Raw genomic sequence first — 57,671 nt, forward strand, 5'->3', positions numbered from 1 at the left:
ATCATGAAACGTGAAATGTACTATGGGCGTAAGTTCAGAACGAAAGAAGAACTTCTTAAAGCAATTGAAAAATATATGACCTATTATACGGGCAAACGTGTACAGAGAAAACTGAAAGTCATGACCCCAATGGAATACCATGAAATAAAACTGTTGGGGACAGCATGAAAACTGCCCGGCATTAATGCCGGACAGGAAAACTTTTTTGTTTTTCAATTGTCTACTTGACGGGATGCACACCACAATCACGGGCTACAGCGGTTTTTATTAATATTTTTGTTACAGGTACTGACCCGGGCAGGAATTCACAGTATCCTCTCCCACCTTATTTCGCGGGAGAAAGAGGGTCAGGCCTTGGGGCCTGCAGCAACTAAGGCCTTGCCAGCCTCATTGTTCTCATACTTCTTGAAATTCTTCTGGAATCTTGCGGCCAGATCAGCGGCCTTTGTATTCCACTCAGAAACGTCCGCGTAGGTATCGCGGGGATCTAAGATGGCAGGATCTACTCCGGGAAGCTCCGTGGGAACCTCAAAGTCAAATACCGGAATCTTCTTGGTGGGCGCCTTGTTGACGTCGCCATTCTGGATGGCGTCAATGATGCCGCGGGTGTCCTTGATGGAAATGCGCTTGCCCGAACCATTCCAGCCGGTGTTGACCAGGTATGCCTTGGCTCCGTTCTTCTCCATCTTCTTGACCAGCTCCTCTGCGTACTTGGTGGGATGCAGCTCCAGGAAAGCCTGACCGAAGCATGCGGAGAAGGTGGGGGTGGGCTCGGTAATCCCGCGCTCTGTACCGGCAAGCTTGGCGGTGAATCCGGACAGGAAGTAATACTTGGTCTGCTCGGGAGTCAGAATGGATACCGGAGGCAGTACTCCGAAAGCGTCTGCTGACAGGAAGACGACATTCTCGGCGGCAGGGCCGTGAGAGATGGGCTTTACAATGCTCTTGATATGGTTGATGGGATAAGAGACACGCGTATTCTCCGTCACGCTCTTATCCGCGAAGTCAATCTTGCCGTTCTCATCAACCGTTACGTTCTCTAAGAGAGCGTCGCGCTTAATGGCTCCGTAGATGTCAGGCTCCGCCTCGGGGTCAAGATTGATCACCTTGGCATAGCATCCGCCCTCGAAATTGAAGACGCCATTGTCGTCCCAGCCGTGCTCATCATCGCCGATCAGAAGACGCTTGGGATCAGTCGACAGGGTAGTCTTTCCCGTGCCGGACAGGCCGAAGAAGATGGTGGTATGCTCACCATTCAGATCGGTGTTGGCGGAGCAGTGCATGGAAGCCATGCCCTTTAAGGGAAGGAAATAGTTCATCATGGAGAACATTCCCTTCTTCATCTCGCCGCCGTACCAGGTGTTGACAATGACCTGCTCGCGGGAAGTGATGTTGAAGAGGACAGCGGTCTCGGAGTTCAGACCCAGTTCTCTGTAATTCTCAACCTTTGCCTTAGAGGCGTTGTAGACAACGAAGTCAGGCTCGAAATTCTCCTGCTCCTCCGCTGTCGGCTTGATAAACATATTGCGTACGAAATGCGCCTGCCAGGCGACCTCTACGATAAAACGAACTGCCATACGGGTCTCTTTGTTGGCGCCGCAGAAACCGTCGACCACAAAGAGTCTCTTATTGGAGAGCTCCTTTTTGGCGATCTCCTTGACTGCCTGCCAGGCCTCCTCAGAGGCGGGGTGATTATCATTCGGATACTCCTCAGAAGTCCACCAGACCGTATCCCTGGAATTCTCATCCATAACAATAAACTTATCTTTGGGTGAGCGGCCGGTGTAAATGCCTGTCATGACATTAACGGCTCCAAGCTCCGTCACTGTCCCCTTCTCATAGCCCTCAAGAGACTCCTTGGTCTCCTCGGCAAAGAGCTGCTCATAGGAAGGATTGTAGACAATCTCGGTCGTACCCGTGATGCCATACTTTGTTAAATCTACATTTGCCATTTTAAACCTCTTTCTTATCTGGAATGGATAAGCAACCGCCGAAAACAGCTTCGTCTTCGGAATACATCTCAATATGGATCAGAAAGACGCATCAATTACCATTATACATAGAGTCATTTCATTTTCAATCGCCCGAAAAAAAGAGTGATGAAAGAGCTGTGAACATATATGGATGACCGATCAGTGGTGAAAGAGACGGATTCCGGTAAAGGACAAAGTCATGCCGTACTTATCGCAGCAGGCAATCACATTGTCATCGCGGATGGATCCGCCTGGCTCCGCCACATAGGACACACCGGACTTATGCGCTCTCTCAATGTTGTCTCCGAAGGGGAAGAAGGCGTCCGAGCCCAGAGCGACCCCATGGTTTTCGGCCAGCCATGCCCTCTTTTCTTCTGCCGTAAAGACAGGCGGTCTGCTCGTAAATACCTTCTGCCAGGCGCCATCCGCAAGGAGGTCCTCATACTCATCGCCGATATAGAGATCGATGGCATTGTCCCGATCCGCTCTCTTGATGCCATCGAGGAAGGAAAGCCCCATGACCCGGGGATTCTGCCTCAGCCACCAGTTATCCGCCTTCTGGCCCGCCAGTCTGGTGCAGTGAATTCTGGACTGCTGACCTGCCCCGATACCGATCGCCTGCCCATCCTTGACATAGCAGACGGAATTGGACTGGGTGTACTTGAGGGTGATCATGCTGATCGCCAGATCGCGTTTGGCCGAGGCGGGCAGATTCTTGTTTGCGGAGACCAGGTGGTCGAAGAAGGTCTCGTCAATATTCAGTTCATTTCTCCCCTGCTCAAAGCTGATGCCATAGACCTGTTTGACCTCAAGAGGCGCGGGGACATAGGAGGGGTCGATCTGAATGACATTGTAGCTGCCCTTTTTCTTCTCCCTGAGAATCGCAAGCGCCTCTTTTGAATAGGAGGGAGCGATCACCCCGTCAGAGACCTCTCTTTTGATCAGCTGGGCCGTAGAGACATCGCACTCGTCAGACAGGGCGATAAAATCTCCAAAGGAAGACATGCGGTCCGCCCCTCTGGCCCTGGCATAGGCATTTGCCAGCGGAGTCCAGTCGATATCCATGTCGTCCACCCAGTAGATTTTCCTGAGCGTATCGCTCAGGGGAAGGCCAAGAGCCGCCCCCGCCGGAGAGACATGCTTAAATGAGCTCGCTGCCGCAATCCCGGTCACCCGCTTGAGCTCGCTGACCAGCTGCCATCCGTTCAGGGCGTCCAGAAAGTTAATATAGCCCGGTCTTCCATTGAGGACGGTAACCGGCAGATCCGAGCCGTTTTCCATGAAAATGCGCGAGGGCTTCTGATTGGGGTTGCATCCGTATTTCAGTTCCAGTTCCTTCATTCCACTCTCCTTTATCCTGGCATTCTTCTACAATTCGAAATCCAAGACTCCTTCAGCTATTCTTGTTGATGATTCTGGTTTGGCTGCTCTTATCTTTCAGATTAATATAGCGGACAAAGAGAGAGACCCTGTTGTCCTCGTCAAGAGAAGACCAAATCTCCTCTGCCAGACTGTCAATATCTCCGGTCAGAGCTAAGAGGGTAGGTTCTCCCTCATAGGAGGGGAGGGGGTCTCCGTCGGATTGATAGGTGTGAATAAAGTAGCCCTCGCCCGCAAAGGGCTTGTCATAGCAATAGGTCTGACGGTCGCACTGGGTTGGATTTCCATTGTGACTCTTTAAAATCGACAGGGAGATAGCGCATCCGTCCTCTTCCAGTTCAAGCAGTCCGGAAATACGCGGGGTATAATTGGGGGCGTCCGGCTCAAAGCATCTCTTTCTCAGAGCTTCCTCAAAGCTTTTGCCAGCCCTCATCCCATCATAGATGGTATCCGTCTGGTCCCCGTTGCTGACGATCAACATGTCATCCAGCAGGCGAACCGGCGCGTAAATAATCAGGCTCGGATCTTCCAGCTTGGACGGATCATAGGCCTGTGTGCGAATTCCGCCTTCCTCCTCCACAAAAATCCGGTTTCTGCTGTTCTCGCTTCGTCCCATAATGAAATAAGCGACGACGGCGGACCTGCCGTCCTCGGACTTGCCTAAGATAATCCCTCGTCCGGGGTAGGAATTGCCCGCGAGTTCTCTCTTCAGTGAACGTATCTTCATTGAAATCCTCCTGCTTGAGACTGAGCTACTTCACTATTATAGACAATGATCCTCTCTTTCACTTATTCCGAATATTAATACTGCGCGCAGACTCCGCTTATAAGTAAAAGTTCTGCCCGTGGGCGCGTCAGCTTTCCGCCACCTCCCTAATCGCGTCATTCAAAAAATTCCGCCCGCAAATACGTCAGCTTTCCGCCCTCCCTGATCGCATCATTCAAAAAATTCCGCCCGCAGACGCGGACAGAATTTTACTCAATTTCCCTGATATCTTTTTCTTTCTTTGGGCAATTCCTCAGACATTCTCAATCTGCCAGTCGATCGGCTCAAGCCCCTGCTCTTTTAAATACTCGTTGCACTTGGAGAAATGCCCGCAGCCGAAGAACCCCCGGTAGGCGGACAGGGGACTGGGATGGGGCGCCTTTAAGATCAGGTGTCCCGGGTGATCGAGCATAGCAGCCTTGGCCTGCGCGGACGATCCCCAGAGCATGAAGACGATCGGCTGATTTCTCTCGTTTAAAACCCGGATCGCGGCGTCTGTGAACTCTTCCCAGCCGATTCCCCTGAGAGAGTTCGCCTGATGAGCCCTCACCGCAAGGACCGTGTTGAGGAGCAAAACCCCCTGCTCGGCCCATTTGACCAGGGAACCATGATTAGGGATATAGCATCCCAGATCCCTGTTCAGCTCCTGGTAGATATTGGCCAGAGAAGGAGGGATCCGAACGCCCTTTCTGACGGAAAAACAGAGTCCCTGTGCCTGTCCCGGCTCATGATAGGGATCCTGTCCCAGGATCACCACTTTAACCTTGGAAAGGGGGGTTAAGTGAAAGGCATTGAAGATCTCCTCAGAGGGGGGATAAATGACGTAGCTGTGGTACTCCTCCTTCATGCGAAGATAGAGCTTCCTGTAGTAGTCCTTGTGAAATTCCGGCTCAAGAGCCGGGAGCCAGTCGTTTTCAATTGCCGCCATACAACCTCCAGATTAAAATCCACACTAACATCGTCGGAACCCGAATTCCTCAGGAGAAATCCTTCTCCGCGTCTCTTAGGCAAAAGCATGCGTCTCTCAGAGAAATGCTACAGGCCCTACAGTCTCACAGAAATCCCCCGTCCCCGGAGATATTCCTTCAATTCCCGGATCTCCAGTTCTCCGTAGTGAAAGAGAGAGGCCGCCAAGACCGCGTCCGCCCCGCCCTTTGTCAGGGCATCATAGAAATGCTCCTTCCTCCCGGCGCCACCGGAGGCAATCACCGGAACCGAAACCTCCCCCGCGATCGCCCTGGTCAGGGAGATATCATAGCCGTCTTTCGTCCCGTCACAGTCCATCGAGGTCAGAAGGATCTCTCCGGCCCCGCGAGCGACCGCCTCTTTCGCCCAGGCCACGGCATCCATACGGGTGTTGAGACGCCCGCCCTGCTGATAGACCTCCCAGCCCGATCCGTCCTCCCTTCGCCTGGCATCAATCGCCAGAACCACGCACTGACTCCCGAATTTATCCGCCGCCTGGGTCAGAAGCTCGGGATGATCGATCGCCGCGGAATTGACGGAGATTTTGTCAGCCCCCTCCGCCAGAAGGGACTTGAAATCGTCCACACTGCGAATTCCTCCGCCTACGGTAAAGGGGATAAAGACCTCGGCGGCGACCGCTCTTACCATATCGATCACCGTTGCCCTCTGATCACTGGAGGCCGTGATGTCGAGAAAGACCAGCTCATCCGCCCCGGCCGCGTCGTAGGCCCTGGCAATGTCGACCGGATCTCCAGCGTCCCTTAAATCAACAAAGTTCACCCCCTTGACCACCCGGCCGTCCTTGACGTCCAGGCAGGGGATCACCCTCTTGGTAAACATGGTCACACCTCCAGAAAGTTACGCAGAATCCGAAGCCCTACATGAGAGCTCTTCTCAGGGTGAAACTGACAGGCGAAGAGCTTTCCTCTCTCCACGGAGCTGTCCATCCGCACCCCTCCGTATTGTGTTGTGCTTGTCACGATGGATGGATCATTGGCCCTCAGATAGTAGGAGTGGACGAAGTAGACATAATCCTCTTCCTTAAGCCCGTAAAAGAGCCTTCCCTCCCTAGGAAAAGACAGAGAATTCCAGCCGATATGGGGAATCTTAACCCCCTCCTGATTGGGGATCCGATAAATACCTCCCGGCAAAAGTCCAAGTCCACTGACTCGCGGACTCTCCTGGCTGAAGGAAAAGAGCAGCTGCAGCCCCAGGCAGATTCCCAGGAAGGGGATCTCTCTTGCGACCGCCTCCTGGATGACCGGAACCAGTCCATAGGAGTGGAGACGCTCCATCGCCTGGCCAAAGGATCCGACCCCGGGCAGGATAATATGATCCGCGGACAGGATTCGTTCAGGATCCCTCGTCAGAAGAGCCTGTGAGCCGACAGCCCGGCAGGCCTTCTCAACGCTTCTGATATTCCCGGCGTCATAGTCGATGATTGCCAGCATAATTCTCTCCTGTCAGGCATTTGTCGTATCAAAAGTAAAATAGAACTCCACGCCGTCTTTATGATTGATGACTCCGCACTCCTGCTGAAAGGACTCGGAGATCGCCTTGACGACAGATAAACCGATGCCGGATCCCCCGTAGGCGCGGCTTCTGGCCTTGTCCACCTTGTAGAATTTCTCGAAGAGGTGGTCAAGAGCGGCCTCAGGAATGGGGTCTCCTGTATTAAAGACCGAGAAGCGGACTCTTTTGGGTTCTCTTTTGGCCCGCAGGCGAATCTCCTTCCTGCCTCCGCAGTAGTGAATGGCATTGCTCAGATAATTACTGATCACCTGTTCGGTCATAGTTGGGTCCGCCCAAATATGAATCGGCTCATTCTCAGGCTCGATATCAATCCGCATTCCGCTCGCGAGAATCTTCTGCGAAGCGACGAGGGACCGGACGGAGGCCATGAGATCGAAACGCTCCATGGAAACCATATTTTTCCCATACTCCAGGGTATTGAGATTAATCATCTGCCGAACCAGGCGATTCATGCGATTCGCCTCATCTAAAATGGTCTCCGTATAAAATTGAATATCCTCCGGCGTCTGCGCGATCCCATCCTGCAGACCCTCCGCGTATCCCTGGATGACCGCGATGGGCGTCTTGAGCTCGTGAGAGGCGTTGGAGAGGAATTCCCTGCGCATCTTCTCCTGCTTGTCACGGATCTCAAGCCCCTTCTTCAGATCGTTGTTGGCCGTCTTCAGTTCACCGATGCTTGTCTGCAATTTCCCGGAGAGCTCATTTAAGCTCTCTCCCAGATCATCCAGCTCATCATAATTCGTTGTCCGCTGGTACTTGGCGTCAAAATCCAAGTCAGACATCCGCCGGGCCAGCTTCTGCATGCGGCGGATCCGCTCGGTGATCATGCGGGCGGCGAGTCCTCCCACCAGAACAGATAAGATCACGGAGATCGTTCCCGCGATGAAGAGGGTTTTGCGCAGAATGAAGGCCGCCTCCTTGAGCGACTCCACTCCGCTTCGAATCACAATGAAATTGCCGTCAGTGAATCGTCCGATCAGAACCAGGTATTCCTCGTGTGTGTGTGAATCCGCAACGCGAATCTGGCGGGAACTGGGATTCTCGTCACTTGTGGACGGAACCGGAAGATCCCTGTTCTCCGCTAAAACCTTGCGCAGGCTTCCCGGGATGGCTGAGCTCTCATCCATGGATGATAAAAGGAGGTCTCCGCTGCCGCTTGTAACCACAGCGTCGAGGTTGAAGTTGGCGCAGATCTGCTCAAACTGCAGGCGGTAGTCCGGGGAATAGATATGACCGTCCCTGGACTGATCCTCGAAGATACCGTAGACCTTCTCCAGATTTCCCACCTTATTGCGCGCGTAGTAATCCTTGAGCAAGAAAAAGTTGATCAAAAATGTCAGAACAATTAATCCGTTGATGACAACCAGAAAGATGATGACAATTTTTTGGTTGATTCCTGTCCAGATCCTCTTCTTTTTCACGACCAGATCCTCTTGCCTCACCTTACTCACTGACCTCAAACTTATATCCCATTCCCCAGATCGTGCGGATATAGCTTCCCTTCTCGCCGATCTTGGCGCGGAGCTTCTTGACATGAGTATCAATGGTTCTGGCGTCTCCGAAGTAGTCGTAGTCCCAGACCGAATTTAAGATTTTCTCTCTGGAGAGGGCGATTCCCCTGTTCTCCATAAAGTAGGCCAGAAGCTCAAACTCCTTGGCGGACAGCATAATCTCCCTGCCGTCGACGGTCACCGTATGCGCGACAAAATCCAGACGGATCCCCCCGGCCTCCAGAAGCTTGGCCTGCTCTTCGACGCCGCTTCTTCGCAGAATCGCCTGTACCCGCGCCACGAGCGTCTTGGGAGAAAAGGGCTTGGAGATGTACTCGTCAACCCCAATATCAAAGCCCTGCAGCTCATCCTGCTCATCGGACTTGGCCGTCAGGATGACGATCGGCACCTTGGACGTCTCCCGGATCTCTCTGGCCACATCAAAGCCGCTGAGCTTCGGCAGCATGACGTCTAAGATAATCAGTCCGATCTCATGATCCTGGTAAAAGAGGTCTAGGGCCTCCTCTCCGTCCTGGGCCTCTACGACGTCATAGCCGTCCCTGACCAAAAAGTCGCGGACAATCTTGCGGATACGCATCTCATCATCAACGACCATGATTTTCTGATATGCCATGGTTTCCTCCTCATAGGGCATTCAATTGCCATGAATAATATAAAGAAAAGGGGACCGGATCCAAGTCGTTACTTGAACCAGATCCCTGATGGACTAGAGGGGAATCGAACCCCTGTCCAAAAACCCGTTCCCTGTTCTTCTACGAGCGTAGTCTGTTCTTTATAAATTCCCTCCGCCGCCCGGAAGCAGACATCCTTGCGGTCTTGGTAGCTTCATTTTACGCCCATGCCCTCAAAGCTTTGGGCATGTCGTTTCCTGCTCTTTTTGAAACCCGGCCCCTGACACGCAGGTGAATCAGAAGAGGGTTACAGCCCTCAGGCTGCGATTGCTAAAGAGTTGTTCTTAGCGTTTAAATTTAATTTGGCCATTTAACGCATCGCCATGCGGCTCGCTTCACCAGCTGCAGGATCCCTGTCGAAACCTTTGCTAGCCCTGTTAGGCAACGGAACTCTACAGATGATTCCGTATACAACCGTGCTCCAGAATTATCTTACATGTATTTATTCGCAAAAACAAGAATGCCCTGCCAAATACACACTTCCTTCACCTTCGGCTTCTAGCGGAGATTTCGGATTTTAAATTCCTTTTGAGCCTGGCGCTCCTGATCTCTCCTGGCTAAGTCCGCCCTCTTGTCATAGAGCTTTTTGCCCCGGGCCAAAGCGATCTCCACCTTGGCAAGACTCTTTTTAAAGTAGACTCTTACAGGTACAATGGTATAGCCCTTGGTCTTGATCTGCTGCTCCAGTTTGCGGATCTGCGCCTTGTGTAAAAGGAGCTTCCTGGGGCGCAGGGGATCCCGGTTGAAGAGATTCCCCTTCTCATAGGGCGAAATATGCATCTGGTAGAGGAAAACCTCTCCGTTTTGAATGCGCACCCACGCCTCCTTAATGGAGCATTTGCCCATGCGAAGAGACTTGACCTCCGTGCCGGCCAGCTCAATTCCGGCCTCGTAGAATTCATCCAGAAAATATTCGTGTCTGGCCTTCTTGTTGTTGGCGATCAAATGCACATGACTCGTATCTGCCATCGCTCACCTATCCTATCAATTCAAAATCAATGGTGGAGGCCCTGGCGTCCACGGAAGACACCAGAACCCGCACAGACTGACCGAGCTTAAAATGCCGGTGAAAGCGCTCTCCGATCAACTCATAAGTGTCCTCGGAAAATTCATAGTAGTCGTCTGTCAGTGTGGAGACGGGAATCAACCCCTCGACGGAATTGGGCAGCTCCACATAGAGCCCCCAGCCCGTGACGCCCGATACACAGCCGTCATAGGTCTCTCCCACATGCCCCTCCATGTACTCCACCTTCTTCATGCGATCCACATCCCGCTCGATCTCGACAGCCCGTCGCTCCAGCCTGGAAGTCTCTACCGCCACCGTAGGCATGATATCCTCATAGTGAGCCGCCCGCTCCGGGGAGAATTTCCCGGCGAGATTCTCCTTGATAATACGGTGGATGATCAGATCCGGATAGCGTCGGATGGGGGATGTGAAATGGCAGTAGTATTTGGCGGCCAGGCCGAAATGGCCGATCGAGTCCGTGGTGTATTTGGCCTGCTGCATCGACCTTAGGACAATCGTTGAGATGGTCTTCTCCTCCGGCTTGCCGGCGATCTGAGTCATGATATTTTGAATCTCAATCGGGCGGATCCTCTGAGGATCCGAATGCATGACATAACCCAGGGCTCCCAGATAGGTCTTTAAATTGCGCAGGCGCTCCGCGTCCGGCTTATCATGGGTCCGGTAGAGAAAGGGGATCTCTCGCCTGGCAAACTCTCTGGCCACAGACTCATTGGCCGACAGCATAAAGTCCTCGATCAGCATGGTCGCCTGATTTCTGGGATGCTGCCTCAGATCAACCGCTCTCCCGTTCTCATCCAGGATAATATCTGTCTCGGGAAAGTCGAAATCAATCGCCCCTCTGGCTGTCCGAATCGCCCGGATCTTCTCGGACAGCTCCAGCATCAGACGAAAGGTGTCCGCGAAATCGGCATAGTCTCTCAGAGCCTTCGGATCCTCGTCAAGAACTGCCTGGACTTTCGTGTAGGTCATTCTTCGGTCAATATTGACAACCGACTCTAAGATCTCATAATCGACAACCTGTCCCAGAGAATTCAAATGCATCAGGCAGGAAAGGGTCAGCCGATCCTCTCCCTCGTTGAGAGAGCACATTCCATTGGAGAGAGCCGTCGGCAGCATGGGAACCACCCGGTCCACCACATAGACGGAGGTTCCCCGTTTCAGGGCCTCCTTGTCCAGAGCCGAATTCTCCCTTACATAGTGGGAGACATCCGCGATGTGAACCCCCAGCAGATAGCCGTCCCCTTCTCGCTCAAGGCTGACTGCGTCATCCAGATCCTTGGAGTCCTCCCCGTCGATGGTCACCATGGGGATTTTCCGCAAATCCCTCCTCCTTGCAATTTCCTCCTTTGGCACAGGAATCGCAAGCCGGTCCGCCTCTTCCAGGACAGGCTCAGGAAAATCCATGGGAATCTCATAGGCGCGCAGTGTGGATAAAACATCCACCCCCCTGTCTCCCCTGTGTCCGATAATCTCTGTGACAGCTCCTTCCGGTCCCTTGTCCTTAGCCCCGTAATCCGTAATGGAGACTAAAACCTTATCTCCCGTTATCGCGTTCTTAGTCTGAGAGGCAGGGATAAAGATATCCCCGGGAATTTTCCTGAGATCCGGCTCCACGAAGCCGAAGGTCCCCTGGCGACTCAATTCAAAGCTTCCGACCAAACTCGTAATGCCGCGGCTTAAAATCCTGGTCACCTTGGCCTCTGCCCGATGTCCCTGGTCATCTCCGCGCTTTACAATGGAAATCTGCACCAGGTCTCCATGGAATGCCCCGCCCACATAGTCTCTCGGCACGAAGTAATCCTCGTCCTGGCCCTCTACCGTGACAAAGCCGAATCCCTTGGCATTGGCAATAAAGGTTCCCTCCATGGGCGCTGCCGTTGATTTGCGGTATCTGCCCTGTTCATTGACCTCAATCTTTCGCATGGCGACAAGATCATCCAAAGCCCGCTCAAAGATCTCCTTCTTATCCGCCGGAACATCCAGCAGATGCTCTAATTCCCTGGCTTTCATCGGCACATAGATGTCGTCGCAGATAAAGGAAAAGAGCTTATGACGGATCCGGCTCAGCTCTTCATCCGCCTCGGTCTCTTCCCTGCGCGCCGTCCCTTTCCGCCCTGCGCCGGTTCCTCTTCCTCCATCGCGGTGAAAACCAGAGGAATTGGATCTATGATTTCTTCTTGTTCTGTGATCTGTCACCTGTCACTCCTGAAAATATACGGCTGCCCCGAATCAAAAAGCCGACCACCACCATTCGCGGCTGTACAAGCATGCACATGCGAGATAGGATGATCGGCCTGAATCTGACAGCCCTCGAAAATAACCCGTTTTCTCAGTTGAAAAGCCCCATATTCAAGGCTGCGGACACAACAAAATACACAATGACCAGAATCGTAGTCAGCTTGATCAGAACGCCCTCCCGGGAACGGCCCTTGTTCTTGCTCCAGTAGGAATCTGTGTTGGAAGCCTGGCCGCTCAGAGAACCCAGTCCCGCGTCCTTGCCCTCCTGGCTCAAGATTACAATATTCAAAACAATGCAGACAATGACAAAAATCACCGTCAGAACCGTCTTTAAAACCGCGATCATTTCCTAAACTCCTCTTCTGTCAAAAGGGATTCTATCCATCCGCACACAACAAAAAGCAATATAGCACAGCAAAGACTTCCTGTCAAAGGCCCTCAAGAGGATGGGAATATCTGTATCCTCAAGACAGGTGATTCCTGCAAGCTTGAAAAGGGGCTCGAAAACAGAATTAGTACGCGATCCCCTGAGCCAGCATGGCCTCGGCGACCTTCTCAAATCCGGCGATGTTGGCTCCGGCAACCAGATTTCCGTCCATGCCATACTTTTTGGCCGCATCGTAGGAAGCGTGGAAGATCTGGATCATAATTCCATGGAGCTTCTCATCTGTCTCCTCGAAGGTCCAGTGAAGGCGCTCGGAGTTCTGTGACATCTCCAGGGCTGAGGTGGCCACGCCGCCGGCATTCGCCGCCTTGGCCGGTCCGAAGAGGACGCCTGCCTTCTGGAAGGCCTCGACCGCCTCCGGTACAGAGGGCATATTTGCTCCCTCCGCAACTGCAGTCACGCCGTTGGCAATCAGGGTCTTGGCGGATTCCTCAGACAGCTCATTCTGCGTGGCGCAGGGAAGGGCGATATCGCAGGCAACCGTCCACACGCCGGAGCAGCCCTCATGATACTCGGCCGAGGGCACGCGCTTGGTGTACTCTTTAATCCGTCCGCGCTCGACCTCTTTGATCTGCTTGACGACGTCGACTTGAATTCCCTCAGGATCATAGACATAGCCGTTGGAGTCAGACATCGTCACTACCTTAGCTCCCAGTTCTGTCGCCTTCTGCGCCGCGTAGATCGCTACATTCCCGGACCCTGAGATCACAACCGTCTTCCCCTTGAAGGAGTCATTTTTCATGACAGAAAGCATCTCCTGGGTATAGTAGCAGAGACCATAGCCGGTCGCCTCGGTACGGACCAAAGATCCGCCATAGGCCAGGCCCTTGCCGGTCAAAACGCCTGTGAACTCGTTGCGAAGCCTCTTGTACTGACCGTAGAGATAGCCGATCTCACGAGCTCCCACGCCGATATCTCCGGCGGGAACATCGGTGTCCGGACCGATGTGTCTCTGCAGCTCCGTCATGAAGGACTGGCAGAAACGCATGACCTCGCGGTCGGACTTGCCCTTCGGGTCGAAGTCGGATCCGCCCTTGCCGCCGCCAATGGGCAGGGTGGTCAGAGAATTCTTGAAGATCTGCTCAAAGCCCAGGAATTTGATGATGGACAAATTGACAGAGGGATGCAGGCGCAGGCCCCCCTTATAAGGACCGATTGCCGAGTTAAACTGGACACGATAACCGCGGTTCACCTGTACCTTTCCCGCGTCATCCACCCAGGGAACACGGAACATGATCACCCGCTCCGGCTCAACCAGGCGCTCAATGACCCCTTCCTCTTCCAGCCTGGGGTTGGCTGCGACAACCGGCTCCAGAGAGCTTAATACCTCTCCCGCCGCCTCAAGGAACTCCGTCTGTTCCCCGTTTCTCTCGACCAGACCATCATAAATGCCCTGCAGATATGTAGACTGAAACTTCATGGCCACCTTCCTTTCTTTTTAGCAAGGCAAGCACCTGACTTGCCTGCGCACCCTATTATATCCAATTCGCCTCTTCTTCGTTTTGCGTATTTTAATGATTTGACGGGGAAAAGCGCCTGAAATCGATTGATTTATTTTAATCACGCCCTGTGCATACGGTCGGATTATTCTTCTCAGAGGACCTGAGGCTCAGACATTGATCTCCGCTGTCAGCCCCAGAAGGTCTGCATTCGCGTCAAGGATTGGCCGGACGGTATCGCGCAGATAGACCTCCACCTGACGGGGGGCTCGCCCGACATAGCGGATCCCCTCCATGTGACTCTCCAGATCTGACAGATCCATGCCGAAGGTCTTCTTGTCAGCCGCAATCAGCTCCAGGAGATTATTGTCCTTCCCCTCTACCTTGACTGTCCTTCCGGCCTCCATGGAGAGCTGGCGGATGCGCTCATGCAGCTCCTGCCGGTTGCCGCCGTTTTTGACGGCGTCCATCATGATATTCTCCGTCGCCATGAAGGGAAGCTCCGCTCTCAGATGCTTCTCGATGACCTTCGGGTAGACAACCAGGCCATCCACCACATTGATGCAGAGATCTAAAACCCCGTCACAGGCCAAAAAGCCCTCGGGAATCGACAGGCGCTTGTTGGCGGAATCGTCCAGAGTCCTCTCAAACCACTGCGTGGCCGAGGTGATCGCGGGGTTTAAGGCATCTGCAATGATATAGCGAGACAGGGAGGCGATGCGCTCGGACCGCATGGGATTTCTCTTGTAGGCCATGGCGGAGGAACCGATCTGGGTCTTCTCGAAGGGCTCCTCCACCTCCTTCATGTGCTGCAGCATCCGGATATCATTGGTCATCTTGGTCGCGGAGGCCGCGATTCCCGCCAGAATATTGATCACGCGGGTGTCCACCTTGCGGGAATAGGTCTGACCGGATACCGAATAGCAGGAAGAAAATCCCATCTTTTTGGCAATCATGGGGTCAATCTTATCGATTCTCTCCTGATCGCCGTCAAAGAGCTCCAAAAAGGAAGCCTGGGTCCCTGTGGTTCCCTTGGAGCCCAGCAGCTTGAGACTGGCCAGCACATAGTCCAGATCCTCTAAATCCATCACAAATTCGTTGATCCAGAGACTTGCCCTCTTTCCGACAGTCGTGGGCTGGGCGGGCTGAAAATGGGTAAAAGCCAGCGTGGGCAGGCTCTTATAGCGGTCGGCGAAGTCTGCCAGCTGGGAGATGACATTGAGCAGCTTCTTTCGAATCAGTCTCAGAGCGTCGCGCATAATAATAATATCAGTATTGTCGCCGACATAGCAGGAGGTCGCTCCCAGATGGATAATGCCGGCCGCCTTGGGGCACTGCTTCCCATAGGCGTAGACATGGCTCATTACATCGTGTCGGACAATTCTCTCGCGCTCTCTTGCCACGTCATAGTTGATATCCGTGACGTGACTCTTCATCTCGTCGATCATCTCCTGGCGGATAACTGGCTTGCCGTCCTGGGACAGGCCAAGCTCCATCTCTGTCTCCGCCAGAGCAATCCACAGGCGTCTCCAGGTGGAGAACTTCATATCCTGGGAGAAAATATACTGCATCTCCTTGCTGGCATAGCGCTGTGACAGGGGGCTCTCATATCGATCTGTGCTCATCGTGTCTCCTTTTTTCTATAACATCTTTCCTCAGTCATCACTATCTGTCCTCAGGCATCGAACTTGCCCCGGATGTCCTCTTCGGGGGGATCTACAGGGTAATCGCCGGTAAAACAGCCCTTGCAGATAGCCAGATCATCCACCATCTGGGACAGTCGATCCAGGCTGAGATACCCCAGGGAATCCGCCCCGAGAAGCTGACGGATATCCTCTTCTGTTCTGCGGTAGGCAATCAGCTGGTCCCTCGCCGGCACATCAATCCCAAAATAACAGGGATAGCGAAAGGCGGGGGAGGAAATGCGCACATGTACCTCTCTTGCGCCCGCCTCCTTGAGCATGGAGACGATCTGACCGGAGGTGGTTCCCCGGACAATGGAGTCGTCGATCATAATGATTCGCTTCCCCTCCACAACCGACCGGATGGGATTTAACTTGACGCGGACGGACGATTCCCTGGCATTCTGCTTGGGCTTGATGAAGGTCCGGCCCACATAGGAATTCTTATAAAAGGCGGTTCCATAGGGAATGCCGGACTCCATAGCGTAACCCATGGCGGCGGCATTGCCGGATTCCGGGACGCCGACGACCAGGTCTGCTTCTACCGGAGAATCCTGGGCAAGGTAGCGTCCCGCGCGGATTCTGGCCTCATAGACCGACTTCCCGTCAATCATGGAATCGGGACGGGAGAAATAGATGTACTCGAAGATGCACCTGCCCATCTTGTCTTCCGGCAGGCAGTGGCTGGTATCGGACTGAATGCCGGCGTCGGGACTGATGGTGACAATCTCCCCCGGCAGGACATCACGGATAAATTCCGCGCCAATGGTGTCAAGAGCGCAGGACTCGGAGGAGACCACATAGGTATTGTCTCTTCTTCCGATGCAAAGGGGCTTGAATCCAAAGGGATCTCTGGCGGCGATCAGCTTTCTGGGACTGGCGATCACAATCGAATAGGCCCCCTTGATGTCGTCGATGGTCCTGGAGACGGCCTCTTCGACAGAGGCGGAATGGATCCGGTATCTGGCGATCAGATAGGCAATGGTCTCCGTGTCGATGGTCGTCTGAAAAATAGCGCCGGTCTCAGATAATCTGGCGCGAAGCTCATTGGCGTTGACCAAATTGCCATTGTGTGCCAGGGCCAATGTGCCCTTGACATAATTCAAAACCAAAGGCTGGGAATTGGCATATATAGATTCCCCCGCAGTGGAATATCTGGCATGTCCTACGCCGATATCTCCGTGCAGGTCACTCAGCCTGTCATTGTCAAACACCTCATTGACCAGGCCCATTCCCTTATAGGAGAGCATATTCCCCTTGGGTCCTCTGGTATCAGAGACGGCGATACCGCAGGACTCCTGTCCCCTGTGCTGCAGGGCAAACAGGCCGTAATAAATAGAGCTGGCTACATCTCCGTGGTCAAAGTCATACATGCCGAAGACGCCGCACTCGTCATGGATGGGCTTGGCTTCTAAGGTCAGGTCTAATTTACATTTCTTCAAGCGTTTATCCTCAAAAAGAAAAGATGGGATCCCAGCCGAAACCCCATCTGTGCATCACAATAGAATTATACGTTAAGAGGAGCCCCCGTCAAGAGTTCATAGGCCTCAAGATACTTGTCAATGGTCTTGGAGATAACATCATCGGGAAGCAGGTAATCGCTCTTGGGATTGGCCTTGAGCCAGTCTCTGACATACTGCTTGTCAAAGGAGGGCTGACTCTGCCCCGGCTGATAACCCTCTAAGGGCCAGAAGCGGGAGGAGTCAGGGGTTAACATCTCGTCGGCGAGGACAAGCTCGCCATTCTCGTCAAGGCCGAACTCAAACTTGGTATCGGCAATGATAATCCCCCTGGTCAGAGCGTAATCCGCGCACTTTTTGTAGAGAGCAAGAGTGTAGTCCCTGATCTTTGCAGCATAAGCTTCCCCTTTGCCCGGGTAGAGTCTCTCCAGGATCTCAACAGACTTCTCATATGGAATATTCTCGTCGTGAAGACCGTACTGGGCCTTAGTGGAAGGGGTATAAATGGGCTCAGGGAGCTTATCGGACTCCTTTAAGCCCTCGGGAAGCCTGATCCCGCAAACCATGCCATTCTCCTTGTAGGAGGCCCAGCCGGAACCGGTGATATAGCCGCGGACGATGCACTCAATGGGGAGCATGGTCAGCTTCTTGCACTTCATGACACGGCCGGCGAATTCGGGTTTATGGAAAAAAGCAGGCATATCCGCTGTATCTGTGGAGAGCATATGATTTTTTACAATGTCAGAGCTGTAATCAAACCAGAACTTGGACATCTGGGTTAAGACGGCCCCCTTGCCTGTGATCTTATTCTTTAAGATCACATCGAAGGCTGAGATGCGGTCGGTAGCGTACATAATTATGCTGTCGCCGTTGTCGTATACCTCACGAACCTTGCCCTCCATCATAGGCTTTAACTCGCTCATTGCTTCCTCCTCGCGCGGATCCGCGCTCTTTGCGTCAACCGACTACGCGGATATTATAGCAGTCTTGCGCGAGTATTTATCAGTCAATGTCCCTATATTAGAAATCGTAATAGGTGTGATAAGGCAAAGACCAAAGCTTAGATCCCGGATCAATCGAGTGACTCAAAGACGACTCTCTCCCGGTCGTTCAACTGAAACACCAGCATAAACTCCATTCTGTTTTGGGTCTCTTCGAAGTCTTTAATTGACTGGATCTGTTCTTCCGATAAGCCATCTCCCTCCAGCAGATCTGACACATCTTCCTCATGGTCTTTGATCCTCTCAATTTTTAGAATATCATGGCAATGACAGATCAAGTTATAATTTTTCTCTCCGACAGATTTCCTCAGCCGATCCAGCTGGCAGCTGTCAAGCTGGGAAATGGACGAATATGTCGTTTTAATAAAGCGATCACCAAAGCGATCATCGGAAGAAAGCAACTCAATCTGGCCCAAATTCCTTTTGGCTGGGAGAAGAGACTTTACCGTATAAAACTCTATTCCTCCTCCCCTGGGGCCTCTGTCACTGATTTTGCTGACGATGACAGAGTCAAAAACCGGAAACACGGATACTTTCCAGTTTTCTCTTACACTATGATCAACATCTATATTTCTGAGGCAATTGAGTGCTGTGAGCAAGAGTAGAAAACAAACGATGATCAAAGTACATATCCTGCTTTTTTTCATCATTTTACCGCCCATCTTTCACACTCCATAACGACACAAAAAGTTCCCCGTCTAAAAAAATGATATTCTCATCACTTTGGCCTGTAAATTGTTGATCTTTACAAAAATCGCAATCACAAATTGGCTATTTTTCAAGATACAGGTCAGATATAAAATGAAATAATCAACACACAGAATGATTCGTACTCAATAAACAGACAAACACACTTTGCGAGCACACTATCATGTATAGCGAAAAGAGCGAGACGGCTGCATTCAGCTGTCTCGCTCTTCATCCATGACAGTAAAATCTATACAGAGCATACATCCGATAGAATTGCCCTGCCTTGACCCTCAGAATCTTTCTGTATTTTTTTCATCAATCTGCAATTTACTTGCGCACCAGAAGAGACTGACCTGTCATTTCAGCCGGCTTCTCCATCCCCATCAGCTCGATCAAAGTTGGGATGATATCGCAGAGCTTTCCTCCCTCCTTCAGACCGTAAGCCGGGTCCGCATTGACCAGAATAAAGGGAACCGGATTGGTCGTATGCGCCGTATGGGGCTGCTTGGTGTCATAATCGATCATCTTCTCACAGTTGCCGTGATCAGCGCAGATAAACATGGTGCCGCCAACAGACTTAAGAGCCTCGACCGCCCTGCCGACACAGGTGTCCACTGTCTCAACCGCCTTGACCGCAGCCGGAATCACGCCGGTATGACCGACCATATCCGGATTGGCGAAATTGATGACAATGACGTCATACTTGCCAGATCTGATGGCATTGCAGAGTTTGTCACAGACCTCGGGAGCGGACATCTCCGGCTGCAGATCGTAGGTTGCAACCTTGGGACTCTTGACCAGGATACGGTCCTCCCCCTCATTCGGCTCCTCGACACCCCCGTTGAAAAAGAAGGTGACGTGGGCGTACTTCTCGGTCTCGGCGATCCTGGCCTGGGTCATCTTGTGATCTGCCAGATACTGACCGAAGGTATTGGCAATCGACTCTTTCTTAAAAGCAACCAGCTTGTTGGGAATGGTCTCGTCATAGTCCGTGAAGGTGACAAAGGTGGTCTTGACACGGTCGCCGCGGTCAAACCCATCGAAGCTGTCGGCGCAGAAGGCCCTGGTCATCTCGCGGGCGCGATCGGGGCGGAAATTGAAATAAATGACAGAGTCACCATTTTTAACCGTAGCCGCCTCCTGCCCCTCCGGAATGATTGCGGTCGGAATGACAAACTCATCATTGACATCCGCGGCATAGGAAGCCTCCAGGGCTTCGGACGCGGACTTGGCGACATTACCGTCAGCCGCGGTCAGCACCTTATAGGCCTTCTCGACGCGATCCCAGCGATTGTCCCGATCCATGGCGTAATAACGGCCGGACAAAGAGGCGATGCGGCCGACGCCGATCTTTGCCATATCCGCCTCCAGATCCTTGATAAAGCCAAGGGCAGAGGTGGGAGGCGTATCTCTTCCATCCAGAAAGGCATGGACGTAGACCTTGGAAACGCCCTCTTTTTTTGCCATCTCAAGAAGGCCGGTCAGATGTCCCAGGTAGGAGTGCACTCCTCCCGTAGAGACGAGCCCGAAGAGATGAACCGATCCCTTATTTGCCTTTGCATTGTCAAATGCCTTGAGCAGCTCTTCATTCCTGAAAAAGTCGCCGTCCTCGATCGCCTTGGAAATCCTGGTCAGCTCCTGGTAGACAATCCGGCCGGCTCCCATATTCATGTGGCCAACCTCCGAATTGCCCATCTGACCGTCCGGAAGGCCCACGGCCAGCCCGGAAGCATAGCCCAGCTGATAGGGGCAATTGGCCATCAAATCATCCAGAACAGGCGTATTCGCCATCTTTACCGCATTCCCCTCGGTCTTATCTGTAATACCGAAGCCATCCATGATTAATAAAACAATTGGTTTCTTTGCCATTTCAAACCTCTTTCTGCTGCAGAGTCCAAAGAAATAACCCGGCACATTATAGCATAATTTTTCACCGGGCTGCGTTTTTGCCATCAGAAAGAGCCGCACAGAGATCAGATGAAGGACGGCTCACAAGCCCATGCCCCATCTTATCTGTACGGCCCTTTGCTTCCTGTGAAATCTACCGGCAGTTTGATTCCCCGGGCAGATTACTTATTGTAGTTGACGATGCTGGCAAACTCCTCGGTCAGAGAAGCGCCGCCGATCAAGCCGCCGTCAATGTTGGGCTTGGCCAGAAGCTCCTTGCAGTTGGCAGCCTTCATGGAGCCGCCATACTGAATCCGGATCTTGTCTGCGGTGTCCTGGTCATAGATCTCAGCGATGGTCTGACGGATCGCTGCGCAGACCTCTTCCGCCTGGTCACTGGTCGCTGTCCTTCCGGTACCGATGGCCCAGATGGGCTCATAGGCAATGACCATGGAGGCAGCCTGATCAGCGCTCACCCCCTGCAGGTCAGATTTGATCTGCAGACGGATCCAGTCAAGCGTCACTCCGGACTCTCTTTGCTCCAGGCTCTCGCCGCAACAGAGAATGGGAGTCAGACCATGCTCAAATGCCTTCAAAACCTTCTTGTTGAGGAAGGCGTCATCCTCCTTGAAGTAGTCTCTTCTCTCGGAGTGGCCGATGATGACATAGCTCACGCCGGCGTCCACAAGCATGGCGGGAGCAATCTCTCCGGTATAGGCCCCCTTCTCCTCGATGTACATGTTCTCAGCGCCGACCTTGACATTGGTCCCCTTGACCGCCTCGACGACCGGGACGATATCCACCGCCGGAACACAATAGACCACATCCACGTCCGCATCGGCGACGAGGGGTTTTAAGGTCTCAACCAGCTCCAGCGCCTGGCTTGGGGTCTGGTTCATCTTCCAGTTGCCTGCGATAATCTTACGTCTGCTCATTTGAATCACCCTTTTCTATTATTCCTTGTCATCCGCTGCCGCAACGCCGGGGAGCTCCTTGCCCTCAAGGAACTCAAGGGACGCGCCGCCGCCGGTCGAGATATGGCTCATCTTGTCTCCCAGTCCCATCTGATTGACCGCTGCCGCGGAGTCTCCGCCGCCAATGATTGTGGTCGCGTCAGATTCCGCCATGGCCTTGGCGACCGCCAGGGTACCGGCTGCCAGAGTCGGGTTCTCAAAAATACCCATGGGGCCGTTCCAGACTACCGTCTTGGCCTCACTGACCGTCCTGGCATAGAGTTCCTGGGTCTTGGGCCCGATATCTGCCCCCTCGCGATCCGCGGGCATCTGATCGGTATCCACAAGAACTGTCTCGATGGGAGCATCGATGGGATCCGGGAACGCCTTAATGGTGTTGGCATCCAGGGGAAGAAGCAGCTTCTTGCCCATCTTCTTCGCCTTCTCCATCATCTCCTTACAGTAGTCGATCTTGGACTCATCCAGCATGGAGATCCCAATCTCCTTGCCCTGAGCCTTGAGGAAGGTATAGGCCATTCCGCCGCCGATAATAAGCGTGTCACACTTGTCAAGGAGATTGCTGATGACATTGAGCTTGTCTGCAACCTTGGCTCCGCCTAAGATGGCGACAAAGGGGCGCACCGGATTCTCTACGGCATTGCCCAGGAAATTGATCTCCTTCTCCATCAGATAGCCGACAACGCAATCGCCCTTGATATACTTTGTGACGCCGACATTGGAGCAGTGAGCCCTGTGAGCGGTCCCAAAAGCGTCATTGACAAAAACATCCGCCAGAGATGCCAGGTCCTCAGAGAAAGCATCCCCGTTCTTGGTCTCCTCCGGGCGGAATCTGGTGTTCTCCAGAAGGACTACATCTCCGTCTGCCATCGACGCAACCGCCTTGCGGGCATTTTCTCCGACCACCTCGGGATCCGGGGCGAATGTGACAGGCTGACCGAGCAGCTCAGACAGCTTTTTGGCGACAGGCGCAAGGCTCTTGGTCTTCTTGTCCTCTTCCGTCTTCACCTTGCCCAGGTGAGAGCAGAGGATCACCTTCCCTCCATCGGCAACCAGCTTCTTAATGGTGGGAAGCGCCGCAACCAAGCGGTTGATATCCGTGATCTCCGTCCCCTTCATGGGAACGTTGAAATCACAGCGAACCAGAACTCTCTTCCCCTTGACCGAAATATCGTCAACGGTCTTCTTATTTAAACCCATGCTTCTTTCCTCCAAAATATGATGATTACAACGCACAAGCATCTACCGGCTCTAAAGAAAAGGGGATCCGGCCCAAAGCCGGACCCCCGTAAGGCCTAAGTCAATGCATTACTTGTTCAGGAACTTAGCGAAGTACTTGATCGTTCTGCACATGTTAGAGGTGAAGGAATTCTCGTTATCATACCAGGAGACAACCTGTACCTCAGAGTTGCCATCTTCCATCTCTACAACAGAAGTCTGTGTCGCGTCAAAGAGAGATCCATAGGTCATGCCCACAATATCGCTGGAGACGATCTGATCCTCATTGTAACCGAAGGACTCGTCAGAAGCGGCCTTCATTGCGGCATTGATCTGATCGACGGTAACCTTGCCCTTGACAACAGCAGTAAGAATGGTGGTTGAACCGGTGGGAACGGGCACACGCTGAGCAGATCCGATCAGCTTGCCGTTGAGCTCGGGAACAACCAGGCCGATTGCCTTGGCGGCGCCGGTAGAGTTGGGGACAATATTGACAGCGGCAGCGCGGGAACGACGGAAGTTGCCCTTGCGCTGAGGACCGTCGAGGATCATCTGATCGCCGGTGTAAGCATGAATGGTAACCATGATACCGGACTGGATGGCAGCCAGATCATTCAGGGCCTTGGCCATGGGAGCCAGGCAGTTGGTGGTGCAGGATGCCGCGGAGATGATATGGTCATCCGCAGTCAGGGTCTCGTGGTTGGTATTATAAACAATGGTCTTTAAGTCGTTGCCTGCCGGAGCGGAAATAACAACCTTCTTGGCGCCCGCATCGATATGAGCCTGCGCTTTATCCTTAGAGGTGTAGAATCCGGTGCACTCAAGAACAACATCGACATCGAGCTTGCCCCAGGGAAGATTGTGAGCGTCAGCTTCCTTGTAAATCTCGATCTCATGACCGTCCACCGTGATGGAATGGTCAGAGCTGCTAACGGTATCTGCCTTGGCGTAACGACCCTGTGAAGAATCGTACTTCAGAAGATATGCGAGCATCTCGGGAGAGGTCAGATCGTTGATTGCGACGATATCAAAACCCTCAGCCTGGAACATCTGTCTGAACGCAAGACGACCGATACGGCCGAATCCATTAATTGCTACTCTTACTGCCATTTTGTCTCCTCCTAATGTAGAAACTTATGTCGTACAAACATGGTTTGTAACCGATTTTTATTGTAGCGAAAGCAAGGGAGCATTGCAAGCCTGTCGGCCGACTTTGTTAATTTCTTAACAAGATTTCAGCTGGTCTCTCTCACGGGATAAATCTGATCCCGGTCAAAACAGATTTTTCCGTATGGTTATCAATCTCTCTTCCCATACGATATGATAAGGGCAGTTGCCATTCTGATTCAGGGCAATGGGATGCCCGCAAAGGATACATTCCATTGCTGCAGGGAGGATTTAAAAGATGAATGCAGAGATTCTCTACGACTGCCATATGCACACAAGCTTCTCCGGTGATTCTGAGGCCCCCATGGAAGAAATGGTCCGTACCGCCAGGAAAAAGGGACTGGCCGGCATCACATTTACCGATCATCTGGACTGGGATTATCATGAAAAACCCGGCCTCTTCGACCTGGATCTGAAATCCTACACAGAGTCCGTTCGAGCCATGCAGGCCAAATACAATGACGATGGCTTCCATATCTACTACGGAATTGAACTGGGCCTGCAGCCCCACCTGGCAGAGCGTCATGCCCGTCTGCTGGCCCGGTACCCGTTCGACTATGTGATTGGTTCCACCCATGTGGTCGATGGATATGATCCCTACTATCCCCTTTATTTTGAGAAGTTCGGTGTTCAAGAGGGCTTAAGGCGCTATTACCGGATGATCCTTGAGAACATCCGTGCCTTTCCCCTCTTCGACTCCCTGGGGCACTTGGATTACATCCTTCGCTACCTGTCCCCCCTCCCCGAAGAGCTGACATATAAGCCTGACGGCTCCCCTTACGGAAATGCGGATTTCATGGCAGAAATCGACGCCATATTACTGGAACTGATCTCAAGAGGAATTGCCCTGGAGCTCAATACGGGTTCCTACCGCAAGGGCCGACTGGATCCCAACCCCGAGCGCATGGTTCTAAAGCGCTACTATGAACTCGGCGGCAGGAAGATCACCCTGGGGGCTGATGCCCACACCCCGGAGCATATCGCTCTCGGCTTTACCGAGATCCCCGCCGGATATCCCCTGAATCAAAAAGAGCACTTTTCCTCTGCCCTGTCCCTGTTAAAAGAGACGGGCTTTGACTCCTATCTTATTTTTGACGGGAGAAAACCAAGGAAAATTCACCTGTAAAAATACAGTTTTTAAAACGCGCCGCCCCGCAAGTTTTTAGAAAAAGAGCTCCGACCGTTTCATGCATCTCGCTGGCGTTCCTATGTCTGAAGAAAATTTACAATCTCCGCACTCCCGTTAATAGTGGAATACATGTTCCGCGAGGATTCCATTGTCATGAGACAGGGGCTGTGAAGAAACGAAAACTCGTTTCCTCACAGCCCCTGTCTTCTGTCTAAACAAGATCTGTACTTACTGTGTATCCAGCGTCACCTTCGTGGACCCGTCTGCGTGCTCAAACCCTGCCAGCTCAGGGTGCTCGCGCTTCTCCTTCGTGTAGTTCTCATAGGAGGGCTTCTTATGCTTTTGGCTGGCCCATACCTGGTCCGCGGCAGCCTTCCACTCCCTGGCATAGGGATCGCACTTGGCGCAGAGCTCCTCGGCGGACTCCGGAGCCTCCGCATTGGTCTGATGAGCGCCGGTCGTAGCGACCATGGCTCTTAATTGCTGCGGATTCTCCAGCATGGGGCAGGGACGCAGATGGTTGCGGTTGAAGGGCTGTCCCTCATGATATGCGGTAAAGAGCTTGCCCTGAAGCATTTCCAGGATGCTGTTGTCATGAATATTGCTGTCAGAGAAATGGATGAAAACACAGGGCTCCGCGTCACCATTGGCATTGATGTGGAAGTAATTGCGGCCGCCCGCAATGCATCCGCCCACATATTCCCCGTCGTTCTGGAAGTCCATGGGGAAGAACTGGGCATCAGACTCAGGTCCGCGAATGGACCGGATCTTGGTGATCATGGCCTTTCTCTGTTCAACTGTTGGCAGCAGGGAGGTGACGGCATTCTGTCCCACCGGCATATAGTGGAAGTAGAAACCGAACCTGGCCCCCTTGTCGGCAATAAAGTCGATGAATTTGTCATCGGTAACCGCCTCAATATTCTGCCTGGTGTAGCAGATGGACGTCCCGTAGACGATCCCGTACTCCTTGAGCAGGTTCATGGCCTTCATGACGGCGTCATAGTGTCCCAGGCCTCTCCGGGAATCATTGGTATCGGGCGTCCCCTCAATGGAGAGCATAAAGGTGATATTGCCCAGCTCCTGCACCTTCTTGCAGACCTCCTCGTCGATCAGGGTGGAGTTGGAATAGATGCCGAAAAAGCAGTCATTGTGCTTTTCTGCCAGCTTTAAAATATCGTTCTTGCGAACCATGGGCTCACCGCCCGTCATCATATAGAGGTAGGTGCCCAGCTCCTTCCCCTGACTGACAATCTTATCCATATCCTCGAAGGACAGGTTATGCTTGTGTCCGTAGGTGCCGGACCAGCAGCCGACGCAGTGCATATTGCAGGCGTCCGTAGGATCGAAGAGGATGAGCCAGGGGATGTTGCAATGGTATTTCTCACGATTGGCACGAATGGTCTTGGTCCCGCGGAAGAAGGCCTCATAGCCCAGATTTAAGAGCATCTTCTTGGCATAGTTCGGATTGGTCTCATCGATCACCCGGTTTAAGAACTTGACCCAGCGGTTTTCCGGATTGCTCAGGTATTTTCGAATCCGGTTCATGGTCTCGGGGTTGGAGTCCTTCCAGAATTTCTCCGCCATGTCTACCAGCTTCAGATAGGTCTCGGTGCGATCTTCCTTCTTGCTCAAATTTTTCCAGAATGCATCAAGCATGACAGAGAAAGCCTGCCGCTCTGCCGCATGGGAGAGGTTGTTCATAATGGACGCCATGGATACCTCCTAAAATAGGGTCTTCTTCTCTTACTTTGCTGTTGATTATATTGAGTCAAGCCGATGATGTCTCTATACAAAGTCCGAAATTTGTCGCAATCCTCCCTGTATTCAGCTCTCCCGGCTTTTTAGTCTCTTTTTCCTCAGGCGAGGATCGAACCATACGAGGCCTTTTGAAGGCCGGACTGTTCTCCTCTTTTCCCTCAGGCGAGAATCGTTCCTCCGCCGGCAATAAATTCTCCCTGATACAAGACAAGCGCCTGCCCGGGAGTGACGGCCCTGACCTTTCGGGAAAAGGCCAGGCGGATCCGCTCCTGTCCAACTGCCTCAATACGGCACATACAGCCGGGATCCGAATAGCGGATCTTGGCGAGATACTCCTCTCCAGGCTGAAAAGCTTCAACAGCCATATGGTTGACATTCTCAAAGGTCAAATGGTCCGTAAAGACCCCCTCCTTCGATGTCAGAACAACTTCATTGCTGCCTGGGCGAATCTCCTTTACGAAGAGGGGGCTGTCCCAGGAAATTCCCAGGCCCTTGCGCTGTCCGATGGTATAGTGGCTGATTCCCTGATGTCTTCCGATGACACTTCCGTCCTCCAGGACGAAATTCCCCGGCTCCGGAATACGGTCCGGGGCCTCCCTCTCTAAAAAGGAGGCATAATCGTGATCCGGAATAAAACAGATATCTTCCGAGTCCGCCTTGTGGGCCACCGGAAGTCCGGCCGCAAGGGCGATTTCCCGTATCCTTGGCTTGTCATAGTCTCCAACCGGCATCAGGGTATGTGCCAGCTGCTCCTGGGTCAGATTATAGAGCGCATAGGTCTGATCCTTGGCCGCTGTGACCGAATTCCTGACAGCATAGCGGCCGTTTGCCAAATGCTCCACCCTGGCGTAATGGCCCGTCGCAATATAATCCGCCCCGATTGCCAGGCTTCTCTCAAGAAGAGACTCCCACTTGACATAGCGGTTGCAGGCAATGCAGGGATTCGGCGTCCGCCCCCGCAGATACTCATCGGTAAAATAATCGATCACTCTGTCCTGAAACTCCGCCTTGAAATTCATGACATAGTGGGGGATCCCGATCATCCGAGCCACTCTCCTGGCGTCTTCAACCGCGGACAGGCCGCAGCAGCCCCCGTGCTCCTCCAGACTGCAGGCCGACTCATCCTGCCAAATCTGCATGGTGACACCGATCACCCGATATCCCTCCTCCTTCAGGAGGTAAGCGGCGACGGAGGAATCCACGCCTCCGGACATACCGACAACAACTGTCTTGACTTCCGACATGGCATCTCCTATCCGGTCTTACTTCAGAATTCTTTCCAGGGCGTCCGCCGTCTTCTCGATCTCCTCCCTGCTCGTCTCTTCTCCCAGGCTAAAGCGCAGGCTGGCCCGGTTATCATCCTCAGACAGGCCGATGGCAGAGAGAACATGGGAGGGGTCTAAGCTCCCTGAAGCGCAGGCGCTTCCGGCGGAAGCCAAAATCCCCTCGGCCTCTAACATGATCAAAAGAAGCTCTGCTGACTTCCCCGGGAAACAGATGTTTACATTGCCGGGCAGACGCCAATCAGGCATCTTTCCCGGACCTTCCTCATCTCTTGTCCCCTGCTCTAGAAGAGAGCTCCTATGCGCCAGGCCGACTCCTTTTGGTCTGGGGCCGTTGAGCCTTGCGGCCGGATAAATCTCTTCTGCTCTTTTGATTAAGAGATTTCTCAGGGCGCCTTCTCTTCTCATCCGATCCGGCAGGGTCTTCTTCGCGCAGACACAGGCAGCTCCGAAGCCGACGATTCCCGGGACATTTTCCGTCCCGGCCCGGCGGTTCTTCTCCTGAGCTCCTCCCTGAATCATGGATCGAAAGGGAATCGTCTCTCTTACATAGAGCATTCCTGTCCCCTTGGGTCCATAGATCTTGTGCGCGGAGGCGGACAAAAGATCCACCCCCAGCTTCTTTACATCCAGAGGAATCTGGCCAAAGGCCTGCACCGCATCCGTGTGAAAGAGGGCTCCGGCCTCATGCGTCAAATCAGCCAATTTCGCGAGAGGCTCCATGCTTCCGATCTCATTGTTCGCAGCCATAATCGAGACCAGGATTGTGTCGGGGCGAAGAGCGTCTTTTAAGTCCGCGGGGCTGACAAGGCCCTCGCGATCGACCGGCAGCAGGGTGACCTCGGCCAGCCCTTCCTCCTCGAGCCTTTTAAGGCAGCGCAGAATTGCCTGATGTTCAATGCGGCTGCTGATGATATGCCTTTTGCTTTTCCCCTCTGCCGTCCGCATGGACGTTTCCACCAAAAGGAGAGCTCCTCTTAAGGCCCAGTTATCCGCCTCTGTGCCGCCGGATGTAAAGAAAATCTCATGCGGCTTCGCCCCGATCAGGTCTGCGGCCTGCTCTCTTGCAATGGCGATGGCATTGGCCGCCTCCGAAGCCAGCCCGTATGTCGCGGAGGGATTACCATAATGTTCCGTCAGATAGGGGAGCATGGCCTCCAGGACCTCCCCCCGCATTTTTGTTGTGGCGGCATTGTCTAAATAAATCAATCGCTTTTCCTCAACCGGATCTTACAAATTGCCTCACATTCGAGGGCGGCCCGCTTCATGACTGATTATCCTCAAGCTCTCTTCGCACCTTGCCGCGGATTCTCTGCAGGGCATTGTCGATGGACTTGGGTTCTCTGCCCATACAATCGGCAATCTGCAGGTAATCAAGTCCGTCCAGATGAAGGGAGAGGACCTGTTCCTCCATGGGAGAGAGGCTCTTTCGAATCTTCATTAGCAGGCGCTCAACCGCCTCGTCGTCCAGGAGAATCTGCAGGGGATCCTCCGGCGAAGGATTTAAGGCCTCCGGCAGATCCGCCTCCCTCACTCCCTCTCCCTCCCCGGTCAGATTCAGGGAGAGAGCCGTGTTCAGCGGCATATGCTTCTTGGTTCCGGAGGACTCAATCGCCTTTAACATCTGCCGACGGATACAGAGATTTGCGAAGGTTCGAAAAGAGGCTCCCCTGTCTTCCCTGTAGGTCAACATGGCGGAGAAGACCCCCATCATCCCCTCCTGGATCAGATCATCCTGATCCCCTCCGACAAGAAAGAGGGACTTGGCATTTCTGAGCACAAGTCCCTTGTATCTGCTTAAAAGTTCCTCTCCGCTGGCGTCATGTCCCCCGCGATAAGCCCGCAGGAGTTCCTCGTCCAAACGCTCTGTCATTGACCTATCCTCTTCTCTGACGCACCAGCTCATAGGCCAGCACACCGGCCGCAACCGAGGCATTCAGTGAGTCGATCTCTCCTGCCATCGGGATGGCGGCGAAGAGGTCGCAGTGCTTCCTGACCAGGTCTCCCACTCCACTGCCCTCATTGCCGATCACAAGGCCGATCGGCCCGGTCAGGTTCAGATCATACATGACCTGTCCATCCATGTCCGCGCAGACGAACCAGAGCCCCTCCTTTTTGAGCTCCTCCATGGTCCTAGACAGGTTCGTGACCTTGGCGACAGGCGTGTAGTTTATGGCTCCGGCGGAGGCCTTGGCCACCGTCGCTGTCAGTCCCGCCGCCCGGTTCTTGGGGATAATCACTCCATGTGCTCCGGCCAGATTGGCGGTGCGGATAATCGCCCCCAGATTGTGGGGGTCTTCAATATTATCCAAGAGGAAGAGGAAGGGGTCCTCTCCCCTCTTTCTGGCCAGGGCCAGAATGTCTTCGACCGTCGAATAGCGATAAGCCGCAATATAGGCAATTGCCCCCTGATGCTTGCCTGTCTCCGAAATCTCATCCAGTCGCTTTTTATCCACAAAGCTAAGGATACAGTCCCTCTTTTTGGCCTCTCGGACAATGGTTCGAATGGGGCCGTCGTAGGATTTAGCCAGGATGAAAACCCGGTCTACAGGCTTCCCTGAACGAAGGGCCTCTAAGACAGCGTTTCTCCCCTCAATCACCGTCGATGCGTCTCTCATATTCTCTCCTATATCTTCAGATGGCTTCCGGCAAGGCCTCGCCTGGTCAGCTCGATGATCCGCTCTGTGTTCCCCTGCAGGTAGTGCCAGCCCATAAGCGCCTCAAAGCCGGTCGCAATCCGGTAATCGATCAGCGTGGCATTCTTCGCATGGGTGTAGGACTTGGCGTTGCGCCCCCTCCGGTAAATATCCGCCTCTTCTTCCGTCAGGTCGGCTTCAATTGCCTCCATCATCCTGGCCTGAGAGGCGGCCCTGACAATATGGCTTGTGTGACTGTGCAGGCGATTGGGCGGCATATTGGCGCTTCCGACCACCAGGCTTCGAATGATCAGGTCGAAGATCCCGTCTCCAATATAGGCCAGAGTCAAGGGGGAATAGGTCCTCAAATCCTTCTCCTCGACATGAAAAGCTGTAAAAATACTGTCCTTTAGGCTCTGTGCCATTTCACACCCTCTCTGGTATCCTCCAGCACAATCCCCCTGGCCAAAAGATCATCACGGATCCGGTCAGCCCTGGCAAAGTCCTTCTGGCGGCGGGCCTCCTGTCTCTCCTCAATCAGGCTGTCAATCTCCGCATCCAGATTGTCTTCCTTTTGGTCCAGAATCAGCCCGCAAACCTGCGTCAGGGTATCCAGCCGCTGGTAGAACTGATCCGCCAGCTCCCGGGAAATCTGACCGGCCGCCCTGGAGTTGATGAATTTGACCAGCTCAAAGATGGCAGCCAGGGCATCTGCCGTATTGCAGTCGTCATCCATCGCCCCGTTGAACTTGTCCATATATTGATCAGAATCTGCCAGGATCTTTCTCTCCTCCTCGCTCATCCGGTCAATCCTCGCGTTCTCAGCCAGGAAGCGAAGATTCTCTCCCGCCGTCAGGATCCTCTCTAAAGACACCTTTGCCGCCTCCATCAGGTCCGCGGAGAAATTCAGCGGGCTCCTGTAGTGGGCGGAGAGCATAAAGAAGCGGAGAACCTGACCGGAATACTTCTGGCATACCTCCCGAACCGTAAAGAAATTGCCCAGGGACTTGGACATCTTGCGATGATCAATATTGAGAAAGCCGTTGTGCATCCAGTAACGCGCGAACTCCACTCCGTTGGCCGCCTCGGACTGGGCGATTTCATTCTCATGATGGGGGAAGATCAAATCCTCTCCGCCGGCGTGAATATCAATCGTGTCGCCCAGATAGCGCTTGGACATGCAGGAGCACTCGATGTGCCAGCCGGGACGCCCCTGACACCAGGGAGAATCCCAGTAAGGCTCGCCCTCCTTCTTGGGCTTCCAGAGGACAAAATCCAGCGGGTCCCTCTTGAGCTCGCCGGTCACCTTGATATCCCTGTGACCGCCCTCCAGATCCTCAATATTCTTATGGGACAGCTTGCCATAGGAGTGAAAGGCCCTGGTCTTGTAATAGACCGTCCCGTCCTCGACCGGATAGGCATAGCCCTTATCGATGAGATCGGATACCATATGGACCATCTCGCCGATTTCCCTGGTCGCCCTGGGATGGACGCTGGCCGGCCTGACATTCAAAGCCTCCATGTCTTTCTGGCACTCAGCGATATAGCGCTCAGAGATCTCGGACGCGTCCTTTCCCTCCTCTTTGGCCTTTTTAATGATCTTGTCGTCCACATCCGTAAAATTGGAGACATAGGTCACCTGGTAGCCCCGGTACTCCATGTATCGGCGAAAGGTGTCGAATACGATCATAGGCCTGGCATTTCCGATATGAATGTAGTTATAGACGGTCGGACCGCAGACATACATCTTCACCTTTCCCGGCTCAATCGGAACGAATTCCTCCTTGCGTCTGGTCAGGGTATTAAAAATCCTCATGCTTCTCTCCTTATCGATTCGCCCTATATTTTCGCAGATTCCAGTGGGATGTCAATTTTCCCGGCAACAGTAGAATGCAAGATTGCGTTCTCATCCGGTGGCGGAAAGGAAATCGGTCTTCCTTAGGGTAAAAGATCTAAAATCTGCCGGATTGACGACATCAACATCAATGGGACAGGAAAAATCAATCTTCCTTAGGGCAAAAGGCCTCATGCAGGCTCTTTACAGCTCCTTTGTCCTCCCGGTCCCGGCTGCAGGAGGCGCATCCTCCCTCAGAATCCGCGGCGCTGATGCTCCCGTCCATATAGTCGAGGATCGTGCAGACCGCCTGGGCGCTGATCCCTTCTTTCCTGCCGGTAAAGCCCAGATGCTCTTCACTGGTCGCCTTGATATTGACCTGGTCCTCGGCAATCCCCAAAACGGACGCCACATTGCGGATCATCTGATCCATATAGGGACTCAGCTTGGGCTCCTGCGCAATCACCGTGGCGTCAATATTATTGACCAGATAGCCCTTGTCTGCCAGCATATTTCCCACTTCCTCCAGAAGCTTCAGGGAGTCCGCCCCCCGGTAGCGCTCGTCCGTATCCGGAAAGTGCCTTCCGATATCGCCGAGGGCCGCCGCTCCCAGGAGGGCATCCATAATGGCGTGAAGAAGGACGTCCGCGTCGGAGTGGCCCACAAGTCCCCTGTCACAGGGGATCTTAACCCCTCCGATGATCAGATCTACCCCCTCTGCCAATTGATGAACATCGTATCCGGTTCCGATTCGCATCATTCACCTCACATCCTATATCAAACGCAGGCTCTCTTTTGCCTGGAAAAACACAGCTTCCAGGCCTGCGGGAGGCAGCTCTCTGCCTGGAGAAAACAAAAACCCGAAGGCAACCGACTGCTCGGTGACTCCGGGGGTATTTCCAGTAGCGAGAGGGGGACTTGAACCCTCGACACCGCGGGTATGAACCGCGTGCTCTAGCCAGCTGAGCTATCTCGCCATAAATATAAATGGGACCTATAGGGCTCGAACCTATGACCCTCTGCTTGTAAGGCAGATGCTCTCCCAGCTGAGCTAAGATCCCATTTGTTCCGTCGCCTCGCGACAAGGACTAATATAGCAAAGTCCCTGTCGCCCGTCAACAGTTTTTTATGCTTTCTGTCCGGCGCCAATTCCGCGACGGTTTGGCATGCTTTACGCCCACTGCTTCTTTACCTTGGCAATGTCAATCAGGGTGAATTCAGTGTACTTATTCTCCATGGCCGAGGCCAGGGCATTGGCCGTGTCAATGGCTGTAATGCAGTAGACTCCGGTCTCAATAGCATTTCTGCGGATCAAAAAGCCGTCGCGGTTCTTGTCCCCGTGCCCTTCGGTCGGAATGTCAATGACCAGGTCGATCTTGTGGCCCAGAATCAGATCCATGACATTGGGCGACTCCTGTGAAATCTTGTTGACCCAGAGGGCGTCAATTCCTCTCTCCTGCAGGTACTTGGCTGTGCCCCTAGTGGAGTAGATCTTGTAGCCCAAAGCCGCGAAACGCCTGGCCACCTGGACTGACTCCTCCTTGAACTGGTCCGCGACCGTCATGATCATCTGCCTGTATTTTGGCAGGCAAACTCCCGCGCCGGAGAAGGCCTTATAGAGGGCCTCGTGGAAGGTTCTGGCGATTCCCAGGCACTCCCCGGTCGACTTCATCTCCGGCCCCAGGGAGATCTCAGCGCCGCGCAGCTTCTCAAAAGAGAAGACGGGCATTTTAATCGCAACATAGTCCGCCTCAGGCTGCAGGCCGGGTTCATATCCCATGTCGACGATCTTCTCTCCGCAAATAGCCCTCGTCGCCAGATCCACAATAGGGATCCCGGTCACCTTGGAAATATAGGGAACCGTCCTTGAGGATCTGGGGTTGACCTCGATGACATAGACGTCCTCGTCAATGTTAATGAACTGGATATTGATCATGCCCTTGACGTGCAGAGCCATAGCCAGGCGTTCGGTGTAATCCTCCAGCTTCTTCTTGACGGAATCGCTGATCGTGTGCGCGGGGTATACGGAAATCGAATCCCCGGAGTGAATGCCGGTGCGCTCAATATGCTCCATGATTCCGGGGATCAGGATATTGTCTCCGTCACAGATGGCATCGACCTCGATTTCCTTGCCCTGCAGATACTTGTCGACCAGGATGGGGTGATCCTGGGCAATGCGGTTAATGATACCGATGAAATCCTCAATTTCCTCATCGTTAAAGGCAATCTGCATGCCCTGACCTCCGAGGACATAGGAGGGACGGACCAGGACGGGATAACCGATCCGGTTGGCCACCTCTTTGGCCTCCTTCGCCGTGTAGACAGTGCCGCCGGAGGCCCGTGGAATCCCGGTCTTCTGCAGGATTTCATCAAAAAGCTCCCGGTCCTCCGCCGCGTCGACATCCTCTGCCCTGGTTCCCCAGATGGGAACTCCCATCTGAATGAGATCCTGGGTCAGCTTGATGGCCGTCTGCCCGCCGAACTGAACCACGGCCCCGTCAGGCTTCTCGATATCGACGATATTGCGGACATCCTCCGCGGTCAGGGGCTCGAAATAGAGCTTATCCGCCACATCAAAATCGGTAGATACCGTCTCCGGGTTATTGTTGACGATAATGGTCTCATATCCGGCCCTGGAAAAAGCCCAGGTGGCATGAACCGAGCAGAAGTCAAACTCGATCCCCTGTCCGATACGGATGGGACCGGACCCCAGGACCAGAACCTTCTTTCTGTCACGGGTCTGGCTGGCCTCATTTTCACCCCTGGAGTAGACCGAGTAATAGTAGGGAGTCTCCGCGTCGAACTCGGCGGCACAGGTGTCCACGATCTTATAGATTGCCCTGATCCCTTTCTCGTAGCGCAAGCGCTTTACTTCCTCTGTCTCCATTCCGCAGAGCTTCGCAATCAGCTCGTCGGGGAATTCCAGGCGCTTGGCCTCGCGAAGGAGCTCTGTGGTCAGAGACTCGCTCTTTAAGCGCTTCTCCATCTCCGTTAAAATGGCAATCTTGTCTATGAACCAGAGATCCACCTTTGTGATCTGATGAATGGTGTCCGGGCGAATCCCCTGGCGCAGGGCCGCGGCAATCCTCCAGATCCTGCGGTCGTCAACCAGGGCCAGCTCCGCCTTCAACTCCTCGTCCGTCCGGTTGGAGAAATCATAACTCAGCAGGGAGTCCACATGCTGCTCCATGGAGCGGATGGCCTTCATGAGAGCCCCCTCGAAGCTGTCGCAGATGGACATGACCTCCCCGGTGGCCTTCATCTGTGTCGTCAGCTTGCGCTGAGCCGTGATGAACTTGTCAAAGGGGAGACGGGGAATCTTGACGACGCAGTAATCCAGCATGGGCTCGAAGGAGGCCATCGTCTTGCCGGTAATGGAGTTCTTAATCTCGTCTAAGCGATAACCTAGGGCGATCTTGGCTGTCACCTTGGCAATGGGATAGCCGGTCGCCTTGGAGGCCAGGGCGGAAGACCGGGACACACGGGGATTAACCTCGATCACGCAGTACTCAAAGGAGTCCGGGTTCAAGGCGTACTGGACATTGCAGCCTCCGGTAATCCCGATCTCGTCGATAATGCGGAGGGCCGAGGTCCTGAGCATCTGATACTCCTTGTCGGAGAGGGTCTGCGAGGGAGCCACGACAATGGAGTCTCCGGTGTGGACGCCGACAGGATCAATGTTCTCCATGTTGCAGACCGTAATCACATTACCGGCCGCATCGCGCATGACCTCGTACTCGATTTCCTTCCAGCCGCCGATATAGCGCTCGACAAGGACCTCGTGAACCCGGGACAGGCGCAGACCGTTGGTCAGGATCTCGATCAATTCGTTCTCGTTTTTGGCGATGCCGCCGCCGGAGCCCCCCAGGGTATAAGCGGGGCGCAGGACAACCGGATAGCCGATGGTCTTGGTGAAGGCGATTCCGTCCTCGACATTGTGAACGACCTTGGAGGAGGCAATGGGCTCTCCGATCTTCTCCATGGTGTCCTTAAAGCCCTGGCGGTCTTCGGCCTTGAAAATGGTCTGGGGAGTCGTTCCGATCAGTCGGACCCCGTTCTTCTCCAGAAAGCCGGACTCCGCCAGCTCCATTCCAAGGTTTAACCCCGCCTGACCTCCCAGGGTGGGAAGAACAGAGTCAGGCTTCTCTTTCAGGATGATCTGCTCCACGACCTCCGCAGTCAGAGGCTCGATATAGACCTGGTCGGCGATCTCCTGATCCGTCATGATGGTAGCCGGGTTGGAGTTGACTAAAACAACCTCAACTCCTTCCTCGCGAAGAGACCGGCAGGCCTGGGTTCCGGCATAGTCAAACTCGGCCGCCTGGCCAATAACGATGGGGCCTGAACCAATCACAAGGACTTTCTTAATACTGGTATCTCTTGGCATTAGTCTTCTCCTCCCATCATCTTGATAAAGCGGTCAAACAAAAATCCGCTGTCCTGGGGACCGGGACAGGCCTCGGGGTGGAACTGGACGGTAAAGATATTCTTGTTCCTGTACTTCATGCCCTCGTTGGTCAGGTCGTTGACATTGACGAAGGCGGGCCGGGCGACAGATGGATCCAGTGAATCGGGATCAACCGCGTAGCCATGGTTCTGTGAAGAGATATAAACTCTTCCGGTCTCTAGGTCACGGACGGGGTGGTTGCCCCCCCTGTGTCCGTACTTGAGCTTGAAGGTCTTGCCTCCCGCAGCCAGAGCCATCAGCTGGTGACCCAGACAAATGCAGAAAACAGGGATGTCCGACGCGTAAATTTTCTTGATCTCCTCGATGATCTCTACATTGGTCTCGGGATCTCCAGGCCCGTTGGTCAGCATGATTCCGTCGGGATGGCTGGCTAAGATCTCCTCAGCTGAGCTGTGAGCCGGATAGACGGTCACCTGACAGCCGCGCTCATTTAAGGAGCGAGCGATATTCTTCTTGGCTCCGAAATCCATAAGAGCGACCTTCTTGCCGGCGCCGGGCAGAACATACTTCTCCTGGCAGGTCACCTTGCTGACAACGTCCCCGACCACATAGGCCTTAAGCCTGGGCAGAACTTCCTTTAGCCGATAGTTTTCGTTGGTCGTGATCATTCCGTTCATGGTTCCGCGGTCCCGGAGAATACGGGTCAGCTGACGGGTATCGATACCGCAGATGCCCGGAATGTCATACTTCTCCAGGAAATCCTGGATCCTCCCCTGACTGCGGAAATTACTGGGAAGTCTGGACAGCTCTCTGACGATATATCCGTCCACCCAGGGACGGGAGGACTCCATATCGGGTGTGATTCCGTAGTTCCCGATGAGAGGATAGGTCATACAGACCGCCTGCCCCGCATAAGAGGGATCTGTCAGAACTTCAAGATAGCCCGTCATGGAGGTGTTAAAGACGATCTCGGAAACGGCCTCCCGTCTCGAGCCGATACTCACGCCCTCAAATACGGTCCCGTCTTCAAGGATCAGAAATGCTTTCATCCGCCCAGTCCTTTCCATAATTCACCAATAGGCTTCATCGGGGAAAATGCCTGCCACTCCCGATAAAGCCTAAACTTAACGTATCGTATCACACTGGATATTTAATGAAAATACTTAATTCCGCTCTCGAAGATGCGCATATCCTGCTGACCGTAGATATTGACAGCAACTCCCCGGCCCTGGCGCTCGGAATGGCACATCTTGCCGAAAACTCTTCCATCGGGAGAGGTGATTCCCTCAACGGCCATATAGGACCCGTTGATGTTGTACTCCTCATCCATGGAAATATTGCCCTCCATGTCAGCGTACTGAGTCGCCACCTGTCCGTTGGCAAAGAGCCTGTCAAGCCAGTCTTTGGATGCGACGAAGCGTCCCTCTCCATGAGAGGCCGGATTGGTATAGACTCCTCCGAGGTCAGCCTCCTGGAGCCAGGGGCTCTTATTGGAGACAACCTTGATATAGGCTTCCTTGGAGATATGGCGTCCGATGGTGTTGTAGGTCAGAGTGGGCGATTCCTCTGTCTGGGCCTGAATCTGTCCGCAGGGAACCAGGCCCAGCTTGATCAGGGCCTGGAAGCCGTTACAGATTCCAAGCACCAGGCCGTCTCTCTCAGACAGGAGCTTATTGACCGCCTCCTTCATCTTCTCGTTACGGAAGGCCGTGGCAAAGAACTTCGCGGATCCCTCCGGCTCATCGCCAGCGGAGAAGCCGCCTGGGAACATGACAATCTGCGCCTTTTCAATCGCCCTGGCAAAGGCGTCAACGGACTCCCGGATATCCTGGGCATTGCGATTGCGAAAGACCTTGACAAGGGTCTTCGCTCCGGCCTTCTCAAAGGCGTCCGCGGAGTCATATTCGCAGTTGGTGCCAGGGAAGACAGGAATGAAGACCGTCGGCCTGGCGACCTTGTTCTGGTTAACATAGATCCTCTTGGCCCGGTAGACGGGACTCTCGATCCTATCTGTCTCCTGGCCGGATCTGGTGGGGAAGACCTTCTCAAGTGGTCTGGTCCAGGCCCCTATGGCCTCATCCACAGACAGGTCCATGTCGCCGAAGACAAAGCGTCCGTCATCTGTCAGCTGCCCCAGCCTGCTGCAGGCATCCGTCAGGCCATGGGCGATTAGAATCTCCTCCATCCGCTCTTTTTTGGCGGGATCGATCTCAGCCAGAAGGCTGCCGGTCGCAAAGGCAAACAGGTCTTCTCTCCTCAGCTTTTGATCCAGGACAAAGCCCATCCTGTTACCGAAGGCCATCTTAGACATGGCACAAGCCGCCCCATACGCGTCCAGGGTATAGGCGGACCTGACGACCCCGTCTTTGATCAGCCGGGCAAAGGCGTCATAGAGTCTCATAATCTGCTCATAATCGGGCAGATCATACGGATCCCTTTTGGCCTGAAAAAGGACAATATCATCTCCCGCCCGCTTGAATTCAGGCGAAATAATGTCCGAGAGGTCTGCGACATCGACAGCGAAGGACACCAAAGTCGGCGGAACGTCGATCTCATTGAAGCTGCCCGACATGGAATCCTTGCCCCCGATCGAGGCCAGGCCGAGACGAAGCTGGGCATGATAAGCGCCGAGGAGAGCGGTAAAGGGCTGACTCCAACGCCTGGGATCCTCAGACATCCTTCCGAAGTACTCCTGGAAGGTAAAGTGGATCTTATGATAGTCACCGCCGGAGGCCACAATCCGAGCCAGAGAGTCCAAAACGGCGAAGTTGGCCCCATGGTAAGGAGACCACTTTGACAGGTAGGGATCATAGCCATAGGCCATCATCGACACCGCAGAAGATCTCTTTCCTGAGACAGGAAGCTTGGCGACCATGGACTGAGTCTCGGTCAGCTGATACCTGCCCCCGAAGGGCATGAATACGGATCCTGTCCCGATTGAGCCGTCAAAGCGCTCTACCAGCCCCTTCTGGGAAGCCACGTTGAGATCAGACAAAAGGGCCAGCCATGCGGCCCTGACGTCATTTGCCTCCAGGGCCTCACGAACCGCGGAGACGGCGATCTTCTCCGTGTAATTGTCCTTTTCCTCAGGTAAAACCACCTCGACTGAGGTCTCCTGGTGAGCCCCATTGGTGTTCAAAAAGGCCCTGGACAAATCGACAACCTTCTTCCCTCTCCACCGGAGGACCAGGCGGGGAGAGACAGTGACCACAGCGACCTCGACAGCCTCCAGATTCTCCTCAGCGGCGTAGGACAAAAAGCGATCGACATTCTCGGGAGCGACAACGACCGCCATCCGCTCCTGGGACTCGGAGATGGCCAGCTCGGTTCCGTCCAAACCGGCGTACTTCTTGGGGACAAGATCCAGATTGATGTCAAGGCCGTCCGCCAGTTCCCCGATAGCAACAGATACGCCGCCGGCTCCGAAGTCATTGCATTTCTTGATGATGTAAGAGACCTCCTCCCTGCGGAAGAGACGCTGCAGCTTGCGCTCGGTGGGAGCATTTCCCTTCTGAACCTCGGCTCCGCACTCCTGGGTGGACTCTGTATTGTGGGCCTTGGAGGATCCGGTTGCGCCGCCGATTCCATCGCGCCCGGTCCGGCCTCCCAGGAGGATGATCCTGTCCCCCGGATCCGAGTTCAGCCGCTGGACAGCCCGGCGGGGGGCAGCCCCCATGACGGCTCCGATCTCCATGCGCTTGGCCACATAGTCCGGATGGTAGATTTCCTTGACATAGCCGGTGGCAAGTCCGATCTGGTTACCATAGGAGGAGTAGCCCTGAGCCGCCTCCCGGACGATCTTCTTCTGGGGCAGCTTGCCCTTTAACGTCTCTTTGACCGAGACCGTGGGATCGGCGGCGCCGGTCACCCGCATGGCCTGGTAGACATAAGTGCGGCCCGACAGCGGATCTCTAATGGCTCCTCCCAGACAGGTGGCCGCGCCGCCGAAGGGTTCAATCTCCGTGGGGTGGTTGTGGGTCTCGTTTTTGAAGTTGACCAGCCACTCCTCCGTCTGTCCGTCCACCTCAATGGGAACGACGATGGAGCAGGCGTTGATCTCATCAGACTCCTCCTGGTCGGTCAGAAGCCCCTTTTTCTTGAGGATTTTGGCCCCGGCCAAAGCAATGTCCATCAGACAGACGAATTTGTCATCTCTGTCCTGATAGAGAATCCTGTAGTTATCCTTATACTCGTCGAAGGTCTTTCGGATGGGCTCCGCATAGAAGCCATCGGGAATCTTTACATGCGTCAGCTCCGTGGAGAAGGTGGTGTGGCGGCAGTGGTCGGACCAGTAGGTGTCCAGGACACGGATCTCGGTCATGGAGGGATCCCTCTTCTCCTCCTGGGCGAAGTAGGTCTGAATCCAGAGGAAGTCCCTGAAGGTCATGGCCAGATTCAGTGACTCATAGAGTTCCCTGAGGGGTTTCTCCCCCATACTTGAAAACCCCTGAAAGACAATGACATCGTCCGGCTCTTTATACTTGATATCGAGAGACTGGGGCTTGTCATCTGCGCACTCTCTGGAATCCACCGGGTTGATACAGTGGTTTTTGATCTCTTCCAGCTCTTCCGGGCGGATCTTTCCCTCTATGATGTAGGTCGTAGCTGTGCGTATGATGGGCTCTTCATCCTCATTTAGAAGCTTCAGACACTGCTCGGCGGAATCGGCTCTCTGGTCAAACTGTCCCGGAAGATACTCGACGGAGAATGAGACGCCGGTCCTCTCAAAGGTCTCCTCGTAGACATCGTCGACGGGCGGCTCAGCAAAGACGGTCTTGACGGCCTGCTGATAGACTGCGTCAGAGACGTTCTCAAGGTCATAACGGATCAGAATGCGAACCTTATCCACAGTCCGAATCCCGAGATAGCTCTTGATCTCCGCTTCCAGCTCTCTGGCGGCAACAGCATAGCTGCGCTTCTTCTCCACATATAATCTTCTGACAGCACCCATGGATAATCCCTCCGATCCGATTGCTCCGCGCCCCTTTTTCGGCCGCAAAATGCTAAAGAAAGTATAGCATAGGGCTTCTTTGGCCGAATATTATACTTTCTAATTCGAATCATTAGGCTGTATAATAGATTTGGAAGTGATTTTAATTTTTACTTATGATATAAATTTGACGTAAATCGCGCTGACGAGATGAAGCTATGCTGTCAACACGCAATTTAAGCTGATGATACGAAGCTGTGCCGTCGACACGCAATTTAAGCTGATGATACGAAGCTGTGCCGTCGACACGCAGCTTGAGCTAATGACGCGAAGTCGCGCTGACGGCATGAAGCTGAACGAAACGCGAAAAATAAATGGAGTCTGCATATGGATATCAATTACGAGCTATACCGTGTCTTCTACTATGTTGCCAGAACCCTCTCCTTCTCTGAGGCTTCCAAGCAGCTCTTTATCTCCCAGTCCGCTGTCTCACAGTCCATCAAGACTCTGGAGAAGAAGCTGGATCAGCAGCTCTTCCTCCGCTCCACCAAGAAGGTCTCCCTGACGCCAGCCGGGGAAATCCTCTTCAAACATGTAGAGCCGGCCATCAATCTGATTATGCGGGCTGAGGACCAGCTCCTGGACGACGCCATTGTCGCGTCCGGCCAGCTGCACATCGCGGCCTCCGACACGATCTGCCGCTATTTCCTGGTCCCCTATCTCAGAAAATTCCATCAGAAATTCCCCGATATCACCATTCGTGTCACCAATGCCACCTCCCTGGCCTGCGCCGACCTCTTAGAGCAGGGAAAGGTGGATCTGATCGTCTGCAACTATCCCAATATGCGCCTGTCTCCCTCCAGTATTTATCACACGGTGGCCAGATTCAGCGACATCTTCTGCGGCAATCCCAATTGCTTTGACCTGTCTTGTCCTATGACCATAAAGGAGATCAACCGCTTCCCCCTCATGACCCTGGAGAAGCACTCTACCACCTCAGAATTTTTGCACAAGCTCTTCCTGCAGCAGCAGATGGAGCTTCTGCCCACCATCCGTCTGGCCTCCAATGACCTCCTGATCGACCTGGCCCGGATCGGTCTCGGCATCGCCTTCGTCCCCGATTTCTGCATCAAAAAAGAGAGCAGAGACCTTGTCATCGTCGACCTAAGAGATCAGATCCCCCAGCGCCAGCTGATTGTCGCCACCATGCCCTCTCTTCCGCTCACGCCCGCTGCCCGGGCCTTTATTGAACTGCTGCCAAATCTATCCTCATAAATCATGGCCACGAGCTGCGGTCCTTCCATCAGCCTCAACACTTTATATCAATTCACGCCTATCTTTGAATGCAGCTGATCCAATCAACCGCTCGGTCATCTTTGCTTGTATTTCTTTTTCATACTTTGCACAAAACTCGTCCTGGCCCAATGTTTTTATAACTACATCGTTTTCCAACAATGTTTTTTCATAAAATCAGAAATAATAGATATATCATCTCCTTCGTAATACTTTACAAGTAGATTTTTAAATTCCGGAACTTCTTTTTCAGGAATAACTAAAAATCCTCCTCCATGAGATATCAAATAGTGATTAGCAAAAATAACAGATGCTCTCTTATTCCCATCCAGGAATATTTGCGCCTTCATACAATAAAGACATAACCTAATCGCAATATCAATTGCATCTGCATCATCTCCAGTGATTTCTGTTATTTTGTCTTTAATATCTATTTCATTAGGTAATGGCGGTACATAGGATGAGCCGCCTATTGTCACAGGGACACCTCGAATCCGACCTCCTTCTGCAAAGAATCCTTCATTAACAAGCCTTGCAATATAGCTAAGCATATAATAGTCAGATTTACTCGCTATTACATCTTTATCTAAAATAAACTCCCATGCATGTTTTAAATTTAAGATTTTCTGTACATCCGTTGCTGTCATACCACTAACTTTTCCATTTTCTATAATCTCTTCTGTTTGTGGAAAAGATGTAGCTACGCCCTCCAACACAGCCTGATCGTAGATATTCATCTTCATATTCACTCTTGCAAATACAATATTATTTACAACATCAACAGACAATTCATCTTCTGAATATCCAGCGGCAGTCAGCTGCTTTTCTATATTTCTAAGTTGTTTTCTTATTTCACGTATTTCTCTGGCATTACGAAGAAGTAAATTATAAAGTTCTTCGGTATACACTCCTACATAAGTTGACGTCAGTTTACCTGCTACACGCTTTCTTATATACAGATACTTTCCATCACCGCGTTCTTTTATTTCAGGTGTACCATCATAAGGCATCAAATTTAATCTGGCATGAAGGTCAGCACGACTTCTAAGTAATTCTTGTATTTCATTATATTTTATAGCCATTATCTTCACTCCTTTGGGGAACATTCTCTATTATGACTATGCCACTTTGTTCCCCAAAGTTCAATCCTGAAACTGCTCCGGCAATCTCCTGGGACTGGGCAAGATAGCCCAGATTTTCCGCTCGAAAGTCTGCCCGGCTCATCCCTAGCTCCGCGAAAAGCAGTCGATAGACAAGATAGACCGCTCCTGATCTATCTAATCTCTCTTTCTAATCTCTCTTTCTAATCCTTCTCTTTCTGCTCTCCCTCTTCCCGGGGTCCCTTCCTCTGATCCGAAACATCCGTCTGATCCCAAAATTTCCCCACCTGGCTTTCTACCGTCCCGATGCTGACCCTTTGATAATGCTTCCACTCTCTGGGAAAACAATCCTGGTAGTCCCCTCTTAAAAAACGGTCATCCAAAAGGGCGATGATCCCCCGGTCCCGCTCCGTTCGAATCACACGGCCGGCCGCCTGCAAAACCTTGTTCATACCCGGATAGAGATAGGCGTAGGCGAAGCCCTCTTTCCTCTCCCGTAATCGAATCCCCTTGGGCAGCCCCTCTGTATCCTCATCGAAAGAGGATCGACTGTCAAAATAGTCCTTTAAGATCCTTGTCTGCCGGTTCACCTGAGGCAGGGGCATGCCGACAATCACCGCGCCGATCAGGCTGTCTCCCGGCAGGTCAATCCCCTCCGAGAAGATCCCGCCGATCACGCAAAAAGCCAGAAGAGTTGACTTGCGCTTCTTTTGGAGCCGGCCCAGGAAAGACTCACGATTTTCCTCAGACATCTCCCTCTCCTGGACTAAAACCTCACAGTCCTCCTGATCAGGCAGCAAAAATTCCCCATAGACCTCCTCCATGAAACGATAGGAGGGAAAGAAGACCATGTAATTGCCCTGTCTCGCATGGCTGATCCTTCTGATATAGTCCGCATAGCGCCGGTAGGTAGCAGGATTGCGCAGCTGATAGCGGCTTGAGACATCTGAAGCAATCACAAGTCCATGCTGTTCTTCTTTAAAAACAGAGTCGGCGTAAACCGCGTAGGGCTGTCGGTCAGCGGACAAAAGATCCTTGTAGTAGCGGATGGGAAGCAGGGTTGCCGAGAAGAAAATGCAGGATCTTGCCAATTCGATCCGTCGCCCCAAAAGTTGGGACGGATCCATACAGTCGAGATGAAGGGCGGCATTTTTCCCAAGCTCCTCCAGGACGATCCGATAGCGCTGATCCAGCCAGTCCGCGACCGTCAGAAAATATCGGATTCGAAAATAGATCTCAAGAATCTGCTCATGTTCATCCAGCCGGGGTCCCTCCTCCAGATAGACGCTGATGCAGGAGGCGACGTTCATCAGGGCAAGGACAAAGGAATCGATATTGTCTAAGATCCGGTAATCCTCCAAGTCCCTGGTCCAGTCCGAAAAGAAGCGGCTGCATTTGCCTGCCGCCCTCATTAGCTTGGGATTCTTTCCCTTAAAAAGGCGGCGCAGAGTATGAAAATCCTCATAAAAGAGTGTCTCTGAGTACATCTGCCTGGCGCGATCCACAAGGTTATGGGCCTCATCCACCAGGAGGAGATTCTCCTCCCTCCTACCCTCCCCAAAGAAACGGGTCAGCGACGCGTTGGGATCAAAGACATAGTTATAGTCGCAGAAAATATTGTCACTGAAGGAGGCCAGATCCAGACAGAGCTCAAAGGGACAGACCTGACTCTGTTTTGCGTATTCCATGATGAAATTTCGATCGAACAGGTCCCGCGAGGTCAGGCAGTCGTAGAGGGCGGCATTGATACGGTCAAAATGCCCTCTGGCATAGGGACAATCTTCCGGATTACAGGAGCGCTCCTGGAGCAGACACATTTTGTCCCTGGCCACAATCTCTGTGGTCTTGCCCCGATATCCTCCATCCGTCAAAAGGTGAATGCTGTCCTTGGCCACGCTTCTTGTGACGCTCTTGGCTGTCAGATAAAAGATGCGATCTGCTTCTTTTTCCCCCATAGCCTTGATGGCCGGAAAGAGAACGGACAGGGTCTTGCCCGCGCCGGTAGGCGCCTGGATGAAGAGGGTTTTTCCCCGATGAATACTGCGATAGACGTCCGAGGCCAGCTTCTTTTGTCCCGGCCGGTAGGCGTAGGGAAAGTCTAAGGCGCGAATGCTCTCATTGCGAAGCTGTTTCCAATGAAAGCGAAAGTCTGCCCATGGGCAATAGGCCTTGATCTGCTCATCAAACCAGCGGCCCAGATCCTCCAGGCCAAAATCCTCCTGAAAACGCCTGATCTGCTCCGTATCCAGATTGGCGTAGGTCATTTGAACGCGAATACCAGAAAGGCCATGCTCCTTCGCAAAGATCCAGGCATAGACCTTCGCCTGCGCCAGATGAACCGACAGGGGCTCTTCAAAGGCGAGGACATCCTGATACATTCCCTTGATCTCGTCAATCACAGGCAAAGACTCTTCACTGATCTCGCCCCTGTCGTCCTGCTCATAGATGATCCCGTCGGCCCGGCCGGAAATCTCCAGATCATATTCGCCCATATCGATTGAGATCCGCAAGGGGACCTCGGGATGATAGGCGCTTGTACCCTGCTTTTGCAGTCTGCGGTGAAGACGGCTTCCGGCCTGCATGGCGGCAAGAGAATCTCTCCCCTGGCTGCGGTCATCGATATCGCCATTTCTCCCCAGAAATTCCACCAGTTCACGGACAGACAGAAGAATCCGCTCGCGCGGTTGGCCTGATTCCATTGTCGCAAGAGCCTCTTCTTTCATCGCTTCCATCACCATTTGATTCCATCGACCCGCGGATAGCCCTGCCCGCTCAATTCATTCGGCTTGTCCCTGTTCTCTCAATGCATTCGCGGATATCCCTGCCAAAAAGGGCAAAAAAAGACCCGGCATCCGCTCGCAATTTTGACTCCTAGCGCACAGCTAGGTGGGTTACCGCACTCTGCTTTTTGCCTTCCACGACAATCGGTGGCCTGGCAGCCGGACAGCTGATATAGGAGTCCCTTTTAAAGTAAATGTAGGTTCAAAATATACGAGTCTGGGACACTCAGGTCAACTTCATACTACTCTATCTCCCCCTTGTCTTCAAGGGGCTTGACATATTCCTTCTTGCCACATTTGACCCGCATTTGACATATTCCTTCTTGCCGCATTTGACATATTTCCTCTTGCCGCATTTACCTTCGATTCAACTCCATCCGGCATATTTACCCTTGCTTCAATCCTTGCCTCAATCGGCATATTCACTCTTGCTTCATTTGTCTGACCTATCCGGAAATGATAAAATCCTAGATATATTTTCAAGGAGGTTTGCCATGTCAGAGACTAATTATTCCCAAATCACCCCCATTATTGAAGATCTGGCCAAGAAGTCACAGAAAGCCTCATATATCAACCCCGAGCTCTACAGCACCTACAATGTCAAGCGAGGTCTGCGCGACATCAACGGACGCGGCGTTCTGGTCGGCATTACCGATATCTCCGAGGTCAACGCCACCAAGCGCGTGGGCGATGCCATCATTCCCTGTGACGGCGAACTCTACTACCGCGGCTACAATGTCCAGGACATCGTCAGGAATCAATCCGCCGATAATCACTTCGGCTTTGAGGAGGTCATCTATCTCCTCCTCTTCGGCCAGCTTCCCACTGAGAAGCAATTCACCGATTTCAAGAAGCTCCTGTCTGATTACCGCAGTCTCCCCCCCAATTTCACAAGAGACGTCATTATGAAAAAACCCAGCCAGGACATGATGAATACCCTGGCCAGGTCCGTCTTAACCCTCTACGCTTACGACGCCAACCCGGACCAGACCTCTCCGGTCAATGTTCTGCGCCAATGCCTGCAGCTGATCGCCAACTTCCCTCTCCTGTCCGTCTACGGCTACCAGGTCTACAAGCATTACTACGAAAACGGGTCTCTGATCCTGCACAATCCCAATCCGGCCCTCTCGACAGCCGAAAATATTCTCCACTGCCTGCGGGCCGACTCCAGCTTCTCCCCTCTGGAAGCCAAGCTTCTGGACGTCTGCCTGATTCTTCACGCAGAGCACGGCGGCGGTAATAACTCCACCTTTACCACCCACCTGGTCTCTTCCTCCGGTACAGACACCTACTCCGCCATCGCGGCGGCTCTGGGCTCCCTCAAGGGGCCCCGTCACGGCGGCGCCAATATCAAGGTCATCCAGATGTTCGCGGACATGAAGAAACAGGTCAGGGACTGGACAGATGAGGGAGAGGTAAAGCAATACTTGAGTGACCTTCTGGACGGAAAGGTCTTTGACAAAGCCGGTCTGATCTATGGCCTCGGTCATGCCGTCTATTCGATCTCCGACCCCCGCGCCATCACCTTCAAGGGCTTTGTCGAGAAGCTCTCCAGAGAAAAGGGTTACGAGAAGGAGTATGCCCTCTATCAGCTGGTCGCGCGTCTGGCGCCGGAAGTCATTGCGGACAGGCGCAAGATCTACAAGGGCGTCTCTCCCAACGTCGACTTCTACTCCGGCTTCGCCTACCAGATGCTGGGTCTGCCTGTTGAGCTATACACTCCTATCTTTGCCATCGCCCGCATCGCCGGCTGGTCCGCCCACCGGATGGAGGAGATCTCATCCGATTCCAAGATCATGCGTCCGGCCTACATGACCGTTCAGCCTCACAGAGATTTTGTACCCATGGAAGACCGCGAGGAAACGTCTCTTCAAGAGGACTGATTTGGGCGGTCAAAACGCGCAAGAAAAGAAAAGATTCGGGCATAGTAGTCTTTTCGGATCGCGTCGTCAGCGTTAAAGAGCTCATGCTTGGCATTCTCATAGAGAATCCACTGCGTGTTTTCTGTCTTGCCCGCAAATTCAAAATGCCCGGCAATATCGACGAGCGCGTCATTTCCAGCGCTGAAGAGAAGGATCGGAATATGAATCCGGTCCGCCCTCTTCAGCGCTTTTTTTGTCGCCCGAAAGCTGGCGGCAGCCCATCCGCCTGACATCCGATTGGTGTGATAGTGATCGTCCTTCAGGCGCTTTTCAAAGATATAGTTGTAGCGCTTCAAAGACATGGCGCTGCTGCTCTCAAAGGAAGGCTCTCCCGTCCAGGGCTTCGATCCGCGAAAGGGTTCTTTCTCCTGTCTTAGGATCTTGATTTTGGCCCGCAGAAGGGGAATGACAAAGCGCGGCAGGCCATTCGTTTTCACGGCAAGCATGGGAGAGCTGAGAATAGCGGCGTCGAAATCCCCGGCATATTCTTCCAGACAGAGAGCCCCGACCGCGCCGCCCATCGAGTGGGCAAAGAGAATATGCGCCAGGCCCCCGGTCTGAGGCTCTACAATCCCTTCCATGAAGCTGTGAAGGTCCCTCACATAATCGCCGTAATCGTCCACATGCACCAGATCCTCTGCCTCTACCTGCCTGCCAGAGTATCCGTGCCCTCTCTGTTCCAGAAAGAAGACCTCATAACCGGCTCTCCAGTAATACTCTGCCATTTCATGAAATTTGCACCAGAAACCGCAGTAACCGTGAATCATGACAACGCAGGCCCTCGCCTGCCGCGATTTTTCCTGTCTCGCAGTGTAATAGCGCAAGGACAGTCCATCGTATGTCTTGAACTCTCCCTGCCTGACATAATCTCTTCTCCAGCGCAGATTTTCATCAGCCATATAGGCCTCGTAGTCGCTCTCGCAAAGCAGACTGACCCCGGCTGGCAGCTTCCCCGCCGAGCCGTCCCCGGGGCTTGCGAGCAGGGGGCTGGCTTCTGTCTTATTTTTCTTCATAAGGTCTCTTTATCTCATTTCCTCAATCACATTGCGCACCCTGTCCGGGTAGTTGCTGATAATCGCGTCTACTCCCGCCCTGCAGCACATTCTCATGTACTCTTCCTCATTGACGGTCCAGACGTGAACCGCCAGATCTCTCTTTTTGCAGTCTTCCATGAAGCCCGGAAACTGAATATTGTAGAGGGCCGGATGAAGGGCGTTTACGCCGTATTTCTCCCCGTAAGCCGGCATATCGATGATGCCGTCCGCATAGAGAAATCCAAGTCTGGCATGAGGAGCCAGTTCCCTCATCCGGCGGATGGTGTAGTGATTGAAGGAGGAATAGATCACCCGGCCTCCAAAACCGCACTCCTCTGTCAGGCCAAGAATCTTCTCCTCAATTCCCGGATAGAATACGATACCGGTCTTAAGTTCAATATTAATCGACAGGTTCGTGGGTGCAAGCAGATCGAAGACCTGGCGCATGGTCGGGATGGTCACCCCGGCGAAGGCCTCATTTCCACAGGAGAAATCCAACGCCTTTAATTCCTCCAGGGTCATATCCTTAATCCAGCCGCTCCCACTTGAGGTTCGGTCCACCTTCTCATCATGACAGACAACCAGCTCACCGTCCTTGGTCAACTGTATGTCCAACTCAATCCCGTCCGCCCCCAGCTCAGCCGCCTTTGCGAAAGCCGGCAGGGTATTCTCGGGACAGTAGCCGCTGGCTCCCCGGTGTGCCCAGGCCAGAGGTTCTTTCTTGCTTCTCATATCCGTATCCGACGGATGATTTTGATTAGACATTGTCCTTCTCCTTATGCGCGTTGGTCTTCTTCCAGAGGTCCTCGTAGTGAAATCCTGTCACCTTCTCCAAGACGGCCTTCTCATCCTCGGTCGTCTGACCGTCCTCTTCGGCCGCTTGATCGTCTTTCTCGCTCATCTGATCGTCTCTCTCGGCCGAATCGCGACCTGACCCATTTGCGCGACGATCTGCCCCGGATGCATCACTGTCCCCTTCACTTGCCTGGCCATCCTCCTTCTGTCTTCTGGCAATCTCCCTCTTTACTATGGCAAACTCTTTCTTTCCGATCGGGAAGATCCAGGCAAAGATCAAGAGCAGGGTGATCAGAATCGCGGGAAGGGCAACGAAAATTGCGGCAATTCCCCTCTGGGTGGACAGGGCCTGGCGCATCCCGGACTGGGCAATCTTTCCGTCATAGCCCGCCAGAGAAATCAGAATTCCAATCAGCCAGACAGACAGGCCCGCGGAGATCTTCCTGGCGAAGGTCGCCATCCCCGAGACAATACCCGGCCTGCTGGTCGAGGTGATCAGTTCATCGACATCCGCCATATCCGCCAGAATGGCAAAGATACTGGTCAAGGTTGCCGCGTTGCCGATTCCAATTCCGGCAGCCAGAAGTAAAATCGGGACAATGGGGGCATTTTCATAGGAGAAGAAAACCAGTCCCAAGGTACATACCAGGCGAATCGGAGCGCCGATGAGAAGGGCGGTTCGCTTGGAGATCCTGGACATGACCGGAGAAAAAGCCAGCATACCGACCAGCTGAGACAAGAGAAGAACCCCCATCAGCATGGTCATATAACCCTTGGCATAGCCATTGATCACATCATCCACATAGTAGAGAGCCATGCCCGACACAAAATCCATGGCGCATTGGCCGGACAGATAAATTCCGATAAATATGCGAAAGGACCTGCTCTTAAAGACAGACGCCGCCTCCGAGAAACTGTCGGAGAGTCTGGTTTTCACCGGCGGTTTCAGCTTCTCCCAGCTGCCGAGAAAGGTAATTACGCATGACAGGCCAAAGAGAAATCCAAACAGAATCCCCACCTTCAGATAAAGTCCGGTATTCAACGTATCTTTAATGACAAGGGTCGGAACCAGACCCGACGCGATGGCGCCCAGGGTTGACCAGATCATCCGCAGGCTGGAGAACTTGGACCGGACCTCGTAGCTGTCGATCATGTCGGGCAGAAGCCCGTTGTAGGGAACCATGATCACAGTAAAGGCGGTTGAAAAGAGGCAGTAGATCAGCACATAGTAGAGAAATAAGGCCGTCGTATTCTGCGCCGGTATGGTCGTCCAGAGCAGGATGAAGGTAATCCCGGACAGAATTCCGCCGACTAAAATATAGAGCCTCTTCGGCCCTATGCTCGACCTGGTCCGGTCCGTGATATTTCCCATCATGGGGTCTGTCACCGCGTCCCAGACCTTGCCGATCATGGGAATGGCACCCGCCAGGGCCGCCGGGATTCCCAGCGCCTTGGTCAGAAAGATCAGAAAAAAAGTGTTGATGATGACAAACGCGCCGCCCCCGAAGAACTCAGCCATTCCATAGACCAGCCCCGCTCTGACGCTGGTTCCCCGATACTTCCCCCCAATTTTCTCGTTCATTGAAAAATCCCCCTGTTGATGAATATGATGATTTATTTTATCACATCTGGATTTGATATGATGAGTATTGCAAATCACAATCACAAGCGATTCTCTTACAGCAATCCTCTTGCTTTCGACGATATCCATTCCCTATTAGACAGACTTGAAACTCGCACTCATTAGAAACACATTTCGCCTGTAGCACCCCTAACAATGGAGCGGGATCCGATCGGATCCCGCTCCAACATTCGACATAGAGCCAAAATTATTCATCTACAAAAAGTAAACTTGACGTATAGAACTTATATTTTCTTGAATCAAGCTCTATTTTCTGTTCCTTCAGCAACTGAAAATTGTCCATGGAATATAACCGTATGCCATTGTCATTTGCAACAACAAAGTGCTTTCCGCTGATGCCTGTTAACGTGAGCGGTGTTCCCAGGTCAACTATTTTTTCGCTGTCCTTCCCGTCCCAGATGGAAATACGTCCTCCTTCATTAACCACCGGGTCATAATGTGTAAAAATAAATCGATCTCCTGCCCTGAATATATCAAAGACATTGCCCTCTTCAGAGTCAAATTTTTGAATTTCGTATGTTGACTTGTTAATCTTGAGAATCCTTCCTATGCTGTTATCATAAGAATCATGACTCACTGTCACATACAAATACTCTTGATCATCCAGAGCTTTTCCGGATGTCATTCCATACTCCGACAGATCAATCTCCTTTTCCATTTGAAGGTCGGGGGTAAAGATACGAAGCGTCGTCAAAAAACGATCCGGATTATCAGGATCAAATCTCATGGAAAAGCAATACAGTTTATCGGAAGCTGCCGTAATTTGGTTGAAAATTTCTCCTTCTCTTTCAAACTTCTGACTCTGTTGGCTTAATGTATGATACCTTTCAAGTGTACTCACCCCGTTCCTTGTGTTGATCGCATATACATTTTCGCCGATGCACTCAGTGAAATTTAAGGCGATATTCGAAAAAGGGTACTCCTGTATAGACAGGTCATTCTTGTCAATACTGATCACCTTTCGTGTATCCTTGCGATTATCCAGGCCTTGCGGAATCATATAGATTTTACCGTTTTTTACAATTTGCTGAGCAAAATGAGACCCTAGCGCTGCATAGTGCAATTTTTGAATTTGATTGTTTCCCAAGTCGGCGTCAAACCATAATATTTTAGAATCATATGCCTGCGCTGTCGTTACAACAAGACCGATTGCCGCTTTATCTCGATCTATTTTTGTATTCTCACTGCCACACGCTCCGAAAAGCAGAGAAAACAAGAGAAGGATTCCTATAATTTGACATCTACGGATGCGGGGTGTTTTCAAAACATCCCGCATCCTTCTTTTGACTCTACTTCTCATTTGATCCATTTCTCCTCTCCCCTTCAGAATGAAGGATCAAACGATGACTCCTCTTTTTGGCTGTCTCTGTTAATTTTTTAACCTGATTTACTTATAGCATGTATCACAGGCTTTTACTATTCATAAAAGATCATGAAAATCAGACTCATTTTTTGTGCAGAAGATATAGATTGTATTATTTTTAATATATTGCAATTATTTTCCTATATTTTTTGTGATTTCATTTTTTTATCTGTATCTTATGGATTACATTTTAAGATCCAGGGGCGAGCGCCCCTGGATCTTATCCTGAATTTTCTAAAATTTTTTCACTCCCTCTCTCAGTCCCCTGCTGAACCAGAGATAGACGATCAGGAGAGCGAGCGCGAAAGCGACGGCAATATAAGCCGGAAAATGAATCAGCTGATAGAGAATCAGGACCAGGCCAAAGACCATGCAGGCGATTGATAAGATTCGAACCCTGCCGGACAGATACCCGGCCAGCCCTTTCATATCCTGAATCTTGTATAGCTCTGTGGCCGGAATCAAAAACGCAAAGACCTTCTTCTCTTCTCTCATCCGCCCGGCCAGAGCAAACAGATAGATGCCCAGGCCGACCAGGACCAGGGCCAGTACCCAGATGATCAGGGCCAGCTGCCCCTGGCGGATCCCCGCGGACATTTACTTATCCTCCAGCATCTGATCCATGGTATGCCAGCCTAAAACAGCGCATTTGACCCTGGCCGGCATATGGCTGACATCCTGCAGGATACCGGCCTCCTCCAGCTCTTCCCTCTCCGCGTCGGTCACCTTGCCCTTGATCATCCGCAGAAAAATCTCAGACAGGCGTTTCGCCTCTTCCACGGACTTTCCGATAATCAGATCCAGCATCATATCCGCGGAGGCCTGGGAGATAGCACAGCCGCTCCCCTCATAGGCCCCATCTAAGATCTTGCCGTCCTCGACCTTGAGGCTTAGGACGATGTCGTCGCCGCAGGAGGGATTCACTCCCTCCAGACTCATATTAGCGTCCGGCAGGGCGTGCTTATGGATGGGGTTCATATTGTGGTCAGTCAGAATCTCATTGTAGAAGGTATTATTCATTGCCATAACCCATTTCCCTCCTGATATCCGCAAGGCAGGTCAAAAAGCGGTCGACGTCCTCTCTTGTATTGTAGAAGGCCAGCGACGCCCTCGTGGTAGACATATAGGCAACCTTCTCAGAGATTTTCGTCAAATGCCTGTGCAGGGGCTGGGCGCAGTGGTGACCGGCCCTGACACAGATGCCGGAGGCGTCGAAGATCGCCGCCACATCATGGGGATGAACGCCGTCAATGGTGAAGGTCACGATGCCGTGATGATCTGTCGGATCTTCAGACCCCAGAATGTGGATATGGGGAATCTTCTTCATCCCCTCCATCATGTAGACGGACAGGTCTTCTTCCCTGCGCTGAATGGTCTCAAAGCCGATCTTATGGTAGTAGTCGATGGCGGCCGCCAGGCTGACGGCGCCGCCAGCATTGACCGTCCCAGCCTCGAACTTGTGGGGGATCTCTGCGTAAGTGGCGCCCTCGCGGGTCACATACTCGATCATCTCTCCCCCAGTCATAAAGGGGGGCATCTTCTCCAGGAGTTCATACCTGGCATAGAGGACTCCGATTCCCATGGCTGACAGCATCTTGTGTCCTGAGAAGGCAAGAAAGTCGCAGTCCATCTCCCTGACATCGACCGGCATATGGGGGACCGACTGCGCCCCGTCGCAGACATAGACCGCCCCTGCCTCATGGGCAATCCTGGCATATTCCCCGGCATCGTTGCTTCTTCCAAAGACATTGGAGACCTGACTGATCGCCACGATCTTCGTGTGCTCATTGACCAGCTCTCGCAGCCTCTCTGGATCTAGTTTTCCCGTGTCATCGCACTCAAACCAGACCAGCCTGGCCCCGGTCGCCTGGGCGACTCCCTGCCAGGGAAGAATGTTTGAGTGGTGCTCAGCCACAGAGAGAACGATCTCATCTCCCTCCTTCAGGAAACTTCTCCCGTAGGAATAGGCGACCAAATTCAGCGCTTCGGTGGCGTTTCTGGTAAAGACAATCTCCTCGGGGCGACCGGCTCCGATGAAGTCAGCCACCTTGGCTCTGGCCCCCTCGTAGGCGTCAGTCGCGTCGATGGACAGCTGATATAATCCCCGCAGAGGGTTGGCATTGCGCTTCTGATAAAAGCTCAGGTCCACCTCTAATACAGACTGGGGCTTCTGGGTCGTCGCGCTGTTATCCAGATAGACGATATCTCGATTCGCCAAAAGCGGAAAGTCCGCGCGAATCCTCTTCTCCTCATCGGTCATAAACTAACCTTCTCTCTGATCCAAAACCGCCAGGATATCCTCCCTGGTTTTCTGATCTTCTATCTTGGAGGACACCGCCTCGATCTTAGCCCTTGACATCATCTGGTAGATCTCATCCAGGCTGAGCCCGCGGGACTGCAGATAAAAGAGCAGGCTCTCATCCAGCTTTCCGATCGAAGCGCCGTGGTTGCCCTCCACATCTTCCTCCTGACAGAGGATGACAGGGATGGTCTGGTTGACGACATCATCGCTCATGAGGAGGACTTCCTCCAGCTCATTTCCGGTTGCGCCCTTGGCGCCCCGGCGAAAGTCAATAGTTCCGCGGAAATTCTTCCGGGCATTGTCCTCCAGGACACCGGACACCTTCATGACCGTGTCTGTCTTCCTTCCGGTGTGAATCGCAACGTAATTCATATCGAGGCTCTCGTCCTGGCCGATCAAATAGGCAATCTCTGTACTGACACTCGAGGACTCTCCCTCCAGAGCGGAGTAATTGCCATAGCAGGACTGTCCACCCAGAATCACCTGGGTCAGCTCAAAGCGGGCAGAATCAGCGAGCTGACCGCCCAGGTCGAAGAAGACCCGCAAGCCCTGTCCCGCGGATTGAACCGTAACCAGTTTCAGAACGGCATGCTTCTGAATGTCATACTTGATCTGGACAAGGGCATCGCCCTTCTGATCCTTTAGCGCGCGCAGGTTGACGATCACAGTCGCCTCTGAATCGTGGGCCGCGTGGATCTCCAGCTGGTTGCCCGTGACCTTTCTTGCGCTCAGATCCATCTCTACGCGGGCCGGCTGCACAAAATGGTCTCCCTCGGGGATCGTGATCAGTCGGCTTGTCTGGCGAACTGTCTCAAATGCCCTGTCAAGATCATATCCGAGACCTGTCCGGACCTGCGGCAGCCTGGAAGCAGACGCGACGTAGCCTCCCATTCCCTCAGGGAGAAGGAGGGAAAAGGCCGCGTCCGATGAGACAGCCACTTCTTTTGCCCTGATCTCGTTCATCTTCAGCCAGTTCCAGGTGGGGGAGGGAATACGGTTGACAATTAAGTTCATCTTCTCAGTCATTTGTCATTCCTCCTTATCCGATGGCCCCCTTCATCTCAAGCCGGATGAGATTATTCATCTCAACCGCGTACTCGAGAGGAAGCTCCTTACCTACATTGTCAGCGAAGCCGGATACGATCAGAGCTCTTGCATCCTCCTCTGACATGCCCCGGCTCATCAGGTAGAAGACCGTCTCATCGGAGATACGGCCGATCTTGGCCTCATGTCCGATATCCGCGTCTGCCGTGCGAATATCCATAGCCGGAATGGTGTCTGATCTGGAGATGTCATCCAGCATCAGAGAAGCGCATGAGACAGAAGCCTTGGCTCCCTTAGCTCTGGGGGTCACATTGACCGAAGACCGGAAGGTGGAGATGCCGCCGCTCTTGGAAATCGACCGGGTGTTCACATAGGAAGAGGTGTTGGGCGCGT

46 protein-coding genes, 2 tRNA genes and 1 other RNA gene (1 of these 49 cut by a window edge) are annotated in these 57,671 nt (G+C 53.0%); 4 read left to right on the forward strand and 45 right to left on the reverse strand.

Features of this window, described 5'->3' with window-relative positions:
- Positions 1 to 3 precede the first annotated feature (3 nt).
- Complete coding sequence (locus tag GCWU000342_RS11035) at positions 4 to 168, forward strand: IS3 family transposase (protein ID WP_408640210.1); 165 nt, start codon at positions 4 to 6, stop codon at positions 166 to 168.
- 179 nt (positions 169 to 347) lie between these two features.
- Here the strand turns inward: GCWU000342_RS11035 and pckA are convergent, their stop codons facing one another.
- The 21 genes from pckA to gap all read right to left on the reverse strand — a co-directional run bounded on the left by pckA (position 348) and on the right by gap (position 23,968).
- Positions 348 to 1,952, reverse strand: a complete 1,605-nt coding sequence (pckA, locus tag GCWU000342_RS03565; RefSeq protein ID WP_006905893.1) for a phosphoenolpyruvate carboxykinase (ATP) — start codon at positions 1,950 to 1,952, stop codon at positions 348 to 350.
- A gap of 180 nt (positions 1,953 to 2,132) precedes the next feature.
- Positions 2,133 to 3,329 (reverse strand): phosphoribosylaminoimidazolecarboxamide formyltransferase, encoded by a 1,197-nt coding sequence (locus tag GCWU000342_RS03570; protein WP_330360273.1) that lies wholly within the window; start codon positions 3,327 to 3,329, stop codon positions 2,133 to 2,135.
- A gap of 37 nt (positions 3,330 to 3,366) precedes the next feature.
- On the reverse strand, positions 3,367 to 4,080 hold the full coding sequence (locus GCWU000342_RS03575) for an IMP cyclohydrolase (protein WP_006905896.1): 714 nt from the start codon (positions 4,078 to 4,080) through the stop codon (positions 3,367 to 3,369).
- Between the two features lie 292 nt (positions 4,081 to 4,372).
- Positions 4,373 to 5,047, reverse strand: coding sequence for a uracil-DNA glycosylase (ung, locus tag GCWU000342_RS03580; protein WP_006905897.1), 675 nt, complete (start codon positions 5,045 to 5,047; stop codon positions 4,373 to 4,375).
- A gap of 116 nt (positions 5,048 to 5,163) precedes the next feature.
- The gene (hisF, locus tag GCWU000342_RS03585) at positions 5,164 to 5,925 is read right to left on the reverse strand and encodes an imidazole glycerol phosphate synthase subunit HisF (protein WP_006905898.1); all 762 of its coding nucleotides are present in this window, start codon (positions 5,923 to 5,925) and stop codon (positions 5,164 to 5,166) included.
- Between the two features lie 2 nt (positions 5,926 to 5,927).
- A complete protein-coding gene (gene hisH / locus GCWU000342_RS03590; RefSeq protein ID WP_006905899.1) occupies positions 5,928 to 6,536 on the reverse strand; it encodes an imidazole glycerol phosphate synthase subunit HisH in 609 nt (202 codons plus the stop codon).
- A 12-nt stretch (positions 6,537 to 6,548) separates the two neighbouring features.
- Entirely contained in the window at positions 6,549 to 8,039 is a 1,491-nt protein-coding gene (locus tag GCWU000342_RS03595) for a sensor histidine kinase (RefSeq protein WP_044960855.1), read from the reverse strand.
- Between the two features lie 22 nt (positions 8,040 to 8,061).
- Entirely contained in the window at positions 8,062 to 8,742 is a 681-nt protein-coding gene (locus GCWU000342_RS03600; protein ID WP_044960853.1) for a response regulator transcription factor, read from the reverse strand.
- Between the two features lie 86 nt (positions 8,743 to 8,828).
- Positions 8,829 to 9,175, reverse strand: a transfer-messenger RNA (tmRNA) gene (ssrA, locus tag GCWU000342_RS10140).
- A gap of 123 nt (positions 9,176 to 9,298) precedes the next feature.
- Positions 9,299 to 9,769 (reverse strand): SsrA-binding protein SmpB, encoded by a 471-nt coding sequence (gene smpB / locus GCWU000342_RS03605; RefSeq protein WP_006905902.1) that lies wholly within the window; start codon positions 9,767 to 9,769, stop codon positions 9,299 to 9,301.
- 7 nt (positions 9,770 to 9,776) lie between these two features.
- The gene (rnr, locus tag GCWU000342_RS03610; RefSeq protein WP_045000637.1) at positions 9,777 to 11,894 is read right to left on the reverse strand and encodes a ribonuclease R; all 2,118 of its coding nucleotides are present in this window, start codon (positions 11,892 to 11,894) and stop codon (positions 9,777 to 9,779) included.
- A gap of 262 nt (positions 11,895 to 12,156) precedes the next feature.
- Positions 12,157 to 12,411: a preprotein translocase subunit SecG gene (gene secG, locus GCWU000342_RS03615; RefSeq protein WP_006905904.1), complete on the reverse strand. Its 255-nt coding sequence runs from the start codon at positions 12,409 to 12,411 to the stop codon at positions 12,157 to 12,159.
- Between the two features lie 166 nt (positions 12,412 to 12,577).
- A complete protein-coding gene (gene gdhA / locus GCWU000342_RS03620; RefSeq protein ID WP_006905905.1) occupies positions 12,578 to 13,930 on the reverse strand; it encodes an NADP-specific glutamate dehydrogenase in 1,353 nt (450 codons plus the stop codon).
- A gap of 189 nt (positions 13,931 to 14,119) precedes the next feature.
- Positions 14,120 to 15,574 carry an adenylosuccinate lyase gene (purB, locus tag GCWU000342_RS03625; RefSeq protein WP_006905906.1) on the reverse strand — a complete coding sequence of 485 codons (1,455 nt, stop codon included), beginning with the start codon at positions 15,572 to 15,574 and terminating at the stop codon, positions 14,120 to 14,122.
- A gap of 50 nt (positions 15,575 to 15,624) precedes the next feature.
- On the reverse strand, positions 15,625 to 17,073 hold the full coding sequence (purF, locus tag GCWU000342_RS03630; protein WP_006905907.1) for an amidophosphoribosyltransferase: 1,449 nt from the start codon (positions 17,071 to 17,073) through the stop codon (positions 15,625 to 15,627).
- 65 nt (positions 17,074 to 17,138) lie between these two features.
- The gene (locus tag GCWU000342_RS03635) at positions 17,139 to 18,014 is read right to left on the reverse strand and encodes a phosphoribosylaminoimidazolesuccinocarboxamide synthase (RefSeq protein ID WP_006905908.1); all 876 of its coding nucleotides are present in this window, start codon (positions 18,012 to 18,014) and stop codon (positions 17,139 to 17,141) included.
- A 149-nt stretch (positions 18,015 to 18,163) separates the two neighbouring features.
- Entirely contained in the window at positions 18,164 to 18,754 is a 591-nt protein-coding gene (locus GCWU000342_RS03640) for a hypothetical protein (RefSeq protein WP_006905909.1), read from the reverse strand.
- A 355-nt stretch (positions 18,755 to 19,109) separates the two neighbouring features.
- Complete coding sequence (gene gpmI / locus GCWU000342_RS03645) at positions 19,110 to 20,651, reverse strand: 2,3-bisphosphoglycerate-independent phosphoglycerate mutase (protein WP_045000245.1); 1,542 nt, start codon at positions 20,649 to 20,651, stop codon at positions 19,110 to 19,112.
- A 200-nt stretch (positions 20,652 to 20,851) separates the two neighbouring features.
- Positions 20,852 to 21,604, reverse strand: a complete 753-nt coding sequence (tpiA, locus tag GCWU000342_RS10755) for a triose-phosphate isomerase (RefSeq protein ID WP_006905911.1) — start codon at positions 21,602 to 21,604, stop codon at positions 20,852 to 20,854.
- Between the two features lie 18 nt (positions 21,605 to 21,622).
- Positions 21,623 to 22,840 (reverse strand): phosphoglycerate kinase, encoded by a 1,218-nt coding sequence (locus GCWU000342_RS10760; protein WP_006905912.1) that lies wholly within the window; start codon positions 22,838 to 22,840, stop codon positions 21,623 to 21,625.
- Between the two features lie 108 nt (positions 22,841 to 22,948).
- Positions 22,949 to 23,968, reverse strand: coding sequence for a type I glyceraldehyde-3-phosphate dehydrogenase (gene gap / locus GCWU000342_RS03660; protein WP_006905913.1), 1,020 nt, complete (start codon positions 23,966 to 23,968; stop codon positions 22,949 to 22,951).
- 295 nt (positions 23,969 to 24,263) lie between these two features.
- Here gap and GCWU000342_RS03665 point away from each other — a divergent pair, with 295 nt between their 5' ends.
- On the forward strand, positions 24,264 to 25,151 hold the full coding sequence (locus tag GCWU000342_RS03665; protein ID WP_006905915.1) for a histidinol-phosphatase HisJ family protein: 888 nt from the start codon (positions 24,264 to 24,266) through the stop codon (positions 25,149 to 25,151).
- Positions 25,152 to 25,382: 231 nt separating this feature from the next.
- Here GCWU000342_RS03665 and GCWU000342_RS03670 read toward each other — a convergent pair whose 3' ends face one another.
- From GCWU000342_RS03670 to GCWU000342_RS03730, 13 genes are all read right to left on the reverse strand, one after another.
- Complete coding sequence (locus GCWU000342_RS03670; protein ID WP_006905916.1) at positions 25,383 to 26,867, reverse strand: radical SAM protein; 1,485 nt, start codon at positions 26,865 to 26,867, stop codon at positions 25,383 to 25,385.
- A gap of 203 nt (positions 26,868 to 27,070) precedes the next feature.
- The gene (gene mnmA, locus GCWU000342_RS03675; protein ID WP_006905918.1) at positions 27,071 to 28,156 is read right to left on the reverse strand and encodes a tRNA 2-thiouridine(34) synthase MnmA; all 1,086 of its coding nucleotides are present in this window, start codon (positions 28,154 to 28,156) and stop codon (positions 27,071 to 27,073) included.
- An 18-nt stretch (positions 28,157 to 28,174) separates the two neighbouring features.
- The gene (locus GCWU000342_RS03680; RefSeq protein ID WP_242649971.1) at positions 28,175 to 29,404 is read right to left on the reverse strand and encodes a cysteine desulfurase family protein; all 1,230 of its coding nucleotides are present in this window, start codon (positions 29,402 to 29,404) and stop codon (positions 28,175 to 28,177) included.
- Between the two features lie 55 nt (positions 29,405 to 29,459).
- Positions 29,460 to 30,068, reverse strand: coding sequence for a sigma-70 family RNA polymerase sigma factor (locus GCWU000342_RS03685; RefSeq protein WP_006905920.1), 609 nt, complete (start codon positions 30,066 to 30,068; stop codon positions 29,460 to 29,462).
- A gap of 4 nt (positions 30,069 to 30,072) precedes the next feature.
- The gene (gene rlmB / locus GCWU000342_RS03690; protein WP_006905921.1) at positions 30,073 to 30,813 is read right to left on the reverse strand and encodes a 23S rRNA (guanosine(2251)-2'-O)-methyltransferase RlmB; all 741 of its coding nucleotides are present in this window, start codon (positions 30,811 to 30,813) and stop codon (positions 30,073 to 30,075) included.
- 8 nt (positions 30,814 to 30,821) lie between these two features.
- A complete protein-coding gene (locus GCWU000342_RS03695) occupies positions 30,822 to 31,256 on the reverse strand; it encodes a Mini-ribonuclease 3 (RefSeq protein WP_006905922.1) in 435 nt (144 codons plus the stop codon).
- Positions 31,241 to 32,647: a cysteine--tRNA ligase gene (gene cysS, locus GCWU000342_RS03700; RefSeq protein ID WP_006905923.1), complete on the reverse strand. Its 1,407-nt coding sequence runs from the start codon at positions 32,645 to 32,647 to the stop codon at positions 31,241 to 31,243. The genes GCWU000342_RS03695 and cysS overlap by 16 nt, the downstream gene beginning before the upstream one ends.
- 184 nt (positions 32,648 to 32,831) lie before the next feature.
- Positions 32,832 to 33,422, reverse strand: coding sequence for a 2-C-methyl-D-erythritol 2,4-cyclodiphosphate synthase (gene ispF, locus GCWU000342_RS03705; RefSeq protein WP_045000641.1), 591 nt, complete (start codon positions 33,420 to 33,422; stop codon positions 32,832 to 32,834).
- A 146-nt stretch (positions 33,423 to 33,568) separates the two neighbouring features.
- A tRNA-Met gene (locus tag GCWU000342_RS03710) sits at positions 33,569 to 33,642 on the reverse strand.
- An 11-nt stretch (positions 33,643 to 33,653) separates the two neighbouring features.
- Positions 33,654 to 33,726 (reverse strand) — tRNA-Val (locus GCWU000342_RS03715).
- A 110-nt stretch (positions 33,727 to 33,836) separates the two neighbouring features.
- Positions 33,837 to 37,052, reverse strand: coding sequence for a carbamoyl-phosphate synthase large subunit (carB, locus tag GCWU000342_RS03720; RefSeq protein WP_006905926.1), 3,216 nt, complete (start codon positions 37,050 to 37,052; stop codon positions 33,837 to 33,839).
- The gene (locus tag GCWU000342_RS03725) at positions 37,052 to 38,122 is read right to left on the reverse strand and encodes a carbamoyl phosphate synthase small subunit (protein WP_045000249.1); all 1,071 of its coding nucleotides are present in this window, start codon (positions 38,120 to 38,122) and stop codon (positions 37,052 to 37,054) included. The genes carB and GCWU000342_RS03725 overlap by 1 nt, the downstream gene beginning before the upstream one ends.
- Positions 38,123 to 38,223: 101 nt before the next feature.
- The gene (locus GCWU000342_RS03730) at positions 38,224 to 42,024 is read right to left on the reverse strand and encodes a phosphoribosylformylglycinamidine synthase (protein ID WP_006905928.1); all 3,801 of its coding nucleotides are present in this window, start codon (positions 42,022 to 42,024) and stop codon (positions 38,224 to 38,226) included.
- A 366-nt stretch (positions 42,025 to 42,390) separates the two neighbouring features.
- On the opposite strand from GCWU000342_RS03730, the gene GCWU000342_RS03735 reads away from it, so the two are divergent.
- Positions 42,391 to 43,278, forward strand: coding sequence for a LysR family transcriptional regulator (locus tag GCWU000342_RS03735; RefSeq protein ID WP_006905929.1), 888 nt, complete (start codon positions 42,391 to 42,393; stop codon positions 43,276 to 43,278).
- 161 nt (positions 43,279 to 43,439) lie between these two features.
- Here GCWU000342_RS03735 and GCWU000342_RS03740 read toward each other — a convergent pair whose 3' ends face one another.
- Together GCWU000342_RS03740 and GCWU000342_RS03745 are read right to left on the reverse strand one after the other, a co-directional pair.
- Positions 43,440 to 44,378, reverse strand: a complete 939-nt coding sequence (locus tag GCWU000342_RS03740; RefSeq protein WP_045000251.1) for a Fic family protein — start codon at positions 44,376 to 44,378, stop codon at positions 43,440 to 43,442.
- Positions 44,379 to 44,599: 221 nt separating this feature from the next.
- Positions 44,600 to 47,128, reverse strand: coding sequence for an ATP-dependent DNA helicase (locus GCWU000342_RS03745; protein WP_242649972.1), 2,529 nt, complete (start codon positions 47,126 to 47,128; stop codon positions 44,600 to 44,602).
- Positions 47,129 to 47,670: 542 nt separating this feature from the next.
- Here GCWU000342_RS03745 and GCWU000342_RS03750 point away from each other — a divergent pair.
- A complete protein-coding gene (locus GCWU000342_RS03750; protein ID WP_006905934.1) occupies positions 47,671 to 49,059 on the forward strand; it encodes a citrate/2-methylcitrate synthase in 1,389 nt (462 codons plus the stop codon).
- On the opposite strand, the gene GCWU000342_RS03755 is transcribed toward GCWU000342_RS03750, so the two are convergent.
- The 9 genes from GCWU000342_RS03755 to sufB form a co-directional block, all read right to left on the reverse strand.
- The gene (locus tag GCWU000342_RS03755) at positions 49,047 to 50,111 is read right to left on the reverse strand and encodes an alpha/beta fold hydrolase (RefSeq protein ID WP_006905935.1); all 1,065 of its coding nucleotides are present in this window, start codon (positions 50,109 to 50,111) and stop codon (positions 49,047 to 49,049) included. The genes GCWU000342_RS03750 and GCWU000342_RS03755 overlap by 13 nt on opposite strands.
- 9 nt (positions 50,112 to 50,120) lie before the next feature.
- Complete coding sequence (locus GCWU000342_RS03760; protein WP_006905936.1) at positions 50,121 to 50,897, reverse strand: glycerophosphodiester phosphodiesterase; 777 nt, start codon at positions 50,895 to 50,897, stop codon at positions 50,121 to 50,123.
- Positions 50,890 to 52,509 carry an MFS transporter gene (locus tag GCWU000342_RS03765; protein ID WP_045000253.1) on the reverse strand — a complete coding sequence of 540 codons (1,620 nt, stop codon included), beginning with the start codon at positions 52,507 to 52,509 and terminating at the stop codon, positions 50,890 to 50,892. The genes GCWU000342_RS03760 and GCWU000342_RS03765 overlap by 8 nt, the downstream gene beginning before the upstream one ends.
- 247 nt (positions 52,510 to 52,756) lie before the next feature.
- Positions 52,757 to 53,878 (reverse strand): hypothetical protein, encoded by a 1,122-nt coding sequence (locus tag GCWU000342_RS03770; RefSeq protein WP_006905938.1) that lies wholly within the window; start codon positions 53,876 to 53,878, stop codon positions 52,757 to 52,759.
- A gap of 288 nt (positions 53,879 to 54,166) precedes the next feature.
- Positions 54,167 to 54,529 carry a hypothetical protein gene (locus GCWU000342_RS03775; protein WP_006905939.1) on the reverse strand — a complete coding sequence of 121 codons (363 nt, stop codon included), beginning with the start codon at positions 54,527 to 54,529 and terminating at the stop codon, positions 54,167 to 54,169.
- Complete coding sequence (gene sufU / locus GCWU000342_RS03780) at positions 54,530 to 54,958, reverse strand: Fe-S cluster assembly sulfur transfer protein SufU (protein ID WP_006905940.1); 429 nt, start codon at positions 54,956 to 54,958, stop codon at positions 54,530 to 54,532.
- Entirely contained in the window at positions 54,945 to 56,192 is a 1,248-nt protein-coding gene (locus GCWU000342_RS03785) for an aminotransferase class V-fold PLP-dependent enzyme (RefSeq protein ID WP_006905941.1), read from the reverse strand. Before GCWU000342_RS03785 ends, sufU begins: the two co-directional genes overlap by 14 nt.
- A 3-nt stretch (positions 56,193 to 56,195) precedes the next feature.
- Positions 56,196 to 57,260 (reverse strand): SufB/SufD family protein, encoded by a 1,065-nt coding sequence (locus GCWU000342_RS03790; protein ID WP_006905942.1) that lies wholly within the window; start codon positions 57,258 to 57,260, stop codon positions 56,196 to 56,198.
- A 13-nt stretch (positions 57,261 to 57,273) separates the two neighbouring features.
- On the reverse strand, positions 57,274 to 57,671 hold the 3' portion of the coding sequence (gene sufB / locus GCWU000342_RS03795) for a Fe-S cluster assembly protein SufB (protein WP_006905943.1). The gene runs 1,015 nt beyond the window's last position; only the last 398 of its 1,413 coding nucleotides appear in the window; its start codon lies beyond the right edge, outside the window; its stop codon occupies positions 57,274 to 57,276.

Origin of the sequence: Shuttleworthella satelles DSM 14600, from assembly GCF_000160115.1 — a bacterium.
Classification (GTDB): Bacteria; Bacillota; Clostridia; order Lachnospirales; family Lachnospiraceae; genus Shuttleworthia; species Shuttleworthia satelles.

Excerpts from the sequence above, each read along its gene's own strand:
- GCWU000342_RS11035 (WP_408640210.1), top strand. The coding sequence starts at position 4 with ATGAAACGTGAAATGTACTATGGGCGTAAGTTCAGAACGAAAGAAGAA.
- pckA (WP_006905893.1), bottom strand. The coding sequence starts at position 1,952 with ATGGCAAATGTAGATTTAACAAAGTATGGCATCACGGGTACGACCGAG.
- GCWU000342_RS03575 (WP_006905896.1), bottom strand. The coding sequence starts at position 4,080 with ATGAAGATACGTTCACTGAAGAGAGAACTCGCGGGCAATTCCTACCCC.
- ung (WP_006905897.1), bottom strand. The coding sequence starts at position 5,047 with ATGGCGGCAATTGAAAACGACTGGCTCCCGGCTCTTGAGCCGGAATTT.
- hisF (WP_006905898.1), bottom strand. The coding sequence starts at position 5,925 with ATGTTTACCAAGAGGGTGATCCCCTGCCTGGACGTCAAGGACGGCCGG.
- hisH (WP_006905899.1), bottom strand. The coding sequence starts at position 6,536 with ATGCTGGCAATCATCGACTATGACGCCGGGAATATCAGAAGCGTTGAG.
- GCWU000342_RS03600 (WP_044960853.1), bottom strand. The coding sequence starts at position 8,742 with ATGGCATATCAGAAAATCATGGTCGTTGATGATGAGATGCGTATCCGC.
- smpB (WP_006905902.1), bottom strand. The coding sequence starts at position 9,769 with ATGGCAGATACGAGTCATGTGCATTTGATCGCCAACAACAAGAAGGCC.
- secG (WP_006905904.1), bottom strand. The coding sequence starts at position 12,411 with ATGATCGCGGTTTTAAAGACGGTTCTGACGGTGATTTTTGTCATTGTC.
- gdhA (WP_006905905.1), bottom strand. The coding sequence starts at position 13,930 with ATGAAGTTTCAGTCTACATATCTGCAGGGCATTTATGATGGTCTGGTC.
- purB (WP_006905906.1), bottom strand. The coding sequence starts at position 15,574 with ATGAGCACAGATCGATATGAGAGCCCCCTGTCACAGCGCTATGCCAGC.
- GCWU000342_RS03635 (WP_006905908.1), bottom strand. The coding sequence starts at position 18,014 with ATGAGCGAGTTAAAGCCTATGATGGAGGGCAAGGTTCGTGAGGTATAC.
- GCWU000342_RS03640 (WP_006905909.1), bottom strand. The coding sequence starts at position 18,754 with ATGGGCGGTAAAATGATGAAAAAAAGCAGGATATGTACTTTGATCATC.
- gpmI (WP_045000245.1), bottom strand. The coding sequence starts at position 20,651 with ATGGCAAAGAAACCAATTGTTTTATTAATCATGGATGGCTTCGGTATT.
- tpiA (WP_006905911.1), bottom strand. The coding sequence starts at position 21,604 with ATGAGCAGACGTAAGATTATCGCAGGCAACTGGAAGATGAACCAGACC.
- GCWU000342_RS10760 (WP_006905912.1), bottom strand. The coding sequence starts at position 22,840 with ATGGGTTTAAATAAGAAGACCGTTGACGATATTTCGGTCAAGGGGAAG.
- gap (WP_006905913.1), bottom strand. The coding sequence starts at position 23,968 with ATGGCAGTAAGAGTAGCAATTAATGGATTCGGCCGTATCGGTCGTCTT.
- GCWU000342_RS03665 (WP_006905915.1), top strand. The coding sequence starts at position 24,264 with ATGAATGCAGAGATTCTCTACGACTGCCATATGCACACAAGCTTCTCC.
- GCWU000342_RS03670 (WP_006905916.1), bottom strand. The coding sequence starts at position 26,867 with ATGGCGTCCATTATGAACAACCTCTCCCATGCGGCAGAGCGGCAGGCT.
- mnmA (WP_006905918.1), bottom strand. The coding sequence starts at position 28,156 with ATGTCGGAAGTCAAGACAGTTGTTGTCGGTATGTCCGGAGGCGTGGAT.
- GCWU000342_RS03685 (WP_006905920.1), bottom strand. The coding sequence starts at position 30,068 with ATGACAGAGCGTTTGGACGAGGAACTCCTGCGGGCTTATCGCGGGGGA.
- rlmB (WP_006905921.1), bottom strand. The coding sequence starts at position 30,813 with ATGAGAGACGCATCGACGGTGATTGAGGGGAGAAACGCTGTCTTAGAG.
- GCWU000342_RS03695 (WP_006905922.1), bottom strand. The coding sequence starts at position 31,256 with ATGGCACAGAGCCTAAAGGACAGTATTTTTACAGCTTTTCATGTCGAG.
- cysS (WP_006905923.1), bottom strand. The coding sequence starts at position 32,647 with ATGAGGATTTTTAATACCCTGACCAGACGCAAGGAGGAATTCGTTCCG.
- ispF (WP_045000641.1), bottom strand. The coding sequence starts at position 33,422 with ATGCGAATCGGAACCGGATACGATGTTCATCAATTGGCAGAGGGGGTA.
- carB (WP_006905926.1), bottom strand. The coding sequence starts at position 37,052 with ATGCCAAGAGATACCAGTATTAAGAAAGTCCTTGTGATTGGTTCAGGC.
- GCWU000342_RS03725 (WP_045000249.1), bottom strand. The coding sequence starts at position 38,122 with ATGAAAGCATTTCTGATCCTTGAAGACGGGACCGTATTTGAGGGCGTG.
- GCWU000342_RS03730 (WP_006905928.1), bottom strand. The coding sequence starts at position 42,024 with ATGGGTGCTGTCAGAAGATTATATGTGGAGAAGAAGCGCAGCTATGCT.
- GCWU000342_RS03735 (WP_006905929.1), top strand. The coding sequence starts at position 42,391 with ATGGATATCAATTACGAGCTATACCGTGTCTTCTACTATGTTGCCAGA.
- GCWU000342_RS03740 (WP_045000251.1), bottom strand. The coding sequence starts at position 44,378 with ATGGCTATAAAATATAATGAAATACAAGAATTACTTAGAAGTCGTGCT.
- GCWU000342_RS03745 (WP_242649972.1), bottom strand. The coding sequence starts at position 47,128 with ATGGAAGCGATGAAAGAAGAGGCTCTTGCGACAATGGAATCAGGCCAA.
- GCWU000342_RS03750 (WP_006905934.1), top strand. The coding sequence starts at position 47,671 with ATGTCAGAGACTAATTATTCCCAAATCACCCCCATTATTGAAGATCTG.
- GCWU000342_RS03755 (WP_006905935.1), bottom strand. The coding sequence starts at position 50,111 with ATGAAGAAAAATAAGACAGAAGCCAGCCCCCTGCTCGCAAGCCCCGGG.
- GCWU000342_RS03760 (WP_006905936.1), bottom strand. The coding sequence starts at position 50,897 with ATGTCTAATCAAAATCATCCGTCGGATACGGATATGAGAAGCAAGAAA.
- GCWU000342_RS03765 (WP_045000253.1), bottom strand. The coding sequence starts at position 52,509 with ATGAACGAGAAAATTGGGGGGAAGTATCGGGGAACCAGCGTCAGAGCG.
- GCWU000342_RS03770 (WP_006905938.1), bottom strand. The coding sequence starts at position 53,878 with ATGGATCAAATGAGAAGTAGAGTCAAAAGAAGGATGCGGGATGTTTTG.
- GCWU000342_RS03775 (WP_006905939.1), bottom strand. The coding sequence starts at position 54,529 with ATGTCCGCGGGGATCCGCCAGGGGCAGCTGGCCCTGATCATCTGGGTA.
- sufU (WP_006905940.1), bottom strand. The coding sequence starts at position 54,958 with ATGGCAATGAATAATACCTTCTACAATGAGATTCTGACTGACCACAAT.
- GCWU000342_RS03785 (WP_006905941.1), bottom strand. The coding sequence starts at position 56,192 with ATGACCGATGAGGAGAAGAGGATTCGCGCGGACTTTCCGCTTTTGGCG.
- GCWU000342_RS03790 (WP_006905942.1), bottom strand. The coding sequence starts at position 57,260 with ATGACTGAGAAGATGAACTTAATTGTCAACCGTATTCCCTCCCCCACC.